Source organism: Massilia sp. UBA6681, assembly GCF_002454935.1.
Classification (GTDB): Bacteria; Pseudomonadota; Gammaproteobacteria; order Burkholderiales; family Burkholderiaceae_D; genus Telluria; species Telluria varians.
This window is the reverse complement of sequence record NZ_DKJX01000052.1, coordinates 57,672-113,948: the sequence shown is the minus strand read 5'-3', so window position 1 is coordinate 113,948 and position 56,277 is coordinate 57,672. Positions and strand designations below refer to the sequence as shown.

55 protein-coding genes and 2 pseudogenes (2 of these 57 running past the window's edge) are annotated in these 56,277 nt (G+C 60.9%); 12 read left to right on the top strand and 45 right to left on the bottom strand.

Annotated elements, in window-relative coordinates; all coding sequences use genetic code 11:
* Positions 1–227: the 5' portion of a flagellar basal body rod protein FlgC gene (gene flgC, locus B2R83_RS08350; protein ID WP_027864455.1), read on the bottom strand. The gene continues 175 nt to the left of window position 1, outside the view; the window shows 227 of its 402 coding nt (coding positions 1–227); the start codon lies at positions 225–227; the stop codon falls past the left edge of the window.
* Positions 228–243: 16 nt separating this feature from the next.
* Positions 244–660 carry a flagellar basal body rod protein FlgB gene (gene flgB, locus B2R83_RS08345; protein WP_036212168.1) on the bottom strand — a complete coding sequence of 139 codons (417 nt, stop codon included), beginning with the start codon at positions 658–660 and terminating at the stop codon, positions 244–246.
* A gap of 164 nt (positions 661–824) precedes the next feature.
* Here flgB and flgA point away from each other — a divergent pair, with 164 nt between their 5' ends.
* The 3 genes from flgA to B2R83_RS08330 all read left to right on the top strand — a co-directional run bounded on the left by flgA (position 825) and on the right by B2R83_RS08330 (position 2,420).
* Positions 825–1,511 carry a flagellar basal body P-ring formation chaperone FlgA gene (gene flgA / locus B2R83_RS08340; protein ID WP_292040037.1) on the top strand — a complete coding sequence of 229 codons (687 nt, stop codon included), beginning with the start codon at positions 825–827 and terminating at the stop codon, positions 1,509–1,511.
* 114 nt (positions 1,512–1,625) lie between these two features.
* The gene (flgM, locus tag B2R83_RS08335) at positions 1,626–1,943 is read left to right on the top strand and encodes a flagellar biosynthesis anti-sigma factor FlgM (RefSeq protein WP_027864458.1); all 318 of its coding nucleotides are present in this window, start codon (positions 1,626–1,628) and stop codon (positions 1,941–1,943) included.
* Between the two features lie 6 nt (positions 1,944–1,949).
* Entirely contained in the window at positions 1,950–2,420 is a 471-nt protein-coding gene (locus B2R83_RS08330) for a flagella synthesis protein FlgN (RefSeq protein WP_209588817.1), read from the top strand.
* A 65-nt stretch (positions 2,421–2,485) separates the two neighbouring features.
* Here B2R83_RS08330 and B2R83_RS08325 read toward each other — a convergent pair whose 3' ends face one another.
* Positions 2,486–2,932: a hypothetical protein gene (locus tag B2R83_RS08325; protein WP_292040030.1), complete on the bottom strand. Its 447-nt coding sequence runs from the start codon at positions 2,930–2,932 to the stop codon at positions 2,486–2,488.
* A gap of 287 nt (positions 2,933–3,219) precedes the next feature.
* A pseudogene (locus B2R83_RS08320) lies at positions 3,220–3,710 on the bottom strand (Hcp family type VI secretion system effector).
* Between the two features lie 126 nt (positions 3,711–3,836).
* Here B2R83_RS08320 and B2R83_RS08315 point away from each other — a divergent pair.
* From B2R83_RS08315 to B2R83_RS08305, 3 genes are all read left to right on the top strand, one after another.
* Complete coding sequence (locus B2R83_RS08315; protein WP_292040028.1) at positions 3,837–4,376, top strand: lysozyme; 540 nt, start codon at positions 3,837–3,839, stop codon at positions 4,374–4,376.
* Between the two features lie 12 nt (positions 4,377–4,388).
* Positions 4,389–4,847, top strand: a complete 459-nt coding sequence (locus B2R83_RS08310) for a hypothetical protein (RefSeq protein WP_292040026.1) — start codon at positions 4,389–4,391, stop codon at positions 4,845–4,847.
* A 165-nt stretch (positions 4,848–5,012) separates the two neighbouring features.
* Positions 5,013–5,354: a hypothetical protein gene (locus B2R83_RS08305; protein ID WP_292040024.1), complete on the top strand. Its 342-nt coding sequence runs from the start codon at positions 5,013–5,015 to the stop codon at positions 5,352–5,354.
* Between the two features lie 5 nt (positions 5,355–5,359).
* Here B2R83_RS08305 and B2R83_RS08300 read toward each other — a convergent pair whose 3' ends face one another.
* Together B2R83_RS08300 and B2R83_RS08295 are read right to left on the bottom strand one after the other, a co-directional pair.
* The gene (locus B2R83_RS08300) at positions 5,360–6,418 is read right to left on the bottom strand and encodes a hypothetical protein (protein ID WP_292040022.1); all 1,059 of its coding nucleotides are present in this window, start codon (positions 6,416–6,418) and stop codon (positions 5,360–5,362) included.
* A 213-nt stretch (positions 6,419–6,631) separates the two neighbouring features.
* Entirely contained in the window at positions 6,632–9,205 is a 2,574-nt protein-coding gene (locus B2R83_RS08295) for an EAL domain-containing protein (RefSeq protein ID WP_292040020.1), read from the bottom strand.
* 224 nt (positions 9,206–9,429) lie between these two features.
* On the opposite strand from B2R83_RS08295, the gene B2R83_RS08290 reads away from it, so the two are divergent.
* The gene (locus tag B2R83_RS08290) at positions 9,430–10,491 is read left to right on the top strand and encodes a M35 family metallo-endopeptidase (protein ID WP_292040019.1); all 1,062 of its coding nucleotides are present in this window, start codon (positions 9,430–9,432) and stop codon (positions 10,489–10,491) included.
* A 144-nt stretch (positions 10,492–10,635) separates the two neighbouring features.
* On the opposite strand, the gene B2R83_RS08285 is transcribed toward B2R83_RS08290, so the two are convergent.
* From B2R83_RS08285 to flhF, 6 genes are all read right to left on the bottom strand, one after another.
* Positions 10,636–11,130 carry a hypothetical protein gene (locus tag B2R83_RS08285; protein WP_292040016.1) on the bottom strand — a complete coding sequence of 165 codons (495 nt, stop codon included), beginning with the start codon at positions 11,128–11,130 and terminating at the stop codon, positions 10,636–10,638.
* 61 nt (positions 11,131–11,191) lie between these two features.
* Positions 11,192–11,941, bottom strand: coding sequence for a flagellar motor protein MotD (motD, locus tag B2R83_RS08280; protein WP_292040014.1), 750 nt, complete (start codon positions 11,939–11,941; stop codon positions 11,192–11,194).
* A 7-nt stretch (positions 11,942–11,948) separates the two neighbouring features.
* On the bottom strand, positions 11,949–12,692 hold the full coding sequence (locus B2R83_RS08275; protein WP_209588807.1) for a flagellar motor protein: 744 nt from the start codon (positions 12,690–12,692) through the stop codon (positions 11,949–11,951).
* Positions 12,674–13,411 (bottom strand): RNA polymerase sigma factor FliA, encoded by a 738-nt coding sequence (locus B2R83_RS08270; protein WP_036212228.1) that lies wholly within the window; start codon positions 13,409–13,411, stop codon positions 12,674–12,676. Before B2R83_RS08270 ends, B2R83_RS08275 begins: the two co-directional genes overlap by 19 nt.
* 34 nt (positions 13,412–13,445) lie before the next feature.
* Complete coding sequence (locus B2R83_RS08265; protein ID WP_292040010.1) at positions 13,446–14,243, bottom strand: MinD/ParA family ATP-binding protein; 798 nt, start codon at positions 14,241–14,243, stop codon at positions 13,446–13,448.
* A complete protein-coding gene (gene flhF / locus B2R83_RS08260; RefSeq protein ID WP_292040008.1) occupies positions 14,236–15,678 on the bottom strand; it encodes a flagellar biosynthesis protein FlhF in 1,443 nt (480 codons plus the stop codon). Before flhF ends, B2R83_RS08265 begins: the two co-directional genes overlap by 8 nt.
* Positions 15,679–15,937: 259 nt before the next feature.
* Between flhF and B2R83_RS08255 the strand changes: the two genes are divergently transcribed.
* The 3 genes from B2R83_RS08255 to B2R83_RS08245 all read left to right on the top strand — a co-directional run bounded on the left by B2R83_RS08255 (position 15,938) and on the right by B2R83_RS08245 (position 17,254).
* Entirely contained in the window at positions 15,938–16,396 is a 459-nt protein-coding gene (locus B2R83_RS08255) for a DUF2778 domain-containing protein (RefSeq protein WP_292040006.1), read from the top strand.
* Entirely contained in the window at positions 16,393–16,668 is a 276-nt protein-coding gene (locus B2R83_RS08250; protein ID WP_292040003.1) for a hypothetical protein, read from the top strand. Before B2R83_RS08255 ends, B2R83_RS08250 begins: the two co-directional genes overlap by 4 nt.
* A 349-nt stretch (positions 16,669–17,017) precedes the next feature.
* On the top strand, positions 17,018–17,254 hold the full coding sequence (locus B2R83_RS08245; protein ID WP_292040002.1) for a hypothetical protein: 237 nt from the start codon (positions 17,018–17,020) through the stop codon (positions 17,252–17,254).
* A gap of 36 nt (positions 17,255–17,290) precedes the next feature.
* Here the strand turns inward: B2R83_RS08245 and B2R83_RS08240 are convergent, their stop codons facing one another.
* The 3 genes from B2R83_RS08240 to flhB all read right to left on the bottom strand — a co-directional run bounded on the left by B2R83_RS08240 (position 17,291) and on the right by flhB (position 22,013).
* On the bottom strand, positions 17,291–18,406 hold the full coding sequence (locus tag B2R83_RS08240) for an MraY family glycosyltransferase (RefSeq protein WP_292039999.1): 1,116 nt from the start codon (positions 18,404–18,406) through the stop codon (positions 17,291–17,293).
* A gap of 296 nt (positions 18,407–18,702) precedes the next feature.
* The gene (flhA, locus tag B2R83_RS08235; RefSeq protein WP_292039996.1) at positions 18,703–20,823 is read right to left on the bottom strand and encodes a flagellar biosynthesis protein FlhA; all 2,121 of its coding nucleotides are present in this window, start codon (positions 20,821–20,823) and stop codon (positions 18,703–18,705) included.
* The gene (flhB, locus tag B2R83_RS08230; RefSeq protein ID WP_292039995.1) at positions 20,823–22,013 is read right to left on the bottom strand and encodes a flagellar biosynthesis protein FlhB; all 1,191 of its coding nucleotides are present in this window, start codon (positions 22,011–22,013) and stop codon (positions 20,823–20,825) included. The genes flhA and flhB overlap by 1 nt, the downstream gene beginning before the upstream one ends.
* Before the next feature lie 318 nt (positions 22,014–22,331).
* Here flhB and B2R83_RS08225 point away from each other — a divergent pair, with 318 nt between their 5' ends.
* Positions 22,332–22,664, top strand: coding sequence for a hypothetical protein (locus B2R83_RS08225; RefSeq protein ID WP_292039993.1), 333 nt, complete (start codon positions 22,332–22,334; stop codon positions 22,662–22,664).
* A gap of 107 nt (positions 22,665–22,771) precedes the next feature.
* Here the strand turns inward: B2R83_RS08225 and rfbC (B2R83_RS08220) are convergent, their stop codons facing one another.
* The 26 genes and pseudogenes from rfbC (B2R83_RS08220) to B2R83_RS08095 all read right to left on the bottom strand — a co-directional run bounded on the left by rfbC (B2R83_RS08220) (position 22,772) and on the right by B2R83_RS08095 (position 50,882).
* Complete coding sequence (rfbC, locus tag B2R83_RS08220) at positions 22,772–23,323, bottom strand: dTDP-4-dehydrorhamnose 3,5-epimerase (protein ID WP_292039991.1); 552 nt, start codon at positions 23,321–23,323, stop codon at positions 22,772–22,774.
* 6 nt (positions 23,324–23,329) lie between these two features.
* Positions 23,330–24,208: a glucose-1-phosphate thymidylyltransferase RfbA gene (rfbA, locus tag B2R83_RS08215; protein WP_292039990.1), complete on the bottom strand. Its 879-nt coding sequence runs from the start codon at positions 24,206–24,208 to the stop codon at positions 23,330–23,332.
* A gap of 9 nt (positions 24,209–24,217) precedes the next feature.
* Positions 24,218–25,159, bottom strand: coding sequence for a dTDP-4-dehydrorhamnose reductase (rfbD, locus tag B2R83_RS08210; protein WP_414674377.1), 942 nt, complete (start codon positions 25,157–25,159; stop codon positions 24,218–24,220).
* Positions 25,107–26,165: a dTDP-glucose 4,6-dehydratase gene (gene rfbB / locus B2R83_RS08205; protein ID WP_292039986.1), complete on the bottom strand. Its 1,059-nt coding sequence runs from the start codon at positions 26,163–26,165 to the stop codon at positions 25,107–25,109. Before rfbB ends, rfbD begins: the two co-directional genes overlap by 53 nt.
* A 184-nt stretch (positions 26,166–26,349) precedes the next feature.
* Positions 26,350–29,106, bottom strand: coding sequence for a YjbH domain-containing protein (locus B2R83_RS08200; protein WP_292040109.1), 2,757 nt, complete (start codon positions 29,104–29,106; stop codon positions 26,350–26,352).
* 159 nt (positions 29,107–29,265) lie between these two features.
* Positions 29,266–29,850 (bottom strand): D-glycero-beta-D-manno-heptose 1,7-bisphosphate 7-phosphatase, encoded by a 585-nt coding sequence (gmhB, locus tag B2R83_RS08195; RefSeq protein ID WP_292039985.1) that lies wholly within the window; start codon positions 29,848–29,850, stop codon positions 29,266–29,268.
* Positions 29,843–30,547 carry a sugar phosphate nucleotidyltransferase gene (locus B2R83_RS08190; protein WP_292039983.1) on the bottom strand — a complete coding sequence of 235 codons (705 nt, stop codon included), beginning with the start codon at positions 30,545–30,547 and terminating at the stop codon, positions 29,843–29,845. The genes gmhB and B2R83_RS08190 overlap by 8 nt, the downstream gene beginning before the upstream one ends.
* Positions 30,548–30,553: 6 nt before the next feature.
* Positions 30,554–31,138, bottom strand: coding sequence for a D-sedoheptulose-7-phosphate isomerase (locus B2R83_RS08185; RefSeq protein ID WP_292039981.1), 585 nt, complete (start codon positions 31,136–31,138; stop codon positions 30,554–30,556).
* On the bottom strand, positions 31,126–32,157 hold the full coding sequence (locus tag B2R83_RS08180; RefSeq protein WP_292039979.1) for a dehydrogenase: 1,032 nt from the start codon (positions 32,155–32,157) through the stop codon (positions 31,126–31,128). Before B2R83_RS08180 ends, B2R83_RS08185 begins: the two co-directional genes overlap by 13 nt.
* Positions 32,158–32,161: 4 nt before the next feature.
* Positions 32,162–32,875: a WecB/TagA/CpsF family glycosyltransferase gene (locus B2R83_RS08175; RefSeq protein ID WP_292039977.1), complete on the bottom strand. Its 714-nt coding sequence runs from the start codon at positions 32,873–32,875 to the stop codon at positions 32,162–32,164.
* The gene (locus tag B2R83_RS08170; protein ID WP_292039975.1) at positions 32,872–33,849 is read right to left on the bottom strand and encodes a glycosyltransferase family 2 protein; all 978 of its coding nucleotides are present in this window, start codon (positions 33,847–33,849) and stop codon (positions 32,872–32,874) included. The genes B2R83_RS08175 and B2R83_RS08170 overlap by 4 nt, the downstream gene beginning before the upstream one ends.
* Entirely contained in the window at positions 33,846–35,096 is a 1,251-nt protein-coding gene (locus tag B2R83_RS08165) for a hypothetical protein (RefSeq protein ID WP_292039973.1), read from the bottom strand. Before B2R83_RS08165 ends, B2R83_RS08170 begins: the two co-directional genes overlap by 4 nt.
* Positions 35,097–35,180: 84 nt before the next feature.
* Positions 35,181–36,164, bottom strand: coding sequence for a glycosyltransferase family 2 protein (locus B2R83_RS08160; RefSeq protein WP_292039970.1), 984 nt, complete (start codon positions 36,162–36,164; stop codon positions 35,181–35,183).
* Positions 36,148–37,077: an NAD-dependent epimerase/dehydratase family protein gene (locus B2R83_RS08155; RefSeq protein WP_292039967.1), complete on the bottom strand. Its 930-nt coding sequence runs from the start codon at positions 37,075–37,077 to the stop codon at positions 36,148–36,150. The genes B2R83_RS08160 and B2R83_RS08155 overlap by 17 nt, the downstream gene beginning before the upstream one ends.
* Before the next feature lie 15 nt (positions 37,078–37,092).
* A complete protein-coding gene (locus tag B2R83_RS08150; protein WP_292039966.1) occupies positions 37,093–38,112 on the bottom strand; it encodes a glycosyltransferase family 2 protein in 1,020 nt (339 codons plus the stop codon).
* A gap of 32 nt (positions 38,113–38,144) precedes the next feature.
* On the bottom strand, positions 38,145–39,542 hold the full coding sequence (gene wzx / locus B2R83_RS08145; protein WP_292039964.1) for an O-unit flippase-like protein: 1,398 nt from the start codon (positions 39,540–39,542) through the stop codon (positions 38,145–38,147).
* A 3-nt stretch (positions 39,543–39,545) separates the two neighbouring features.
* Positions 39,546–40,463 carry an NAD-dependent epimerase/dehydratase family protein gene (locus B2R83_RS08140; RefSeq protein ID WP_292039962.1) on the bottom strand — a complete coding sequence of 306 codons (918 nt, stop codon included), beginning with the start codon at positions 40,461–40,463 and terminating at the stop codon, positions 39,546–39,548.
* Positions 40,456–41,004 (bottom strand): dTDP-4-dehydrorhamnose 3,5-epimerase, encoded by a 549-nt coding sequence (gene rfbC / locus B2R83_RS08135; RefSeq protein ID WP_292039959.1) that lies wholly within the window; start codon positions 41,002–41,004, stop codon positions 40,456–40,458. The genes B2R83_RS08140 and rfbC (B2R83_RS08135) overlap by 8 nt, the downstream gene beginning before the upstream one ends.
* The gene (gene rfbH / locus B2R83_RS08130; RefSeq protein WP_292039957.1) at positions 41,004–42,347 is read right to left on the bottom strand and encodes a lipopolysaccharide biosynthesis protein RfbH; all 1,344 of its coding nucleotides are present in this window, start codon (positions 42,345–42,347) and stop codon (positions 41,004–41,006) included. The genes rfbC (B2R83_RS08135) and rfbH overlap by 1 nt, the downstream gene beginning before the upstream one ends.
* Positions 42,348–42,351: 4 nt before the next feature.
* Positions 42,352–43,422, bottom strand: coding sequence for a CDP-glucose 4,6-dehydratase (rfbG, locus tag B2R83_RS08125; protein WP_292040108.1), 1,071 nt, complete (start codon positions 43,420–43,422; stop codon positions 42,352–42,354).
* 2 nt (positions 43,423–43,424) lie between these two features.
* Positions 43,425–44,201, bottom strand: a complete 777-nt coding sequence (gene rfbF / locus B2R83_RS08120) for a glucose-1-phosphate cytidylyltransferase (protein WP_292039955.1) — start codon at positions 44,199–44,201, stop codon at positions 43,425–43,427.
* A gap of 9 nt (positions 44,202–44,210) precedes the next feature.
* Positions 44,211–45,215, bottom strand: coding sequence for a 2Fe-2S iron-sulfur cluster-binding protein (locus B2R83_RS08115; protein ID WP_292039952.1), 1,005 nt, complete (start codon positions 45,213–45,215; stop codon positions 44,211–44,213).
* 3 nt (positions 45,216–45,218) lie between these two features.
* Positions 45,219–46,421 (bottom strand): GumC family protein, encoded by a 1,203-nt coding sequence (locus B2R83_RS08110; protein WP_292039949.1) that lies wholly within the window; start codon positions 46,419–46,421, stop codon positions 45,219–45,221.
* A 39-nt stretch (positions 46,422–46,460) separates the two neighbouring features.
* Positions 46,461–48,851, bottom strand: coding sequence for a polysaccharide biosynthesis/export family protein (locus B2R83_RS08105; protein WP_292039947.1), 2,391 nt, complete (start codon positions 48,849–48,851; stop codon positions 46,461–46,463).
* 308 nt (positions 48,852–49,159) lie between these two features.
* Positions 49,160–49,653 (bottom strand): annotated as a pseudogene (locus B2R83_RS08100) (dTDP-glucose 4,6-dehydratase); the annotation flags it as partial.
* An 89-nt stretch (positions 49,654–49,742) separates the two neighbouring features.
* Positions 49,743–50,882 (bottom strand): MraY family glycosyltransferase, encoded by a 1,140-nt coding sequence (locus B2R83_RS08095; RefSeq protein ID WP_292039946.1) that lies wholly within the window; start codon positions 50,880–50,882, stop codon positions 49,743–49,745.
* A 332-nt stretch (positions 50,883–51,214) separates the two neighbouring features.
* Between B2R83_RS08095 and B2R83_RS08090 the strand changes: the two genes are divergently transcribed.
* Positions 51,215–52,339 (top strand): hypothetical protein, encoded by a 1,125-nt coding sequence (locus B2R83_RS08090; protein WP_292039944.1) that lies wholly within the window; start codon positions 51,215–51,217, stop codon positions 52,337–52,339.
* Positions 52,340–52,431: 92 nt separating this feature from the next.
* Here the strand turns inward: B2R83_RS08090 and B2R83_RS08085 are convergent, their stop codons facing one another.
* The 4 genes from B2R83_RS08085 to B2R83_RS08070 form a co-directional block, all read right to left on the bottom strand.
* On the bottom strand, positions 52,432–53,418 hold the full coding sequence (locus B2R83_RS08085; RefSeq protein ID WP_292039942.1) for a fumarylacetoacetate hydrolase family protein: 987 nt from the start codon (positions 53,416–53,418) through the stop codon (positions 52,432–52,434).
* Positions 53,419–53,605: 187 nt separating this feature from the next.
* Positions 53,606–54,709 (bottom strand): phospholipase A, encoded by a 1,104-nt coding sequence (locus tag B2R83_RS08080; RefSeq protein ID WP_292039941.1) that lies wholly within the window; start codon positions 54,707–54,709, stop codon positions 53,606–53,608.
* 127 nt (positions 54,710–54,836) lie between these two features.
* Positions 54,837–55,850 (bottom strand): cupin-like domain-containing protein, encoded by a 1,014-nt coding sequence (locus tag B2R83_RS08075; RefSeq protein WP_292039938.1) that lies wholly within the window; start codon positions 55,848–55,850, stop codon positions 54,837–54,839.
* Positions 55,840–56,277 carry the 3' portion of a SapC family protein gene (locus B2R83_RS08070; RefSeq protein ID WP_292039935.1) on the bottom strand. The gene runs 276 nt beyond the window's last position, so the window shows 438 of its 714 coding nt (coding positions 277–714); its start codon lies beyond the right edge, outside the window — the gene reads right to left on this strand; the stop codon is at positions 55,840–55,842. The genes B2R83_RS08075 and B2R83_RS08070 overlap by 11 nt, the downstream gene beginning before the upstream one ends.

Here is a 56,277-nt window from a genome sequence, read left to right as displayed (position 1 = left end):
ACCTGCTTGAGCGGCGACGGATCCTCGACCACTTCGCGCACGCGCACGCCGGTGGCGCCGGATTGCTGCGGCACGGCTTCGAACACGACCGCCTTGGCGCGGTAGGCTTCGCCGCTGGGGCTGGTGGCGCTGTCGGCATTGGCCAGGTTGGAGGCCGTGGTGTTCAGGCGCTGCGCCTGGGCGCTCATGGCCGAACCGGAGACGTTGAAGATATTGAAGAGCGACATAGTCTATTAAACCTTTTTACTGTCCCTGGATGGCCGCCAGCAGGCCCTTGATCTGGTGGTTGATCATCGTGATGCCCGCTTCATAGCGCAACGCGTTGTCGGCGAACTGGTTGCGTTCCACGTCCATGTCCACGGTATTGCCGTCCACGCTGCCCTGCACTTCGCCGCGGTACAGCACCGGGGTGCCATTGGCCAGCACGTCGCCGGTCGCGGCGCCGCGCGGCAGGTGCCTGGGCGCGGTGGTGGCCAGCGGGCCGCCGGCGCCCTTGGACGCGAGGGCATTCTGCAGCGCGCTTGAGAAATCGATGTCGCGCGCCTTGTAGTTCGGGGTGTCGGCGTTGGCGATATTCGACGCCAGCAATTCCTGGCGCTGGGCGCGCAGGGACAGGGCCGTTTCATTGAAACTCAGGTACTGGTCGATCTTGCCGATCATGCCGCCTCCGCTAGAGACTTGTTGGGACAGCACCGATGATACGTACGGGCAACACTTCCCAATCGATCGATAAAGATGGGCAAACCCCGGCTATTCAAAGTTTCGCCAGAGAATCCCACTGCCTAGAATGGCAGCATCTCCCACCTGCATCCGCCGGATTGACCATGAAACGCACCATCGCCGCCGCCCTGCTCGTCCTGCTCGCCCCGCTCGCGAGCGCACAAGGCCGCCAGAACCTCCCGGCCCTGCGCACGGTCGTGGAACAGTACCTGCAGAGCCAGAGCGCCGGCCTGCCGGGCCAGGTAACGATCAAGGTGGGGCAAGTCGACCCGCGCACCAGCTTGGCTAGCTGCCCGGCGCCGGAAGCCTTCCAGCAGCCGGGCGCGCGGGCGTGGGGAAAAACAACGGTTGGGGTGCGCTGCACCGCTCCCTCGCCCTGGACGGTGTATATTCAGGCCACCGTGCAGGTGATGGCGGACTACGTCGCCGCCGCCGTGCCGCTGGCCCAGGGCCAGCCGGTCGACGCCACCCAGCTCGTCATGATGAAGGGCGACATCGCCGCCATGCCGAACGGCATCATTACCGACATGGCCCAGGCCATCGGCCGCACGCCGACCGCCTCCCTGCAGGCCGGTACGCCGCTGCGTCTCGATACCTTGCGGTCGCGCCCGGTGGTCCAGCAGGGCCAGGCGGTGCGCCTGGTGTCGAAAGGAACGAATTTCTCGGTATCAAGCGAAGCGAAGGCGATCAGCAACGCCGGCGAAGGCCAGGTGGCGCAGGCGCGGACCCAGTCGGGCACCGTGGTCAGCGGCACCGCACGGGCGGGCGGGATCATCGAAGTGGCGATCTGAAACCACGCCGCATATTTTCATGGATGGCCTTTTCTGCACTAAAGTTTGTGAGATCGCTGCCGATACAGGATGCAGATCCCGGAGTTTCCGCTCCGAACAGAGAAGGATGATGCTGTGAAAATCAACGATACCCTCAAGGGCAACCCAGGCCTTCAGCCCACCAACACCAACGGCGCCGCGAACGCACGCGGCGCCGACAAGGCCGCCACGACCGCGACGACCACCCAGGTCGCGACCGACAGCGTGCGCCTGTCCTCGCAGGGCCAGGCCATGGCCAATGCCGTGGGCGGCAACAACCAGGTGTTCGACACCAAGAAAGTCGAGCGCATCAAGATGGCCATCGCCGATGGCCAGTTCCAGGTCAACTCCGAGAAAGTCGCCGACGGCCTGCTCGACACCGTGCGCGACTTGCTCCATTCACGCAAGCGATAATCCTTCATGCCCACCAGCCCAATCTCGACCGTCCTTCAAGAACAGCAACACCTCGGCTCCCTGATCGAGCTGATGAAACAGGAACAGCAGCTGCTCGTCGCAGCTGACGCCGATGGGCTGGCGGAAACCACTCCCCGCAAGAACGCGCTGCTGCAGGCGCTCGCCGATTTGTCGGCCCAGCGCCACGCCGCGCTGCTTGCGGCCGGCTGCGAAGGCTCGGAAGCGGGCATGGAACCCTGGCTGGCGGTCGGCGGCAATGACGAAGCGAGAACCCAGTGGGAAGCGCTGCTGGCGCTGGCCCGGGAAGCCAAGGAACTCAACCGCGTCAACGGCATGCTGATCAACAAGCAGCTGGCGCACAACCAGGGCGTGCTCAACGCCCTGCGCATGCCGGCCGGCGCGGACGCGGGCGGCGTGTATGGCGCCAGCGGCCAGGCTGTGGGAAGCGGGCCATCGAAGCGCTACGTGATCGGCTGAGCCCCCCTCCTTCTCCACGAAAAATGGCCGCTTGCGCGGCCATTGTCGTTTCTACGGACTACCTCTTACTTGCTAAAGGCTTTCAGGTCGGTCTTGCGCAACAGCTCGACGTTGGCACGCTGTTCCTTCGTGAACTTGGCCAGCATCTCGGCGGCCTGTTTCTTGTTCATGGTCGGTTCGAGCCCGACGAACATGCCGGCGTGCAGCATGGCGTAGCTGGTCAGCGCGAATTCGCGAGTGCTCATGCCATGCCTGGCCAGGATCGTCTTGGCGCGCGGCTCCTTGTCGAGCACGCGTGCGAACTCGTCGGCCGACATGTTGTTGCTCTTGCCGTCGTCCTGCTCTTCCTCGTCGTCCTTTTCCAGTTTCTTGAGCTCGGGGCCAGCGGCTTTCATTTTCGCCAGCAGTGCGGGCGTGAGCAGGAAGCGCTCTTCCGGATCGGCGGCGCGGGCGTGGCTGGCGCACAGCAGCAGTGCGACGAAGGCGGCGGCGAACAGGCGGGTCATCTTCATGGTGCGTCCTTTGAATGGTGCGAACAGGTGCGCAGTATAGGATGGCCTTCTTTCGGGGGAGACCCCCACGGGTGGTGGAATCGCTGCGGGTGTATGCAGGAAAAATAGGGCTTGGTTCGGCCTAAAGGACCCTGCAGGCCGGACAGGACAGCCTCTGGGGCGCGGTGATCGCGCTCGCCATTTTCAACGCTTCAGGCGCCTTGCACTCATGCCCCCTTTCTTGCCACGCTCGATGGACTGAAACTGGAAAGCCCCGACATCTCGGAGCTTTCTAATACGTTTACTGCTTACGCAACTTTATTAGCCGCCAAATCCCACCCGCCGACAGTCGAGCCGCCACCTCCGCCGCCGATTTTCTGTTGCGTGTACTTCCATTTCACCTTGGAGAATTTCAGGCTCACATGCTCTTGCAGAATCGCACCGGCTTCGATGCCGGGTGAAATTGCGCCGATTAGTACGTTTTCCAGCTCGATTTCGAAATACTTGATAGGATTGCCGTTACCGTCGGCGCGCATGAACTCGAATTTTGCCTTTGGAATTGTCTTTCCCATGGCGCAGGTCTGCATGAGAATTGGCGATGACAAGTCTGCCATTTTGCTGAACGTGACCTCTTCCAGCTGACTCTTTCTGCCGTATGCCCACCGGAAGTTGATGCGGTTGCGCTGCGGGGCTGAATAAGCCCCCAATTCACCGATGCGCACTCGATCCAGTCTTTGTGCTTGTCGTCTTGCGACTCGCCCTTGATGCCATCGATTTGCAGATAGACGTCGATTGCCATGATTCCTCCGGTATTTGTTGAGCTTGTTATGCTGCCTTAACTAATGCAGGGGCCGGTTGCGAGGTGTCAATAGCTCATTCTTCCGCAGTGATAAGTTGATCATTTCCATCGACTGTGGAGCTAGATATGATTAGCAACGATCCCAAACCCTTAAAACCCACTGCAAGAATGAAGATGTCGCCTGAAGGGCGTGCCCGTCTCCGAGCAACGGAGAAAGCCATATACCGGTATTACAACGACATGGGGAAAAACAAGGGGCATTGCACTTGGGGCGTCGGTATACTCGCCCACAAAGGTGTTTGCACAAATGAAGAGTTGGGCAGGAAAGTATCAGTCAAGATGGTTGACCAAGAATTTGAGCGAAAGATTGCGGAGACGGAAGCAATCATTCACCGCAATATCACTGTCGAACTTAATCAAGATCAGTTCGACGCGCTTTGCAGTCTAGCTTATAACGCAGGGCCGAAAGGCTCTAGCGACACTTTTATGTTTGTGAACCGCGGAGATTTTGCCGGCGCCGCAAACAATATGTCGTTAATGATTAAGGTCACGGTAATCGAGAAAGGCAAAAAGAAGCTTGTGATAGCTCCCGGACTAATCAAGAGACGTGCTGAAGAGAGCGCGCCATTCAGGATCGAAAAAGCCGCCACTGCCACTAGCAAATGAGGAGAACTGCAAATGTCGTTCCTTCGAATTCTACCCTTGATCCGACGCGCCAGTTTTCTGCAATTTTTTTTAACACTGGCTCTTATAATACCGCCTTCAGTCGAAGCTTCAGACTCAATAGAACGTATCGTGACGGGCCAATGGCGATTTACCAAGCCGATTGATAGTGCTGACATCGCCTCTCTCGATGAACGTGAGGCGGCGCAACTAGTCGGCCATATCTTTACGATAAGGAAAGATAAAGTCGCGTTTGGTGACCGAGATTGCGGAGATACCAAATTTGAAGCGCAGAGAGTTGAGCCGACCCTGTATGTGCGTAAAGGATGGAACTCAAACGTCGAAGGGCTCAAACTCCCCAATCCCGTCACAGCTGTTGAAATAAGTTGCACTACGGTTTTTATCTTAAATCGGAACAGGCTTGTTATATTCTGGAAGGGCTGGTTCTTTGATGCCGTGCGAGTTAAGAGGTAATTACTGGCTTATATTAGTTGGTCCAATAGGTTTCGCATACCGATGTATTGGCACGCTCGGGTGTTCAACATGCCTGTCTGACGCAAGCATCGGCAGGCCAGCCCAGCTTGCCCCGGTCGTGACCATCTGTGCATTTTCCCAGCCTAGCAGCCTGTAAACTTTGGGATGTCGCCACAACGAAAACTTCGCATTGCCAACGTGCTCATGGCCGTCGGCATCGTACCCCTCCTGCTCGGCCTCGGCTGGATCGCTGCCGTCATTGCCTTTGCCCGGCAGCACAAGGGACAGATCGGAGGATCCGAGGCCTTCCTGATGATCGGCGTGCTGTTCCTCACCTATGCATTCGCGCTGGTCGTCAGCGGCGTCAGCGCCTTGTGGTCTACCCTTGTCGCAAGGCGGAACGCCGGACTGCGTACCCGCGCATCCATGATCATCCGCGGCGCCACCTGCCTCGTCCTGCTGGCACCGCTGCTCTGGTATACCTGGATGACGTTGGGTTTCTCCTGAGGCCCTCAGTCGCCGCGCAGTGCAATGTACGTCGGCGCGTCGCGCTCCACCCGCAGCCTGTCGCCCTCTTTGAACAGCTCCGTCACCTGGAGCGCGCTGCGGCGCTGCGCAGGGCCGTCGGTGCCGGTGCCGGCCCCGCCCTGCACGTTGCCGCGGCCCGGATGCGTGAAGTAGAACAGCCACGCGCGGTCACCGACCACCACGACGTCGGCATGGCCGCCGATGACGCCGTCGTCGACGCCCTTGCCCGGCTGCTGCAGCAGGTTGTCCGGCTGGCGGGTCCAGTTCACGGCATCCGTTGATCGGTACACGGCCAGGCCGCGCCACACGTCGGTGATCATCCACCACGCGCCGCGCCACTGGAACACCTTCGGCCCTTCGCCGGCCTGGTCGGCGACCACCTTCCCGCGTCCGGTCCAGTTCTCGAGGTCCGGGCTGTCGGCGTAGTAGATCGACTTGCCGTCGCGCTCGTTGTTGTACCACATGCGCCAGCCGCCGCCAGGAAGCCTGGTGACGGCGGCGTCGATGACGCGGTCCGAGGCCAGCGGGATGTCGCGCGCGTTGCGCCAGGTGCGCAGGTCGGTGCTGGTGAGCTGCACGATGTGGCGCGGGTGCTTCCAGTCGGTGAACACGCCCGGCACCACGGTCAGGAACATGCGGTAGCTGCCGTCGTCGGCGCGCACCACGTCCGGCGCCCAGTGCGTGGCATCAAGTCCGCCGAGCGCCGCCGGCAGCTCGATGTCGGCGGTGCCGACATAGCTCCAGCTGGCGCCCTCATCAACCGATTCGGCGATGCCGATCTTCGTGCCGTGCACCCACGATACGCCCGACAGGCCGGCCGCGTTGGCGCGGCGGTTGGTGTAGAACATCCACCAGGTGCCGCGCGCGGCATTGCGGATCACGACCGGGTCGGCGGCGCCGTCGAAGACGGGATCGCGGAACAGCGGCTTGGCGGCGATGCGGCCTTCCGGGGATGCCGGCACGGCGGCCGGTGCGGTTTGCGCGGCCGCGTGCGCGCCGGCCAGGATGGATGCACAGACGAGGCAGCGCAGCAGGGTTTTCATCGGCAATCGGGAAAGAGATGGTCAGCCCCCGAGTATCTGGAGCGACGCTATCCCAGTCAATCCTGTCGGCGCGGATTCAGGAAAGAATCACAAACCTGAGCATATCGTGCGAAGCCCCCACGCATGCATGCAAGTAGCCGCGCAAACAAACTTGGGCACCGGCCTTCGCCGGTGCGACGGTCTTACGGCCAACGGTAATAGTCCAGAGTAGCTCTAGGCCGGCACCTTGCCCAGCATCGCCGCAATCGCCTGCGGCTCGACCGGCCTGCTGAAGCAGTAGCCCTGCATCTGGTCGCAGCCGCGCGCCTGCAGGAAGGCCAGCTGCTCGCTGGTCTCGACGCCTTCCGCGATCACGTTCAGCTTCATCGAATGCGCCAGCGCGATCACGGCGTTGACGATGGCCGCGTCGTCGGCGTCCTGGGTCAGGTCCATCACGAAGGAACGGTCGATCTTCAGGCTGTGGATCGGGAAGCGCTTCAGGCTGGCCAGGCTGGAGTAGCCGGTGCCGAAGTCGTCGATGGCCAGCTGCACGCCCATCGCGGCCAGGCGGCCCATGGTCTCGGTGGCCGCGCCCGGGTTCTCCATCAGCACGCTCTCGGTGATCTCGAGGGTCAGGAAGGCCGGGTCGCACTCAGTCTCCGCCAGCAGCGCGGCAACGCGCTGGGCCACGTCCTGGCCCAGGAACTGGCGTGCCGACAGGTTCACGCTGATGCGCACCGGGGGCAGGCCGGCGCGGCGCCAGGCCACCTGCTGGCGCATCGCGGTGGCCAGCACCCAGTCGCCGATCGGCACGATCAGGCCGGTCTCCTCGGCCAGCGGGATGAATTCGGCGGGCGAGACCATCGGCCCGCCCACCGGCTGCCAGCGCAGCAGCGCCTCCACGCCGGAGACCACGCCGCTGCCGATGTCCACCACCGGCTGGTAGTGCAGCAGGAATTCCTCGCGCTGCAGGGCGCGTTGCAGCGCCCCTTCCATGCGCAGGTGCTGGGCCGCCTGCTCGCCCATCTCGGCGGCGTAGAAGGAATGATGGTTGCCGCCCTTGCCCTTGGAGCCGTACATGGCGCTGTCGGCGTTCTTCAGCAGGGTGGCGCTGTCCTCGCCGTCGCGTGGATACATGGCGATGCCGATGCTCCCGGACGGGAAGACTTCCTGCCCGCACAGGAGCATGGGCTGGAACAGGTTGTCGAGCAGCTTGCGCGCCACCTTGGCCGCGTCGTCCTGGCCCGCCAGGTCGGGCAGCACCACCACGAATTCGTCGCCGCCCTGGCGCGCCACGGTGTCGCTCTCGCGCAGGCTGCTCGACAGGCGGCGCGCGATCTCGACGATCAGGGCGTCGCCGGCATCGTGGCCGAGGCTGTCGTTGACGTGCTTGAAGCGGTCCAGGTCGATGAACATCACCGCCACCTGGCGCCCCGCGCGATGGGCGTGCATGATGGCCTGGCCCAGGCGGTCCTGCATCAGGACCCGGTTGGGCAGGCCGGTCAGGGCATCGTGGTTGGCCAGGCGCAGCAGGGCTTCCTCGGCCTGCTTCTGGCGCTGGATGTCCTTGATGACACAGATGAAGCGCTGGTTGCCGTTGGCGTCGCGCATGCGCGACACGGTGACGCTGACCCAGACCCGGGCGCCGTCGCGCCGGATCAGGCGCTTCTCGCGCTGGTAGTCGCTGATCTCGCCGGCCTTCAGGCGGTTGATCAGTGCCAGCTCGTCCGGCAGGTCGTCGTCGCAGGTCAACTGCTGGAAGAAGCGCTGCAGCAGCTCGACCTCGGAATAGCCGAGGATGTGCGACATCTTGCTGTTGGTACGCAGCACGCGGCCGTCGCTGCCCAGCAGCGCGATGCCGACCGCGGCCTGGTTGAAGGTAAGGCGGAAGAACTCCTCGCTCTCCTGCAGGCGCAACCTGGCCTTGCGGCGGAAGGTGATGTCCTGGCCGATCAGGAGCAGCATGTAGCTGCCGTCCTTGCGCGCGCGGCGGATGTTGAAGTCGACGTAGCGCACGCCGTCGGCGCGGCCGTCGAGCGTGACCAGCACGTGGTCGTGGCGCGCGCCGGAGGCCAGCGCCTCGGCGGCGCGGTCGGCCAGTTCGCGGCAGGGAATCAGCTCTTCGAGCGCGGGTTTCCGCTCCAGCAGCAGGCTGTCGGGCACGCCCAGCAGGTCGGCCATGGTGCGGTTCATCGAGCGCACGCGCAGTTCGGCGTCCACCACCACCAGGCCGGCCGGCATGCCGTCGATGACCTGCTCCAGGTAGTTCTGATTCTGCAGGCTGCTGCGCTGGCTGGCATGGGTATAGGTGTCGAGCGCCAGGCCCATGTCGAAGCAGACGATCTTCAGCACCGCTTCCAGGGCGGCGCGGAAGCGTTCCGGCTGCCCGCGCAGGCGGCGCCACAGCAGGCCGGACAGCTCCGACAGGTATTTGCGGTAGGCCCCGATGTACCACTTCGGATCGAGCCCGATCTGCTGGTGGGTCGCGCCCACGCGCAGGCGCTCGCGCATGTATTCCTCGCCATACTCGCCGGCCGTCAGGCTGCTGAAGTAGGCGGCCTGCACGTGCCGCAGGCGCGCCTCGGCGCCGTCGCCCAGCATGCCGCGCAGCTTCGGGAAGGACATCAGGTGCGCGTAGAAGCGGTCCGAGAAGGCGTCACGATGGGACTCGAGCAGCGCGTGCACGTCGCGCAGGGCCTCGATGTCGGGCTCGTCCAGTTCCAGGTAGGCCTTGCGCGCCGCGACTTCCTCGCAGTCGAGCCCGATCTCGCGGGCGAGCTCGTCAACAAGGTCATGCAGGGCGTTCATGGCTTAGAAAGGAGAAATATTTACGGGAGGATAGTTTGATTGCATCATAGCAATGGCTCTGTCCCGAATCGAGCAAATAATCACAGATAATCACATCTGTTGTTAATAGGCCATACTCACGGTGTGGTTTTGTTGCCCGCGGTAAATATACGCTTGGGATTGCTCAAGATGCGGTCGCGCCGGCGGCGCACAGTAGGTTCAATCCCAACTGCAAGGAGCCCGCCATGCGCCACTCAATCCTGCCGCGCCCGCTGCTGTCCTTGACGCTGGCCCTGTCCGCCCTGCCCGCGCTGGCGCAGGACGTCAACGTCAGCGTCCAGCCCGTGCGTGAAAAATTCGCCCGCAGCGACGAGGTGCTGGTGCGCGTCACCCTGCAGAACAACAGCGCCACGCCGCAGTTCCTGCTCAAGTGGCACACCCCGGTGGCGGGCGTGCAGGCGCCGCTGTTCGAGGTGCTGCGCGACGGCCAGCCAGTACGCTACCTCGGCATCAAGGCCAAGCGCCCGGCCCCCGGCCCGGACGACTACCTGCGGCTGGAACCCGGCGCCACGCTCACCAGCACGGTCGAGCTGTCGGCGCTGTACGAGATGAGCGTCACCGGCCCCTACCAGCTGCGCTACCGCACCGCCTCGAGCGGCCTGTTCGCCGCCTCCGGAATGCGCCCGGTGCCGGGTGCGCTGGCGTCCAGCCAGGTCGGGATCTGGATCGACGGGCGCCTGCCGCGCGGGGCCAGGCCGCCGGCCAAGCAGGCCGTCGCCGGCGCCGCCTCGCTGGAATTCAGCAAGTGCTCGAACGCCCAGCAGGAGCAGCTGGCGGCGGCCGTGGACGCCGGCAAGGCGATGACGGTCGACGCCCACAACTACCTGGCGGCGGGCGCCGGGGGCGCGCAGTACGGCGCCCGCTACGGCACCTGGTTCGGCGCCCTGGATGCCGGCCGCGCCGCCACCGTGAACACCAATTTCACGGCGATCCGCGACGCCTTCGAGACCAAGCCCCTGAAGATCGACTGCGGCTGCAACGAAAACTATTTCGCCTACGTGTATCCGGCCCAGCCCTACGCGATCTATGTCTGCAAGGCGTTCTGGACCGCGTCCCTGACCGGCACCGACTCGCGCGGCGGCACCCTGCTGCACGAGCTGAGCCACTTCGACGTGGTCGCCGCCACCGACGACCACGTATACGGCCAGCAGGGAGCGGCCGAGCTGGCCAGGACCAATCCGGCGCATGCGGTCAACAACGCCGATTCGCACGAGTATTTCGGCGAGAACACCCCGGCGCTGGACTGATGTAGGGTGGGCGGGTCTTCCCGCCCACGCGGTGATAGTTGGAGGATAAAAGACGCGTTACGATGATCTCGCCGCTGGTTGACCGCGTGGGCGGGGGACCCGCCCACCCTACAACACCGAAGGGCCGGCAACGCCGGCCCGTTTTCATTGGCTGAAACTGAACTTCACCGGCGCGGCCGGACTGTGTTTTACCGCGTCGAGCTGCGTGAGATTCGCCAGCCACGGCCCGTCGTAACGGATCTCGTAGCCCTGCTTCCCTTTCCTGAAAGCGTAGGACGGCGTGATGTCGATGGTGTTCATGTGCATGCTGTGCGGCGCCACTTCCTGCCAGTCGCTGGCCGTGAGCGCGCCGCGCTTGACCATCATGCCCACATAGTCGAGCGGCCGGTCCCTGGCGTCGCGCAGCTCGAAGCGGCGGCCGGTGATCTCGTCGCCGGCGGCGATTTCGCGCGGGATGTAGATCGCGGTGTCGCCGCGGTTCTCGACCAGCAGGCGCACCCGTACCGTACCGCCGCCGGTTTCGACCTCGAGCTGGTGGCGCACCTGCTCTTCCTTCTCCTGCGCGCCGACGACGCCGGCTGCGCTCACCAGGCCTCCGAGGACCAGCAGGGCCGGCGGCAAAAAGCGTGTGACATGCATTCTTTCTCCTTGAAATATTATTTCAAAAGAACTGCAGAAACGTACTTTTATTTCATGCCTACTATACACCCGCCGGCAGCGGTTCCGGCACCGACGCCAGGATCATCACCGCCACGCGCCGGTTGCGCGCCTGGTTGGCGGGCGTGTCGTTCGGCGCCACCGGGCGCGTCGCGCCATGGCCGATGGCCGACAGGCGCACATCCTGCACGCCGCTCTCGATGAACAGGCGCACCACGCTGGCCGCGCGCACCGCCGACAGTTCCCAGTTGGAGGCGAAGCGCTCGTTGGTGATCGGCAGGTTGTCAGTATGGCCCTCGACCTCGATGCGCTGCGGCGCATCCTTGAGCAGGCCCGCCACCGCGCCCAGCACCTCGCGCGCCTCCTGCTGCAGGGTCGCCTCGCCTTGCGCGAACAGCACGCTCGCATTGAGTTCGATGCCGATGCCGCGCGCGTTCTGCGTCACCCGCACCTGGCCCGATTTCACCAGCGGCATCAGGGTGGCCGTGAGGTCTTTCGCCAGGATTTCCATGCGCTCGCGCTCGCGCCGCGCGGCTTCCTGGCGCTTGCGGTTGACGATGTGCGACAGCGGCAGCACCGGCTCGACGCTGGTGTGCGCCTGCGGCGCCACGCTGCGCCCGCCGAAGGCGTCGCCCAGGGCTTCGGACAGCACCGCGTATTTTCCCTCGTTGACGATCGAGATCGCGTACATGACGACGAAGAAGGCGAACAGCAGCGTGATGAAATCGGCATAGGAGATCAGCCAGCGCTCGTGGTTTTCCTGGGCCCCATCGTCGTAGCGTTTGCGCGCCATGATCCGGTCAGTGGCGCGTTAGCAGGCTCGCCACCCGTTCGTCGACCACGCGGGTGTGGTCGCCGGTGGCGAGGTCGTGGAAGACTTCGGCGAGGATCTCGTACTGGGCCACCTTGTCGCTGACGATGGCCTTCAGTTTATTCCCGACCGGGTAGAAGAACAGGTTGGCCAGTCCCACGCCGTACACGGTGGAGACGAAGGCCACCGCGATGCCGGACCCCAGGCGCGCCGGATCGGACAGGTTTTCCATCACGTGGATCAGGCCCAGCACCGCGCCCAGGATACCGATGGTGGGCGCATAGCCGGCCGCCGACTCCCAGATGCGCGCCGCCTGGCGCTGCGAGAATTCGTAGGCGTTGATCTCGTTCTCGAGCAGGCTGCGGATCTTCTCGGGCTGGATGCCGTCGACCACCAGGCGCAGGCCCTTCTGGATGAATTTATCCTTGGTGCCCATGTACTGCTCGAGCGAGAGCAGGCCGTCGCGCCGCGCGGAGAGGCTCCACAGCGCGATCTCGCGCGACAGCAGCTCACGGTTCGATTTAGGCGGGAAAAACACCCAGCGCAGCATGCGCAGGCCCAGCATGAAGCTGCGCCGCTCGCTCTGCAGCAGGGTGGCGCCGAAGGTGCCGATCACCACGATGGCGAAGGCGGACGGATGGATCAGCGACGCGAACTTGCCGCCGTCCAGCGTATGACCGATGAAGATGCCCGCGATCGCGAGCACCAGGCCGGCTACGCTGGCCCAGTCCACAATTGCTCCCGCAGCGCCGCGCGCAGACGCGACACGGCCTGGGTGTGCAGCTGCGACACCCGCGACTCGCTCACGCCCATGACGGCGCCGATTTCCTTCAGGTTGAGTTCTTCCTCGTAGTAGAGCCCCATCAGCATCTTCTCGCGCGGCGGCAAGGCGTCGATGGCGTCGATCACGGCCTGGCGGAAGCCCGTATCGAGCAGGCTGCGCAGCGGATCGCTGTCGTCCACCGCATAGCGGTCGAGGAAGCTGTCGCTGCCGCCGTCCTCGCCCTGGTCGTGGAAGTCTTCGTAGTAGAGCAGCTGGTGGCCGCCGCCGTCGCCCAGCATCTCCTGGTAGTCGGCAAGCGACATCTTGAGCGACTTGGCGATCTCGGATTCGCTGGCCGGACGGCCCAGGCGCTGCTGCAGCGCCTCCATCGCGGCTTCCACCTTGCGCATGTTCTGGCGCGTACTGCGCGGCATCCAGTCGCTGTTGCGCAGCTCGTCGAGCATGGCGCCGCGGATGCGCAGCACCGCATAGGTCTCGAACTGGGCGCCGTGGTTGTCTTCGTAGCGGTTGATCGCGTCGAGCAGGCCCATCATGCCGGCCTGCACCAGGTCATCGACTTCCACCGAAGGCGGCAGCTTGGCCTTCATGTGGTGGGCAAGACGCTTCACCAACGGCATGTGCTCCGTCAGCAAATGGTTCTTGTCCGCTTTCCCTTTGACCGTGTACATGCGTTCTGCTTTTCTCTTCCGCTATCTTTGTTCTTCATCCCCTGCCCATGCCAGGCATCGCGTGCAACGCGAACTTGCCTGCCAGGCGACGGAAGGCGACCGAGGCCCCCGCCAGCGGGAAGGCATCGACCACCGCCCGGCCCAGGCGCGCGGCCCGGTGCAGGTACTCGTCGGCCGGCACCGAACCCATCGAGCGCAGGTTGACCGCCAGGTAGCGTGTTGCCGCAGCTGACATATTATCGTATACCACCTTGGCCTCCGCCTCTGTCGCGCCGGTCACCAGGATGCCGAAGGGACGGCGGCCCAGTTGCTGCGCCAGGCGCTTGATCAGCGCATAGGCATTCGTGATCGACGCGGCGCTGGTAGAGACCTGCACCACGATCTCCGAGCTCGCCATCAGCGGCAGCGGGAATTCGCCGCTTGGCCCCAGTTCGCCGTCGACCATCACGATGCCGGCCTGCCCCACCAGCACGTCGAAGGTCTTGGCCAGGCGGCGCGCGTCATTGCTGCCGTGCGGACGGCCGAGCGATGCCACCGAAAAGCCCTGCGGCACCGCGTGCAGCACCTGGTTCAGGCCATACTCCTGGCGCGCCACGGCGGCCAGGCTGGCGGCCCGGTTCAGGCCCAGGCGGCGCGCCACGCCGTAGTCGCGTTCGCAGGCGTCGACGATCAGGACCTCGTTCCCCAGCTGGGCCAGCGAGGCGCCCAGGTTGACCAGCATGGCGCCCTTGTCGTCTTCGGGCGTGGCGGACAGAAAAGTGACGATGCGCGGGCGCGGGCCCTGCAGCATCCGGCGCAGGCCTTCGGCCTGGTCGAAATCGAAACTAGCCAAGGTGCACCTCGCGCAGCGAACGGTCCTGGCCGGCGGCGGCCATCATCAGCGGCAGGTCGGCGTCGCCGAACTGGCTTGCCGCGTTGCGGTTGTTGCGGAAGGCGCGGTCGATCAGCATGGCGCGGTCGGCCAGGTGCAGGTCTTCCGGCACGCGCTGGCCGTTCGAGATGTAGTGCAGGTTGAGCTTCTGGCGGATCACGACGTCGAGCACGTTGCCAATCGAGGCGGCTTCGTCCAGCTTGGTCATGATGCAGCCGGCCAGGCCCGAGCCCTGGTAGGCGCGCACCACTTCGTTCAGGGTCTCGCCGGTCGAGGTCGCGTTCAGGCACAGCAGGCGCTTCACGTCGGCGCCGGATTCGGAGAGCATGGCCACCTGTTCGGTCACCATCTGGTCGCGCTGCGACATGCCGATGGTGTCGATCAGGACGGTGTGCTTGTTCTTGAGTTCTTTCAGGGCGATGCGCAGGTCGGCCTCGTCCTTCACCGAGTGCACCATCACGCCGAGGATCTTGCCGTAGATGCGCAGCTGCTCGTGGCCGCCGATACGGTAGGCGTCGGTGGTGATCAGGGCCAGCTTGTCAGGTCCGTGGCGCATCACGCAGCGCGCTGCCAGCTTGGCGGTGGTGGTGGTCTTGCCGACGCCGGTCGGGCCAACCAGGGCAAACACGCCGCCGCGGTTCAAGAGATCGTCTTCGTTGGCGATGGTGGTGAGGTTGCGCGCCAGGACGGTCTTGATCCAGCGGAGGGCTTCGGCCACATCTTTCGTCGCCGGCATCTTGTCGATCAGGTAGCGCGCCAGGGTGGCCGAGAAGCCGGCAGCCAGCATCTCGCGCAGCACGGCGGCCTTCTGCGGCTCGCGCTGTTGCGTCGCGTTCCAGGACAGTTCGGCCAGCTGGGTTTCCATCAGGCCGCGCATGGCGCGGATCTCGTTCATCATGCCGCTCATTTCGTGAGCAGCCGATTCCTTGGCCTGGGCGATGGCGGCGCTCATCATCTGGGTCATGGCGGCCATGTCGATGCCCGGCTCCGGGCTCGGGGCGCGACGGTTGACGTAGGTCGGCGGGATTTCCGGTTCGATGGCAGGCGCTGCGCGGCGTTCCACATAAGCTTGGCCGGCGAACGGGTCCAGCTTCGGCGCAGCGGCGCGTGGCGCAGGCTGGCGCGGTTCCGGGGCGGCGGGCGCGAAGGCGGCCGGGGCGCGGCTGAAGACGGGTTCCGGGTCGAAATCGTTGTCGAAGGCCTGGAAGCTCGGCGCCTGCGGCTCGTCGATGGCTGGGGAAGCCAATGCGGCGACGTCGTCGTTGTCGAGTGCGAGGATCTCGACCACGCCGTCCACCGGGCGGTTGGAAAGGATGACCGCGTCAGGGCCGAGCGCCTCGCGCACCTTGCGCAAGGCGTCACGGGAAGTAGCCGCTGTAAATTTCTTCACGTTCATCGTTTCTCTCCGCACTTCAACTGTACTGTTCTATGTCTGATTGATGGGCGCAATCGCCCTTACATAGCCCACATTATTGGCGATGCCATGAGGAAACCATCGAGGGAAAAGGGAGGGAAACCAGGCTTATTTCCCCACGGTCGTCGCTTCCTGCGCCAACCGGGGAAGCAAACGAAGGGAAATTGTGGCATCACAGCGACCGTATTCGGCGCTTGCCTATGCTCGACAAGCTGGAGCAAACCTCCCGGGAGAAACGCACATGCTTCGCTGCTCGTTTGAACTCAATGGTAAACCGATGAGCATGGTTAACGTGTATGCAACACAGTTTCCAGCGTTCTCGGGCTTAGGAGCCCATGCAAATCGCCGGGAATTTGCCTGCCATGCAGGCGTTGGGCCGATTCCCCCTGGTCTCTACTACATAATCGATCGCCAATCGGGTGGCATGCTGGGTCCCTTGCGCGACCTCTTCAGTAACAAATCGGACTGGTTTGCCCTCTATGCCGCTGACGGAAAAATTGACGATGAAACTTTCTGCAATAAAGTAAAGCGAGGCAGTTTTCGGCTTCACCCGAAGGGAAGCCTGGGTATCAGCCAGGGTTGCATTACTATCGACAGCCGTGCTGATTTCAACATCTTGCGCGCCCGCCTGAAGGCAAGCAGTCAGATCGCCATTCCTGGCAGCGCCTTGATGGCTTACGGCCAAATAACAGTCAAGTGAAACCGACTACCACACGCTTCATGCTTGGCACCTGGGTTCTGGCCGGCACCGCCGCCCTAGGGCATTTTTGGCTCGCGCGTCCCGACCTTGGCCCGCAGCTGCCGCCAGCAGTGTCGCTCTGGCTGATCGAGCTTTACAGCTCGACCAACGGAGAAGAACTACGGGATCTCGAAACCTTGCTCGCACTCAGTAGTGCGCTTGTTGTTATCCTTGCTCTGACATTTGCAGGCTGGTTTATCTTCCGGCGTTGCGCGCACAGGCCGGCGTCTTAGCCGGGGCGATATCGACCAGTGCCTGAGGCCAGCCCGACGATTCCTTACATCGCCCCCGCCAAGATAGTCACCCGAATCGTCTTCGTTTCCGGAATCTGCGCCTGCTGGGCGGCGGCATTGGCCGCCTCTTGGGTAATGGCGCACGACAGCTGAAACGCGCGACAGATCATGCCAGATATGCAACAATCATCTACAACGCTGATAACTGATATAAGTAGCGTGATTACAACGCAATGTTACGGCGAGCAATCAGTTGATGAAACTCAATTGTCTCAGATTGTAACTGTGACGAATTTGATGCATACTCGGTCGTACCGGGTTTCCGGAACAATAACGAAAGGCCCAACAGATGAAGTTCAGGATACCGAAGCGTCAAGCCGGCATGTCTGGAGAAGCCTTTTTGATCACCTTCTGCAAGACGCTGGACAACAGCATCCCTGCCCTGAGGGCGGCGTTCCTGATCGCAGGCGTCATCGCCGCAGGCCTGCGTTTGGGTCGTGTGGGAGATTTCCTGTTCGTCACAGGATTGTTGTTGCACTTCTCGATCTGGTTCGAGAACTGGTGGGTACAGCGGCGACGCCGCTGATACCGGCCGCCGCGGACCGGTATCGCGGCGTGCAAATCAGGAAGACGAGGAAGCGTTGGCGCTGGCCGAGATGGCGTCGGCGCTGGCACGACCGGCAACACCCCAGCGGCCACGCACGAGACGGCCATACACCACGATGTAGAGCGCAAGCTGCGCCGCCACGATCGCCAGGCTGACCGGCGCCGATGCGCCGGCAATCACACTCACCGCCACGCACATCGCCACCGCAGGAGCGATGAAGCACACCACGCTGGCATTGCGGTTCCACGGACGCGACGCGTCACGGCGGACATGCTTGAAGACGAGCCGGCGGTACACCAGCGTATGCAGGTGCAGCGCGTCCGGCGCGCCCGGGCTGACGTTCTGGATCACGCGGCGGCGATACATGCTGAACAGCACCTCGATGACCGGATAGCCGCAGATCGCCAGCACCTGCCATGCATTCACCGACGGGTTGCGCACCAGGAGCAGCACGGCCATTTCCGAGACCAGGAAGCCCAGGAAGTAAGCGCCGCCATCGCCCAGGAACAGCTTGCCGAACGGATAGTTCAAGGCCAGGAAACCGGCGGTCGCGCCGATGCACAGAGCGCCGATGGCCACCACCAGATGGTCGCCATGCTGCAGGCCGACGGCAGCCAGGCCGGCGGACATGATGATGATCGTGCTGCTCGACAAGCCGTTGAAGCCGTCGATGATGTTGATGGCATTCGAGCCGCCCGAGACGACCACGGCCGTCACGATGATGGCGAACGGAGCAAATGCGAGCAGCGTATCCACGCCCCACAGGTCGAGTTCGGTCACGGTCGCGCCCAGGGCGGCGCTGGCGATCATCGCACTCATGGCGGTCGCGGCCAGGCGCACCCGAACGGACACGCGCTTGGTGAAGTCTTCGATCAGGCCGGCGAGGAAAGCCGGCAGGCTGGCGAGCAGCAGCAGGCGGATGTCGGCCGAATGCAGGGGGTTGACGCCAGCCGGCGCCAGCATCTGGAACAGCGCCAGACCAAGCAGCACGCCTGCCATGACACCGATACCGCCGATGCGCGGCACTGCGGTCGTGTGCACCTTCTGCACGCCGTTCAGGTCGTGGTCGTGAGAGAGCTTACCGTGCCATTTCTGCGACAGGACGATCAGCAGACACACAGCAAAACTCACGGCCAACGCCGTCAAGCCAAGCCCAAATTGTTGATATTCCAGCATTATTAATCGCAAAGACACCGAACGTGTTCAATCCAACTGAACAACGTTGGCTGATCGGGAGGTGGTTGTAGATGAGCCGCGATGACATCACGGCCCGGGAAATTTCGTGCACTGTTTTAGAGCAACGAGAATGTTATCACAAATCAACACGTTAACTTGACTTTGGGCACTGGGAACAGCCCCCAGAACAGGGGGATGATTCCAAAAAGAGACAAATCGGTAGCCATCACTGCCTTGACTACGCGGCATGCTTACATCGGCACACCCACCAGGCTGGTCACCCGGATCGTCTTGGTCTCCGGAATTTCGTTATGCGACAGCACCTTCAGCTGCGGCACCGCACGGCGCAGGAAGCGCGACAACAACACGCGTAGCGGGGCCGGCACCAGCAGCACCGGGCTCAGGCCCATCTGTTCCTGCTGGGCGGCGGCATTCGCCGCCTGCTGCGCAATGGTGTCGGCCAAGCCGGGCTCGATGCCGGTGCCGTCGCCGCCCGCCCCCATGGCCTGCATCAGCAAACGCTCGAGACGGTTGTCGAGGGTCATCACCGACAGTTCATTCGTGCCCGGGAACAGCTGCTGCACGATGGCCCGGCCCAGCGCCACCCGCACCATGGCGGTCAGCTCGTTCGGGTCCTGGGTCTGGCCGGCGTACTCAGACAGGCACTCGATGATGGTGCGCATGTCGCGGATGTGCACGCCTTCCAGCAGCAGGTTCTGCAGCACTTTCTGCAGGGTCGACAGCGACACCACCTTCGGCACCAGGTCTTCGACCAGCTTCGGCGCCCCCTTGGCCAGGTGATCCAGCAGGTCCTGGACTTCCAGTCGGCCCAGCAGTTCCGAGGCGTGGGTCGTGATCAGGTGGTTCAGGTGGGTCGCCACCACGGTGCCGGCGTCGACCACGGTATAGCCCAGGCTCTGCGCCTCGTCGCGCAGGCTGGCGTCGATCCAGGTGGCCGGCAGGCCGAAGGCCGGGTCGGTGGTGACCAGGCCCGGCAGCGTGCCGCTGGCCATGCCCGGATTGATCGCCAGGAACTGGCCGTTGATCGCTTCGCCAGTCCCCACTTCCACGCCCTTGAGCGTGATGCGGTAGGCCGAGGGTTTCAGTTCCAGGTTGTCGCGGATGTGCACCGGCGGCGCCAGGAAGCCGACTTCCTGGGCGAACTTCTTGCGGATGCCCTTGATGCGCTTGAGCAGTTCGCCGCCCTGGGTCTTGTCGACCAGCGGGATCAGGCGGTAGCCCACTTCCAGGCCGAGGGTGTCGACTGCCATGACGTCCTGCCAGGTCGCCTCTTCCGATTCGGCGGGGGTGGCGGCCGCGCCGCCGGCCGCGGCCGTTGCCGCCGCTTCCGCCGCGGCCGCTTCCTTGGCCGGCGCTTCCTTCTTGCGCTTGGCGATCAGCCAGCCGCCGCCGATCAATACGCTGCCCAGCAGCAGGAAGATCAGGTTCGGCATGCCCGGGATCAGGCCCAGGGCGAAGATGATGCCGCCGGTGATGTACAGGGCTTCCGGGCGGGCGAACAGCTGGTTGGTGACCTGGCTGCTGATGTCGTCCTCATTGGCCACGCGCGAGACCACCATACCGGCCGCGATCGAGATGATCAGGGAAGGAATCTGGGCCACCAGGCCGTCACCGATGGCCAGCAGCGTATAGGTTTCGGCCGCCTGGCCGAAGGCCAGGTCATGCTGCACCACGCCGACGATCAGGCCGCCGATCACGTTGATCAGGGTGATCATGATGCCGGCGACGGCGTCGCCCTTCACATATTTGGATGCACCGTCCATCGCGCCATAGAACTCGGCCTCCTGCGCCACTTCGTTGCGGCGCTTGCGGGCTTCTGCTTCGCCGATCAGGCCGGCATTCAGGTCGGCGTCGATCGCCATCTGCTTGCCCGGCATCGCATCCAGGGCGAAGCGCGCGCCCACTTCGGCGATACGGCCGGCGCCCTTGGTGACGACCGTGAAGTTGATGATGGTCAGGATGACGAAGACGACGATACCGACCGTGTAGTTGCCGCCGATGAGGAAGTGGCCGAAGGCTTCGACCACCTTGCCCGCGGCCGCGCCGCCGGTATGGCCTTCGGTCAGGACGATACGGGTCGAGGCGACGTTGAGCGCCAGGCGCAGCATCGTCGAAATGAGCAAGATGGCCGGGAAGGCCATGAAGTCGAGCGGCTTGACCGTATACAGCGCGGTGAGCAAGACGATGACGGACAGCGCAATGTTGAAGCTGAAGAACACGTCCAGCACGAAGGCCGGCAGCGGCAGGATCATCATCGCCAGCAGGATGACGATGAAGATCGGGGCCGCGAGCGCGCTGGCGCCGCGCGACGCGAGCCCGTTCGTCCATGCCGGCAGTTTGACGCTGTTCATTAGTGCAATGCTCCGTTATTCGGGTCGGTATTTGCTGCCCCCGGTCCCTTATAGGCCGGGTCGTTCGGGTCCATCTCTGCCGGCACCGCCAGCTTGGTCGGGCGATCCGGATACAGGCCTTCGCCCTTCTTGTAGGCGCGCAGCTGGTAGACGTAGGCGAGCACTTCCGCCACGGCCGAGAACAGCTTCTCCGGGATTTCTTCGTCGATGTCGGTGTGCTTGTAGAGCGCACGGGCCAGGGCCGGGGCTTCCAGCAGGGTCACCTTGTGCTCGGCGCCGAGTTCGCGGATCTTGGCGGCGACGTCGTCGACACCCTTGGCCACCACGCGCGGCGCGCCCTTCTGGCCGTCGGCGTACTTGAGCGCCACTGCATAGTGGGTCGGGTTGGTGACGATCACATCCGCAGTGGGCACATTCTGCATCATGCGGCCGCGCGCCATTTCGCGCTGCATCTGGCGAATCTTCCCCTTAATCTGCGGATTGCCGTCCGACTCCTTCGACTCCTGGATCATTTCCTGGCGCGTCATCTTCATCTTGTCGTGGTAGTGCCACAGCTGCCAGGGGCCGTCGATGGCGGCAATCACGCCCAGGGCGCCGGTGATGAACAGGAAAGCCTTGGCCACCAGCTCGCCCACGTGGGCGCTGCCGGCATTCAGCGGCTCGAGCGCCAGGCCGATCACTGCATCCTTCTGGCCCATGATGACCACCCAGGCCACGGCGCCGACCACCAAGGTCTTGGCGACGGCCTTCAGCAGTTCGATCAGGGCATTGGTGGAGAACATGTTGCCGATGCCCTTGATCGGGTCCAGCTTCATGAAGTTCGGCATGAATGCCTTGGAAGAGAAGTTCCAGCCGCCGATCAGGAGCGGCGACGCGAGCGCCACCAGCATGATCAGGCCGGCCAGCGGCAGGCAGGCGATCAGGACCGCCACCAGGTCGGCGGTGATGCGTTCGATCAGGACGTTGGGGTTGAAGACCTGGTCGCGGCTGAGCGACAGGCCGGATTGCATGGCCAGCTCCAGCTTGCCGATCAGCGAGCCGCCGGTCATCCACAGGCCGGCGCCGGCAGTCATCAGGACGGTAAACGTGGCGATTTCGCGCGAGCGGGGGACATCGCCTTCTTCACGGGCTTTTTCTAGCCTTCTGGGTGACGCTGGTTCTGTCTTTTCTGCGTCGCTGTCGTCCGCCATCTTGCTTCCCTGTCTTGTCGTTCGTGACTAGTACAAGTCAGCATTGTCGCCGATATTGCCGTGCGGCCATACATCGAACAGGGGAACAAAGTGCCCTGTATTCAGCGAGCGTCGACTGACCAGAAAGGTTGCACATAAACGTCGCCGGCACATGCGCTCCGCATGAACGTACCTTTGGGATATGCCATTGTGGCAATGCTGTGCCAGAATGTAACGAGCAGTTCCTTTTTTTAATGCAAGGAAATGTTTTGGTAATATAATGTGCTTGCAAAAGTAGCACTCTGCACTTCTGTAATTTTGAACAAACAAGGACCTAACATGAAAAAGCTTCTCGTCGCTAGCGCGATCCTGAGCCTGCTGTCGACCCAAGTGCTGGCCCAGACCAGCGCTCCGGCAACCAGCACCACCGGCGCAACCAGCACCACCGCAACCGGCACCGCAACCGGCACCGCTACCGGTACCACCGCTGCTGGTACCGGCGCTGCTGCCGGCGCTGGCGCTGCAAGCACCGGCGGCCTGCTGGGCGGCACCGCCCTGGCTGGTCTGTCGACCACCACCCTTATCGCCATCGGCGCTGCTGTCGCTGCTGTCGGCGTTGCTGCTTCGGACAGCGACTCGAGCACTGCTCACTCGGCAACGACTCACCACTAATCGTTCTGTCAGAGTGCTTTCGGGCACTCTACCGACGAAAAACGGCCGCTTCGCGGCCGTTTTCATATTGGAGTTATGGCTTTCGTGTGGGAGCCAATGTCGACCATTTAATCAAAGAAGTCCGCCTCTTTGAACGAGCGGCCTGCAGCATCCTTTGCCGCCAATTGGGGACCAAAATCGATCGGCCACTCGACAGCCACTGTCGGATCATTCCACATCAGGCTGCGTTCGTGCTCCGGATACCAGTAATCGGTCGTCTTGTAGAGGAACTCGGCTGACTCGCTCAGCACGACGAAACCATGCGCGAATCCAGGCGGAATCCACAATTGGCAATGGTTTTCCGCGCTAAGGATTTGTCCCACCCATTTCCCGAAGGTCGGTGAAGCTTTCCGCAGGTCTACTGCAACGTCGAAGACTTTACCCTGCACTACACGCACCAGCTTGCCCTGAGCATGCTGGATCTGGTAGTGCAAGCCGCGCAATACGCCTTTTGCCGACTTGCTGTGGTTGTCTTGTACAAAGTCAACCTCCAAGCCCGTGACCTTCCTAAAGTCCTGCGCATTAAAGCTTTCAAAAAAGAAGCCTCGCGCGTCACCAAACACTTTCGGGGTCAACACCAGCACGTCGGGGATGGCGGTTGGGGTAACGGTATATGGCATATCAAATTACTTTAGAAGATTCAACAGGTAACGGCCATAGCCGTTCTTGGACAGGGGCGATGCCAGCTTTTGCAGGTCCGCAGCATTGATCCAGCCTTGACGGTAGGAGATTTCTTCTGGACATGCCACCTGCAGGCCCTGTCGCTTCTGCAATGTAGCAATGAAGCTTGCTGCTTCCAGCAGGCTGTCGTGGGTGCCTGTATCCAGCCAGGCGAAGCCTCTCCCCATGATCTCGACGTCCAGCATCCCCCGAGAGAGGTAGCACTGGTTCACATCGGTGATCTCCAGCTCGCCACGTGCGGATGGTTTGATATCGGCGGCGATATTGCACACGTTGTTATCGTAGAAATACAGCCCAGTCACCGCATAATGCGACTTTGGCACCGTCGGCTTTTCCTCGATACTGATGGCGCGCTGCTTGGCATCGAATTCGACCACGCCATAGCGTTCCGGATCATGCACGTGATAGGCGAAGACCGTGGCCCCATCGATACGGTCGTTAGCGCTGTGCAGTTGCTTGACCAGGTCGTGTCCGTAAAAAATATTATCGCCCAGCACCAAGGCACTTGCATCGTTGCCGATGAAGTCCCGCCCGATAATGAATGCCTGCGCCAGGCCGTCAGGCGAAGGCTGCACCGCATACTGGATATTCATGCCCCACTGGCTGCCGTCACCGAGCAGTTCCGCAAAGCGCGGGGTGTCGTGCGGCGTGCTGATGACCAGCACGTCGCGAATACCGCTCAGCATCAAGGTGCTGAGCGGGTAGTAGATCATCGGTTTGTCATACACTGGCATCAGTTGTTTACTGACGGCCTGGGTCACCGGATAAAGCCGTGTTCCGGAGCCGCCGGCGAGGATGATTCCCTTGCGTTTGGAATTGGACATTGTTGTCTTTTAAAAAATTTGCTGTAAGACGTGGCGGACGCTTTCCTGCCAGGGCGGGAGCCGCAAACCGAAGGTATTGCGGAAGCGGCTGGTGTCGAGCCTGGAATTGGCTGGCCGTTTGGCCGGAGTCGGGTACTGCGCGGTCGTGAGCGGCATGACCGTCTCTGGACTTGCTTTGAGCGCCTGGCCCGCAGTCAGCGCTTCACCGATGACGAAGCGCGCATAGTCGCACCAGCTGGTTTCGCCTGATGCGGCAACGTGGTAGGTTCCGTATGGGAACCGATCCGCGCCTTCGCGCTGGTACTGTCGGACCAGGTGTGCTGTCAGGTCAGCCAGCACTGCTGCCGAAGTCGGGGCGCCGAACTGGTCCGCCACGACGTTCAGCTGCTCGCGTTCGGCAGCGAGACGCAACATGGTTTTCGCAAAGTTGCCCCCATGTGCCCCCACCACCCAGCTGGTGCGCATGATCAGGTGCCGCGCATTGGCCGCGGCCAGCGCTACCTCACCCGCGTACTTGGTGCCGCCATAAACGCTTTGCGGGTCGGGCTGATCGTCTTCCGAGTAGCTGCCATCCTTGCTGCCATTGAACACATAGTCCGTAGAAAAGTGTACGACCAGTGCACCAAGGCGCGCGGCTTCTTCCCCAAGAACGCCGGGCGCCTCGGCGTTCACGGCGAATGCAGTGGCTTCGTCGGCCTCGGCCTTGTCCACGGCGGTGTAGGCTGCAGGATTGACGATGACATCCGGTGCGACGCGCCGCACTAGTTCACGAACTGCCTCGCCGTCGGCCAGGTTGCAATCTGCATGACCGACGGCGATGACTTTACCAAGTGGCGCCAGCGCGCGTTGCAGCTCGAAGCCGACTTGGCCATTCCTGCCTGTGACGAGGATTTTCAATTTATGCTCCGTACTGCTTGCCGACCCACTCGCGGTAGGCGCCGCTGGTGACATTTTGCGCCCACGCCTGGTTGTCGAGATACCAGCGCACGGTCTTGCGGATGCCGGTCTCGAAAGTCTCCGCCGGTTTCCATCCAAGTTCACGCTCGAGCTTGGTGGCATCGATCGCGTAGCGGCGGTCATGGCCGGGACGGTCCGTGACGAAGGTGATCTGGGTCTTGTACGACGCACCGTCGGCGCGCGGGCTGAGTTCATCGAGGATGGCGCATAAGGTGCCGACGACCTCGAGATTGGCCTTCTCGTTCCAGCCGCCCACGTTATAGACCTCGCCAAGCCTGCCCGCTTCGAGCACGCGGCGGATGGCAGAGCAATGGTCCTTTACGTACAGCCAGTCACGGATCTGCTGGCCGTCGCCATAGATCGGCAGTGGCTTGCCTCCCAGCGCATTCTGGATGCACAGGGGGATCAGCTTTTCCGGGAAATGGTATGGCCCGTAGTTATTCGAACAGTTCGTCGTCAGCACCGGCAAGCCATAGGTATGGTGATAGGCGCGCACCAAATGATCGCTGGCGGCCTTGCTCGCCGAATACGGGCTGTTGGGCTCGTAACGGTTGGTTTCGCGGAACGCAGGATCGTCCTTGCCAAGCGAGCCGTAGACCTCGTCGGTCGACACATGCAGAAAGCGGAATGCCGACTTCTCCTGCTCCGGCAGGCCGCTCCAATATTCGCGTACCGCTTCCAGCAGGTGGAAGGTACCGACGATATTTGTCTGGATGAAGTCTTCCGGGCCGTGGATGCTGCGGTCGACGTGGCTCTCGGCAGCGAAGTTCACGACCGCGCGCGGCCGGTGTTGCTTGAGCAGTTGCCGGAGCAGGCCGACGTCGCCGATATCGCCATGGACGAAGATATGGTTCGGATTGTCGCGCAGGCTGGCCAGGTTCTCCAGGTTGCCTGCATAGGTCAGCTTGTCGAGGTTGACGACTGCTTCATCGGACACCGTGAACCAGTCGAGCACGAAGTTACTGCCAATAAACCCGGCACCGCCGGTCGTTAAGATCATATACGAATACTCCAAATAGCTGCGATAGCGTCTCGGTAAGCGGTCTTGCTCGCCCAATGTCGAACACGCATGGCTCATGCAAAACACGACAATTTTAAATAAGAGTGGAACTTCCAGACAGCAAATCGTTGTTACCGCGACGCGATTTCAGCGATAAAGTCGGGAATACGTGTCATACAGACAGTCAATAGCTGCCGCTCCATGCCACACTGAGCGACTTCGGCCCTGGACTGACAGCGAAGTGCGAGCGCGGATTGTCGCGCTGCGCCTGCCATAGCCAACTACCCACGGCATAGCCGAGTACGCCACCGGCGACCACATCCGATACCCAGTGCTGGCGCCCAGCGCTGCGGCCCAGCGAGCCCGCGGTGGCCAGGCCGTACAGCCATGGGGCATCGTATTCCTGGGCGAAGGGCGTTACGGCGGCAAATGCCACGGCGCTGTGGTTTGATGGGAAGGACGCGTCCGAGCGCTTTGACGCCCGGCTCCACCGCCCCAGCTCTTCATGCGGACGAGCACGGCCGACCAGGCGCTTGGTCGCCATCGACAGTGCAGCGGCGCCGACGACGGACTCCAGCGAGATGATACCAATGTTCTGCATCCGCGCATCGCCGAACGCCACCGCACCGGCAGCCGCGCCGACTAATACGGCAGGCATCGCCTTGCCGGCCTTGTCCCAGGCTTCCGTGACGCGCGACCCGGCATGCTTCTTCATGAAGCGGTCAACAGGCTTGTCCAGCAAGGCGCCGCCCAGGATCGCTCCACCGGCAAGCATCGTTCCATTGGCCCATTGCGGCAGCGTCGGCGTCGTGGACACCGATTGCTCGAGGCGCCAGCGGAAGGCCGGCCATGGGCTCGTCATCGCACGCACCGGTGGATTCACCGCGGCCCGCCCCTGCTCATCGCGGCGCTCGGCAAAGTTACCCAGGCCGTCGTAGGTCGTCAGGTCCCTGCGCGGCTGCTCCATCAAGTCGTACAGGTCGCCAGGACTAGCCACCATCTGGCCGACGTCGCGCGTCCACGGTGCAAGAGCGAATCCGGCCGTCACCTGGGAATCCGCTGGCAGCATGATGTTCAATGGTACCGATAGGAATATGCCCTTGTCATTGTAAGGATCGCTCGGCGAGCCTGGGCTGGTAATGTCCTTGCCATTGGTCTTCGTGAACCAAACCCCGATCTCGGTGCCGGACTGGAAGCGACGCTTGAACTCCATGCGCACCCCTTTGTCCTTAGCCAAGAAGCGCCCTGCCCGCGCCGTCGCAGTAATATCGTAAGGGAGCTTGTAATGCATTGCACCGAGTGCGGTAACGGTCTTGTAGTCGCGCTTGTCGAACCACCCCTTGAATCCACGTTGCTGAAGCGCATCAACCGTCAGGTCAGCAGCCCAGCGGCTGTCTTTAGGAAAGTACAGAACCTGGCCGCCTATGCCGCGGTACATCTCTTCATAAAAACCGGCAGATGCACGCGCGTACACGCGCTCATCCAGCATCATGTATTTGTTGATGAGCAGACGATTCACTTTTAACCTGCTCGCGCGCTTATATTCGGCAATATCCGTGCGTACGTGGGGTAGCAAACTGTTTGATGGCTGGGTTACACCAGAAATATTCTCGAGCAAGCTCAGCCTGAACGCAGTGTTCAGATAAGTACCCTCGGACAGACGCTTATCGTAATTGACGGCTGCAGCGATCTCATAACGTAAAGCACCGCTCGGATCGTTGAAAAAGAAACCAATCTTCGGCACTATTTTGAATCGATTTGCTTCGCGGTCCTCTGAAACAACCTGAACCATATTTCCGTCTCGACCTACCTGCACCGCTAAGCCACTTCCCTCGTCAGCGATAGACGCAAGCAAGCCGTCCCGGTCACTATCCACCTTGTCTGCGGGGCTTGAGTATCGCACCAAAACGGTCTGCAGGAAGTATTCTCGGTCTACTAGGCCACTTAAATAGTCGGTCAAGCGGCCGAGGTCGAAAAACTCGTAAGTGGCAACTGGCTGCTCTACTTTGGTATAGGTCACGTGAATCGCACGGGTGCCCTCCGGCGCGAACGCGAGCGCTGTACGCACGGCACGTCCTACCGCACGTCCCATATTCGCGATGCGGTTGTTGGTCAAGGAAACTTTGAGTGACCTTCCGTCCAGCTCAACACGGACATTCCTGAAATCCTGCTGGACTAACGCCTCCACCAGTTCGTCCCCATGGCCAGCGTCCCGCCATGCGGCGATCGGAACCTGTCCAGCTACTTTTTTCGCTTTGTACGGCACCGGTTCATACAATTTAGGTATGAATTCGCGTTCGGAGAACGGAATGCTGAGATAGGCGTTCGCACTAAAATGGCCGCGGTGGCGGGCTACCTGGGCGCCAAGCCAGCCCCAGCGATATTCGAGTCCCACCGCCGGCCCCTTGCTCCTCTTTCCGGCAAACGTCCGGTCCGCGAGATAATCCTTGGAGTAATCGTTGGCATCATACTCGGCGACCACTGCCCACTGAGGCGCCGCGAGCGGAACCCAGCGGAGGCCGGCAAAAAGGCCTTCCGGACGCTTGAAACCATAGCCAACACTCGCTTCAAGATTCCGGGCGGAGCCGAAGGTCTTGGTGGCGACGATATATTTACCGGTGAAGAGCTCCGTGCCGAGCAGGTCAGTGCTTCCCACCGCCACGGAAGGTAGCCACGTGTTCTCCTGCAATAAGCGAACCTTGACGTCCGCTACCTTGTCCTTGTAGCGGCCGTACTCGCTGCCATACTGACCAGGCACATAGGTGAACCCTGGAATGCCCGTGATAGAAACATAACGCCCAGTTATCTGCAAAAAAGGCAGCAGAGTGCTGGTCACCCAGAAGTTACCGTACGGGCTGTCGTAACTGTAACCGGTGGAGAACATCCCGTCCGGCCCGACCTCGGCATTCGGCATGTTGATGTAACCGTGCTGCCCTTGCACTGAAGGGGTATTTGCACGCGCATCCGCGGCACCCAGCACGAGACAACTACAACATGCGTAGCTGATGCTTCTTTTAACGAATTTGTACACGACGATTATGGCAAGGAGCGACTATTCGTTTCTCAGGCTGAAGCACGCGCCGGAGAAACGAAGAATCCCTCAGGTCAAATAAAAGGGCGAAATCTGCTTATCCGCCTGGCCGGCGCGTTGCAGCAAGTGGTCGACAAAAGCACCGAGACTGACGAAAACGCCGTCCGCCATCCCAGCATCATCACCGAGAGCATGTCCGCTCTCCACCAGGAAGCATTCGCCGACACCGGCGTTTCGGCCTGCGATCACATCGGAAACCTTGTCGCCAACCAGGACCGAACCGGCCAAGTCCAGCCCCAGATCGGATGCCGCTTTCAAGACCATGCCGGGCATGGGTTTGCGGCACTCGCATCCGTGTGGCGCATTCCAGTCGGGAGCGTGTGGGCAATGGTAGAAGGCATCCACGGTCGCGCCAGCGTCTGCCAGCTTCGCCGAGATATGATCGGTCAAGATGGCGTAATCGCTCTCGGTGTAATAGCCTCGCCCGATGCCGCTCTGGTTGGTCACCACGACGACCTGCCATCCTGCTTCGTTCAAACGTCGTATGGCGTCAGGAACGCCGTCGACGAACTCGAAGTCCGCTACGCGGTAAAGGTAGTTCTTTTCGACATTGATGACACCGTCGCGATCCAGGAATACGCAGCGCTTAACCATCGACGCCCATCCGTTTGCAAAAGGCAAAGTAGTCTTGAGGGACGCCGATGTCGGTAAAGTATCCCGAGACTTGGCATACCGAAACGGTGTGCCGCTGCACCGCCTCGGTCAGCACGTCGGTCTCGAAACTGAACGCCTCGCCGTCGACCTTGCTGACAAAAGCCGGACGCGCGATCCGGTAATACCCTGCGTTGATCCAGCCGGGACCATGCTGACCTTTTTCCGAAAAGCCGACCAGCCGATCGCTTGCGATCTGCAATGCACCAAAGCGGCCAACGTCTGGCACCGCGACGCCGAGCATGCGCACGTGTTCTGGCTGCGGCACCGAAAGAGGCGCGATCATCGCCGATGCATCTCCTTCGAACAGCGTGTCGCCGTTGACCACTACCACCTCGTCGACGCCCAGGCGGTCCATGGCAAACAGAATCGCTCCTCCTGTTCCCAATGGGGTCGCCTCTCGTACCATGGCACTGATCGCCAGCTCGGGATGGGCTTCGACGTAGTCCTCGACCTGAGAGGCGCCGCTACCGAGCGACAGGACGATCCGCTCGAACCCCTGCTTGCGCAGGTTCTTGACCAGCAGCGCCAGGAATGCCTCATCCCCCACAGGGGCCAGGCACTTGGGCACTTCGCCGAGCACGCTTTTGATACGGCTACCTAGACCGCCAGCGAGGACTACACAGGGGGTGGATTCCATGAACGCTCAACCTTTGAAATACATGCGCTCGACGAAACCGCACCAGTAATGGCCAATGACGATGTGCACTTCCTGGATTCTGGCCGTCTTTGTCGATGGGACCTTCACCTCGTAATCCACGGGAGCGCCTTCGATGCCGGCCGCGCCGCACAGGCCGACCGTCTTCACGCCGAGGTCACCGGCGATCTTGAAGGCTTCAATGATGTTCTTCGAGCGGCCGGACGTGGTAATACCGACGAACACGTCGCCGGGCTGAGCCTGCGCCGCGAGCTGACGGGAAAACAGTTTTTCGTAGCCGTAGTCGTTACCGATCGCCGTCAGCATTGAGGTGTCCGTCGACAGCGACAGGGACGGCAAGCCAGGACGGTCAAACTCGAAACGGCTGACGAATTCCGCTGCCAGGTGCTGGGCATCGGCCGCGCTACCGCCATTACCGGCGAAAATGACTTTCTTCCCTGAGCGATATGCTTGCAGCATCAGTTCGCCGACCTGGCAAACCTGGGCTTGGATCGCAGCATCCTCGAGCACGGCCTGCTTTACCGAGATCGAATCACGTACCGATTCCGCAAAAAAATGATTTACATGTTCCATACTGATACTCCGTGTTTTTCAAATTCAAATTCGTAAAATTGGCCGCCGCAGTCAGCGAGCGCCCTGCGCACCGCCCAGCGCAACGTTGGAGGCACGGCGATCACCATGAAACCGCCGCCGCCAGCGCCGGACACCTTCAGCCCGGTCGCGCCTGCGCCGTATGCCATTTCGGCAATGGCGTCGATGGCGGAGTTTGAAATACCCGGAGCCATCTTCTTCTTCTCAAGCCACGACGAGCCAAGGACCGAGATTACGCTGTCGAGGTTATTCTTCAGCAGCGCGTTCTTCATCTCGACCGCGGACTTCTTCACGTTGTGCATCGCGTTCAAGGCCGATTCAGCCTTGGACTCGGTAGCTTGGATCTGCGACTCGATGATGCGAGCCGACTCCCGCGAGCGGCCGGTATAGAACAGCAGGAGCTGCGATTCCAGGCGCCTGAGCGTCATGAGATCGATACGCAGCGGATTGACGATAACGTGGTCGTCGGCGCCGAATTCCATGTAGTTGACGCCGCCAAATGCGGCCGAATACTGATCCTGTTTGCCGCCGGCCATGCCGCAATCAATGCGCTCGATTTCATACGCCAGATGCGCGATATCGTATTCGCCGAGCGGAATATCGAAGGCATGGGCATAGGCCGCGACCATGGCGACGACCAAGGTCGAGGACGAGCCGACGCCGCTTCCTGGAGGCGCGTCGGAATAAGTGATGAGCTCCACTGCGGGCGCTTCACCATTCAAGTATTCGCGATTGATCCTGTCGTACACTGCATGGTGCAAGACTAGGCGACGCTCGGCGCTCGCGGTGTCGCTATTTTCTTCGACATTAAAATCGGCCGCATAAAACCGACTCGGGCCCGAGTGATCGAAGATCGCCAATTGGCAATGGGTGTAGAGGCTGATAGTAACGTTAAGGATCGCACCGCCGTGAATGTCGCAGTATGGCGAAACATCCGTACCGCCGCCAGCTAAGCCAAGCCGCAATGGCGCCCGTGCATGGACTTTTTTGATAATTTTCATCGATTTACTTTACAAAGAATCTCAATGCCATAAAACTTTCGGCCAGTCGTTCGGCCCGCATGCGGGAAGGCTGCTGACACAGGCGGTAAACGCCTTCCATTCCGATCTTCTGAATGAATTTCGGAGCGCGTTTGATGTTGCCTGACACGAAGTCAAAGCTGCCGCCCACCGCCATCACGAGTGAAACTCCACGCGATTCGAGCTCGACAAATATATCTTTTATCAAAAGCTCTTGCTTTGGAGCACCGAGACCAAAGAAGATTGCGGTCGGCTTCACCTCGTCGATCACCTCGAACAGGCGTGCAAGCCATTCACGCGACATTGGATAGCCAGAAAACTCCGGCGAGAATCCGAAAACTTCACCACCGTACAGCTCTTTCAAACGCTGCACGGAGCCAGTATTCGAATGCTCGCTGCCGCCGATCAGCAGCAGTCTGCCTTGGTTTCGGGCGACCTCGGAAGAAATCCGGTAGACGAGGTCGGAACCGCTCAGTTTCTGGTAGCTCCTGGTGCCTTTGAAAAAGGCGCGAATATTGACCGCCCACTGGAGAATCTGCCCGTCGACGACGCAAGTGCCGACCTTGAGCGCCTGTCTAAAATCGTCGCGCTGGTTAGCCAAGCCCACCAACTGGGCATTGACCGGAAAGATGACCTGCAGCCGTCCGCCCTTGAAAATTTCCGGCAGCGCCGGACTAAGCTCAATTACCGAAAATTTCATTGTTCAACCTCAGTTCCTAATTTTGCGTTCACCCGCGTGAAAAATTGCGACTGCCAATCGGAAGCGCTCCTGCCAATTCCGTCCTTGATCCCGCTGAACGTCGCGCGAATGCAGGCGCCATTCCGGGTTTTCAGGTAGCACGCCAACAGTAGCCATGCTGCCGTGACGAGGGGCGAGCCCTTCCTGATTTTCTTCAGATAAAGTATCGCACTCCGCGAATACATGTAATAGAAAAATGGGCTTGCCGCGCCCACGGTCGCCGAGCCTTCGTGGTAAACCTTGCTGTCCGGCGCAACTGCCAATTTGTAACCGGCGGCCAGTGCCCGCTCCTGCCATTCCGCTTCCTCGAAATAGAGGAAAAAACTCTCTTCCATCAGCCCAATGTCGTCGATGAGCCTCCTGGACACCAGCATGCTGGCCCCCGTCAGGTAAACCAGCTGCCGTCCGAACAGCCAGCCACTCAGACCGCCGCGGCCCGGCAGGAAATTCTTGAAAAGAGCCAGCTGCTTGATCCCGGAAACGCCGCCAGCGCATTGCAGATTGCTGTCCGAGGTATTGAGCAAATAAGATCCGACCAGGCCAACCTCGGGGCGGGCCTTCATCATCGCCACCAGAGGCTGAAGTGCATCGTCCTTCACGATGGTGTCGTTATTGACGATCCAGACCACGTCATAGCCGATGCCCATGCGTTCTGCCCAGCGCAGCGCCTGGTTATTGCCGAATGCATAACCACCATTGGCCGTCGAGTCGATCACGTGGATCCCACACCGATCCCCATCCGGCGTATCGCGGCAAAGATGGGGATATCGGGCACCAACCTGCTCTTTCAGCTTCTCGAACGATCCATCACCGGAATTGTTGTCGACAATGATGAGGTTATGTCCGGCTGTCAAGACATTGCTGACCAGTGAGTCGACACATGCCAGGGTCCGCTCTGCAGCACGCCAGTTCAGTACAACAATAAGACACTTCAAGATTCAGACCTCGATGTTAACGCGAGCAAGCCGCATACAAAAAACAATGCTGAGCAAAGCATTGAACCCACCATGTTGTTAAACACGCCCATGACTGGCACGAAAAGAAGCAGCATCAAAGCGGTACTGCCCACGCCCCCCTGAATGTTCAAGGCCTTGTGCCGAATGCCCTTGAACAGCAATCCGTAGCAGATATACGCTACCAGCCCTGAATAGCAGAGCAACTCCAGGTAAAAATTATCGATCGCATAAACGTCGCTTTCTCCCGGGATCAACGCATTTTGGGTAAGCCCCAGGCCGACGAAGGTGGCCGATGGGGTTCCGGCGAACTGCTGGTAAATCGCCAGCCATGACGCCATGCGCGTCAGCATGCTCGAACTCTCGGCACTTACCTCCAACTGCCCCGCTGCGGTTTGCGCCAGCATGATCGCCACGACGGCAATGCTCAGGATCGGGCCGAGCAAATAAATCATCGATGACAGCTTAGCCACGCGCCTGGGTGCGGCTTTACGAAGAAACATCCAGACCATCAGGATGACGTAGGCATTCCTGGTGAAGGTCATGCACGCAAGTAAATACAACGTCAGGGTCATCCAGCGACTCGGCGGCAGATTGCTGTAATGCCGCAGCGCCATCAGGACGATCACCGCCATAGCGAAATCGAGGCCCGAAAAATAGGCGCCGGACAGGCGCGGCAGCGTCCAGTCACCGAAAGTCGCCGGGGAAGTCGTGGCGAACTTTTCATAAACCGTTGAGTAGGAGTCCCCCAGAATCACGACATCGAGGCCGTTGATGAAAGCGCCCAGCAAGAGCGCCCATCCAGCGACATTCAGCCAATATTCGGTGCGTCGACGGATGACCGGCAGATCTCGCTCGGCAATACCGTTCGAAAAAAGACCGCCTGCAAACACGAACAGCACCGGCGAGACAAAATAAATCCATGCGGTGGCCAGATCCGAACTCTCGAAACTGCCCTTGCGATAAACGACCGTGCCAGCGAACAAAAACATCTGGACAGTAAACATCAGAACGGCAAGCAGGACGCTATGTCCAATGCGCAGCGCTCTGGAATAGAAGAGCGATGAACATAGCAGGGCAAGCGCAAAGAAGCTGTTCAATGCGCTGATCGGCAACGCCATGCCGCTTAGCTTGAAAGAGACGAGCCGAACCAGCGGCAGTACATAAAAGCCGCAAGCCAGGAATCTCACTAGTACCAACATGATATCGGTACGCCGATCTGCTGCCATTTCAGTTTCTTGTAGTCCGCAGTCTTTCGCGGTGTTTTTGAATTCGTACCTGCCCGCAGTCAAATCAGGAGGCCCGGAAAACGTCTAAATCTGACCCGAAGCCGCTCGCAAACCGGCCAATGCGGTGTTGACTGCCTTGCCCGCACTCCAGACGCTCTTTATCAGCACGCGTGGAGTCAGGCACATCAGCTTTGCCCAGTGCGGACTGATGGGAGAGGCCAGCGCAAAATCGGCGCCAAGCTGCTTCAGTTCCGGCAGGCTGATGCCACCAACCGCATGCAGGGCAATCAGTGATTTGAAACCGAACAGTCCCGTATTGAGCCCGTGTGACCGGATTACATGATTCTGTTCTGACTCGGTAAAAAGTCTGGGGAACGATCGAACCAGTGCAGCCCAATCCCTGACAAAAACACGCAATGCGGTCTTGAGCCAGTAACTCTTCTTTTTCCTGTTAAAACAGATCGACGGCTGGCCGAGCCAAGCGCACGACGTAGGGCGAAGCGATGCATATTCGAAAATCAGGCCCAGTTGGGGGAAATTGGTCCACTGGACCCTGCGCTCCTCGGCAACCGGAAGCGATCGCGGGCCGCGGCCGTAGACCGTCGCGCCGGACAGCGTCAAATACCACCCGCGGTCGACCAGAAAATCCTTGACATCCTTTCCTTCGATGGCCCGGTCGACCGGATCCTTGGCGTAGGAGTTGATAAAGATGAAGTCATGTCCCTGGTTCGCCCGCGCCAGGACGTCGGTCAGCGCGCCCGGCCTGAGGTAGAGCGAGTCGCCCAGATACCAGACATAATCGCTGTCGGGCATTGCCAGTGTCGCGAAAAAGTTACGGTCATGCCCCAAGCTTGGGTCGTTACGCCGGTAAAAGATGAATTCATATTCATCTTTCAGTTTCGCAACCATTGACTCGGTTTCAGAGTCTTTGCTGTCATCCGAGATATAGATGGGGATGGAATGCTCGCGGATCTCCGGGAGCATTTCCTTCAAATTCTCGTAGAGAATGGCACTTCTGTTATATGTCGGTATCGCCAGTGCGAGCCGGGAATTAGGATTTCGTAGCATACACCGCTCTAAAATACTTCCTCAGTCCTTCTCCGAGATCGAGCGGCTGATAATTTATATGGGACTGCAGCTTGGAGATGTCCAGAACGATTTTTGTCGCATCGACCTGTCGCGCCGACTTGTACTCCACATCGGCACGCACGCCTACCAGATCTTCAATCAGGTGGATGATCTGCTTGACCGAGGAGCCTACGCCTGAGCCGACGTTGTAAGTGGCATTCCACGAGTTACGATCCACCAGAGCCGTTATCGCTGCGGCAAGGTCACCGACCCAGACAAAATCGCGGATAACGGAGCCATCTCCCCATATCTCGATCAACTGACGGTTGACGATCTTGTCAAAAGCGACAGCGATTAGTCCCTGCTTCCTGTCGGGATTCTGATGAGGTCCATAGGGATTGGACGGGCGGACGATTATATACTCCAAACCGGCGGTGCGGGAAACAAATTCAATATACTGCTCAAATAGCATTTTTGAGTAACCATAATGACTAATTGGCAGCGGTTGAATCTTTTCCTGACAAGGTCCTTCGACGGCGTTGCCATAAATAGCGCCGCCGGACGAGAAGTATAGATATTTCATCTTTCTCGAAGCGAGGTGGCTCAACAGCTGAAAAGCCGGGAGCATCATGTCCCTGAGTTCGAGATCGAAAGCCGTGTAGTCGCTCGAGGGCAACAAGCTCGATGCCAGGTTCGCAACACAATCGATTTCCAGCTCATCCACGAGACGGATGATTGCTGCAGTGTCGCCGATATCGACCTCGTACTTTCCGTTAACGGGAATCGAAAGACGCCGGCTTTCGAAATTGGCGAAAGACTTGTCGAGAAGGTATACGGAATGCCCGGCATTAATCATCGCCTCTGCGAGATTGATGCCCAGAAATCCTGCACCTCCGATCAATAATACTTTCATAGGAAATGGATCTGGTTAGCGGTGTGGAAGAAGACGCGTCAGCGAAAATACGAGACAACGCCAGACAAATACGGCAAGAGCGGACGATCGTTTGATTCGCTCGCCATCAGCTAGCCAATCGCGGTCGATCATGAGCTTTTGGACACGTGCCGAAGTCGAAAGCAGAAGAGAATAAAAGCCGGGGACGACGCCCTCCGATATCATCCGGGAGCGCAGTTCGCGCGATTTCGTCACGAACGCACTCCTGGTTTGGGGCACCATTGATTCATTTTGCCGCATCCGGTACAGACCGACTCTCTCGGAAACGATCGGAATATCGCCTATCGCGGCGACCCAGCGGCACCAGAATTCATAGTCCGCGATAGGAAACCAGGAAGGATCGAAACTACCGACCGACAGCGCCAGGTCCCTCCTCATTACGACGCCAAGAGTACCGCAGAATGGGTTGCCAAAGAAAAATTCGCGGGTTCCCTTGAGGCGGGTTTTGCCGAGTCCTTTCGACGGGGCTGCCGTCAGCGCGTGCGCGTCCACGACACGGTCTTTCGGAATCTCTTGAGGACGATTTTCGCGTTGGTCCAGGATAACGACCTGGAAAGCGAGAATTGGAGCCGGCTCGGCCGCTGGCTGCAGCAGGCGCGAATTGAGCTCCGCCGCGAATGCAGGTAACAGCAGGTCATCATCGTGCAGAATCGTCACGTATTTGCCGCGAGCCAGATTGATTCCCTGGTTCCAGTTCCCGAACATGCCGACATTCTCGATATTCTTGTAATAGACAAACGAGTGGTCGCGGAACCGCGATATCTCCTGCAATGCGAGGGCGTCGTTCGATGGATCGTTATCGACCACCAGCACTTCTACCGGAAAATCGAAATGGAGCGCAAAAACAGACTCCAGCGTTTCTGCAAGCAGATCGAAACGCTTGTAAGTCGGGATGGCGATCGACAGCAGAGGCACTGTGTCGCGCACCGAAGTATCCATCAAGATCCGGCTACTGGCTCTTGCAGTTTCTCGAAAATCCATTTGATTCATGTGCATAATGATTTATCCGATCCGGAAACGCTGCGCTATTACACGTAACGCGAAACAATTCGCTTCGCTCCCAGAACCAATATGTTCGAAAGGCTGACCTCAAGATGCTTCACTGCTTCCAACGGCCATTTCCAGTTGTTATAGGCCAGTTGCACCGCGCCTTGTGCGATTACGATTCCCGCGATGCCGAATGGCTTGATCAATAACAAGGTCAACAAGGTGACCCCAATGCCCGAAAAGATCGCCGCGCCGACGAACGGCACCTTGTTCAGCGTGGTCAAGTAGCTCGCTGCAATGCTGTGGTTCATTTCGAGCAGTATGACGATTCCCAGCATCAGGCAAAGCGGCCAAGGCAGCAAATGGTTGCGACTCCCGATTAAGGTGAGCAGGCCGTCACCTGCAACCACGACAAACGTCAATCCGAGCAGGAAGAAAACCCAGCTCATCAGGAAGGTTTCGCCAAGTACCTCGGCAGCGGCTTTCCGGTTATAAGACGCCTGTAGGCTGGCCAAATGCGGAAGCTGCAGCTGGCATACCACGCTCGCCATTCCGGACAACGCCATCAGCACGGTAACGGTGATGCCGTAACTGCCGGACGCCGCCAATCCGACGAAACTCGCGGCGATCAGTACGTTGCCTCGCTGTATCAGGAAAGCACCGATCTGGACCACGCCCAGGCGACCGGCGTTGTGCCAGAGTGTGCGCAGGATTTCGCGTTTGCCTTCCGCCGTGATTTCAGTATTCCGGATCCGTTCGATCAAGGCGTCCTTGGTGAAATAGTGGTGAGCGGTGGCTCTTCCGACCGCGGCCGACAACAATGACGCGATCCCAAGGCCGAACAAGCCATAGCCCATCAGAAGTGCACTCACGCTAAACAACACCAGCGAACCACGGGTGATTACAGTGACTTTGCTTCCTTGCGTGACGTCGCCGCGCCCCTGCAAGAAGCCGTTGATATAGGCAAAATAAAAATTGATGATCGAGCCAAGGGAGAACATTCCCCAAGCCAGAAGGGAGTGGGCAGCATCCTGATTCGGCGTCAATAAGGTCTTGATATACAGGCTTCCCAGAAGCAGCATGAAGACGCCCGCGAGGCCGGCAACCGCGCGGTACACGGTGCGTGCAACCTCCAGCAAGCTGGCAAGCAGGACGACGTTGGTTCCCGATTCTTGGTTGGCGCGCTCCGGCAGCCCTGTTTTCGCCAGTTGCTGCGCGCCCGAGTACACATAGGCAGCATTGCGCGCGAACGTTGGCTGGAAGCCAAGTTCCAGCAATTGCGCCAGGCCGGCAAGCGCCGTGAAGACGAACCAGAGACCGAGATCTTCAGGAGAAAGGTAGCGCGCGCTTATCGGCAGCAGCAGCAGACCGCCGCCCAGATTCAGAGCTTGAGCGAGATACCCCCATATCATGTCGCCCTGTGTTATTTGCCTGCCCATGACTCAAGCGTTATCTGCGGTTACCGGGCGCGTTTGAAGAATGCCGGTTTCAAACGGGATTTGCGGCTTCCACCCGGGAACGGGAGAAAAACCGGTCCATGTCGTCATGACTTCACGCGGACGGTAAGGACGTCCTCCCCAAAGGATTGGCACCTGTGTGCCCGTCGCCTGCTCGAAGGCCGCGACCAAGTCGCGCAAGCGTTGGGGCTGGCCGGACGACACGCCATAGTGAACGTTCCCCCCATCGCGCCCGCGCAACTGCGCCGCAGCCAACATGAAGGCCTCGACGACGTCATCGATATGCACGAGGTCGATCAATTGCTCCCCCTGCGACATGGCCAGGGGTTCGCGCGCGGCCGAGGTTTTCCACAGCAGCGCGATCAGCTTCGAGCGCCAGTCGTCGGGGCCATACGTATCGAACAGCACCAGAGTCGTGGCAACCAGGCCGTGGGCCTCGACGTAGTAGGCCAGCAGGCATTCGAATGCCTGCTTGGTCGCCGCGTACAGGTTGACGGGGTTGTACTCGTGGTTTTCATAGTGCTGCCATGAGGTGCCGGTATTCACCAGATGACGCACGCCATTGCGTGCCATGGCCTCCACGAGCTGAGTCGAGAACAGGACGTTGGAACGCACCAGGAGCTCGACATTCGCCACCGTGTGCTGCGCCAGGAAAAGCGATGCCAAGTGAAAAACGACTGTCGGCGCTGCCGCCTTGACGATGGCCACCATGTCTTCAGTGCTGCCGTCGTGCTCGTGGCAGACGACTGTTTCCTGTGCCGGGCCAAGCACTTTAGTATCGCTGCCCGGCCGAATGATGAGGTGCACATTCCAGCCATCTGCAACGAGGCGGCGAACCAGCATGGCGCCGACATAGCCAGTGCCGCCCGTCACCAGTGCACGTTTCGCGTCGCGTTCATTCATAGGTAAAGGGGCTTTCAAACTCGGAAAACGGATTGAAACGCGCGTCGCGTTCCGACAGGATCGGCGTTTCGGTCGGCCAGTCCACCTTCACCGACGACCAGAGTATGCCGGAATCGTTTTCCGGCGAATACACGGTGCTCACTTTGTAGACGAGCGTCGCCGTCTCGCTGACGGCACAAAATCCGTGCGCAAGTCCCTTCGGGATATACAGATAATTGCCCGCCTCGGCGCTGAGAGTGAAGGTCGCCGCTTGCCCGTAGGTTGGCGAACCGACCCGCAGGTCGAGGACGACGTCGAATACTTCGCCCTGCACGCAGTAGACCATCTTGATGTGGTCCGCAGGCGGCGTCTGGAAGTGCATCCCTCGGATAACGTCTTTGCGCGAGTGCGAATAGTACTCTTCGGTAAACTCGGTGGACAGGCCCAGTTCGCGAAAGGCATCTGCATGAAATACCTTCACAAAACTGCCGCGCGTATCGTTCATGACGCGCGGCAGCACCTCATGGCATCCTGGGATGAATGAAGGTTTGAGCGTGAACATTAGAAATTCAGACCGAAGAACTCTTCGAGCTTGGCAACGATGTAATCTAAGTGCGCGGCGGTCAAGCCCGGGAACGTACCCAGCCAGAAGGTCTGGTTCATCACAACGTCGGTGTTCGTGAGCTCACCGCTGACGCGGTAATTGCGTCCGATCATGTAAGGCTGGCGAATCAAGTTGCCGGCGAAGAGCAGACGCGTCGCGATCTTGTTTTGTTCCAAGTAATTCAGTAGGTCAACACGCTTGACACCGGCGGTTTCCTTCAGGACGACCGGGAAACCGAACCAGGACGGATCGGAATTCGGCGTCGCTTCTGGCAGGTGCAGGAACTGCTCGCACGATTGCAGGCGCTCCTTCAGGTAATTGAAGTTTGCCTTGCGCGTAGCGATGAATTCGTCGACGCGGTCGAGCTGGGCCAGCGCGCACGCCGCCTGCATATCGGTGATCTTCAGGTTGTAGCCGAGGTGGCTATAAGTGTACTTGTGGTCGTAGCCTTCCGGCAGGTCGCCCAGCTTCCAGCAGAATCGCTTGTCGCAGGTATTGTCCTTCCCCGGAGGGCAATAGCAGTCGCGGCCCCAATCGCGGAACGATTCGGCGATCAACTTCAATTCCGAGTTGTTGGTGAACACGGCACCGCCCTCGCCCATGGTGATGTGGTGGGCGGGGTAGAAGCTCAGCGTAGCGATATCGCCGAAGGTACCGACGAGTTGGCCGTTGTAGGTCGCGCCCAGCGCATCGCAGCAGTCCTCGATCAGCCAAAGATTGTATTTCTTGCAGAGTGCCGTGACGACGTCGAGATTGAACGGATTGCCCAGCGAGTGCGCCAGCATGATGGCCTTGGTCTTGGGCGAGATCGCTGCCTCGATTTTGCTTGCATCGATGTTGTGGGTCGCGAGGTCCACATCAACGAACACCGGCACCGCGCCGAACTGGAGGATCGGGTTAACCGTGGTCGGGAAGCCTGCGGCAACCCCGATCACTTCATCACCCGGCTTGATGGCGCGCTCGCCCAGCTTCGACGAGGTGAGGGTCGAGAAGGCGACGAGGTTGGCCGACGATCCGGAATTGACAGTGATCAGGTGTTTGACGCCGAGGTATTTCGCGAGTCGCTCTTCAAACATGGCGTTGAAGCGACCGGTGGTGAGCCAGCCGTCCAGGCTGGCCTCGACCATGTTCTGGAGCTCTGCGGCGCCGATCACTTTGCCGGATACCGGCACTGGCGTTTGTCCGGGAACGAAAGCCTGCGGGGCATAGACGATGTCCGCATACTGCTGCACCAGATTGGCGATCTCCTTGCGAATGGCGTTCGGAGATTTCGGCATAAATTGAATGTTCGAGGTAGTCATATTTTTAAGCAGGCAAACTAGCGTTTTGATATTGTGAAATTTGTTGAAGGCACTTAGCTCGGATGTCAGCCTTGTCGAGCCATGCGTGGTGCCATTCGACGATGTGTCCAAGTGCGGTCGCGAGATGCCAGCGCGGCTGCCATCCCAGCTTCGCTCTTGCCTTGGAAATATCCAGCTTCAGGTAGTGGGCTTCGTGGGGATGCTGGCCTTCGTCCAGCTGCCATGCGGCCTCGCCGCCCCAGCTGCGGACCATATGCTCCACGATCCACTGGACGGGCCGCGCATCGTCGTCGTGCGGACCGAAATTCCAGCCGTCGGCGAAAGCCTGGCCTTCGTGATACAGGCGCTCGGCGAGCGCAAGATAGCCGGACAAGGGTTCGAGAACGTGCTGCCATGGCCGCGTGGAATGCGGATTACGGATGATCACTGGCTCGCGCTTCTCGAACGCACGCAGGATATCCGGGACCAGACGGTCCGCGGCCCAATCGCCGCCACCGATGACATTGCCGGCGCGCGCGGAAGCCAGCGCGATACCGGATTGCTGGAAAAAGGAACGGCGATAAGCGCTGGTGACCAGTTCCGAGCACCCTTTGCTATTGCTGTAGGGGTCATAACCACCCATGGGTTCATCCTCGCGGTAGCCCCACACCCATTCCTTGTTCTCGTAACACTTGTCCGTCGTGACATTGACAATCGCACGTGCGCTGCCGACCTGACGAGCGGCCTCGAGCACATGCACAGTCCCCATGACGTTGGTCGCGTAGGTCTCGACAGGGTGCTGGTAGGAGTAACGCACCAAGGGCTGGGCGGCCATGTGGATAATGATCTCCGGCTTGCAGGCCTCCATCGCGGACAGCACCGTCGCGTAATCGCGGATGTCGCCGATAATGCTGGTCATCCCGTTAACGACGTTCGCTTCCTCGAACAGGGCCGGTGAAGTCGGCGCCGCAAGCGCCAAGCCATGAAGCTCAGCTTCCATCGACTGCAGCCACAGGCTAAGCCAGCTGCCCTTGAAGCCGGTATGCCCGGTCAGGAGAACGCGTTTGCCGCGCCAAAAATCAGGATTGACGCTCATGATCAATCCCACTTCTTCCAAGGTGCTTTCCCGCTCGTCCACAGGCCTTCCAGGTGAATCTTGTCGCGCAAGGTGTCCATCGGCTGCCAGAATCCTTGGTGCTCGTAGGCCATCAGCTGGCCCATTTCCGCCAGATCCGACAAGGGCTCCTGCTCCCAGATCGTGGCATCGCCCTTCTTGATGAACTCAAGGACTTTCGGGGAAAGCACAAAGAATCCGCCGTTGATCATGGCGCCATCGCCCTTCGGTTTCTCCTTGAAACTCTTGACCTGCGATTCCACGATATCCAGCGCGCCGAAGCGGCCAGGCGGATACGTGGCGGTCAGTGTCGCCCACTTCTTGTGCTTCCGATGGAACTCGATGGTCGCGCTGATATCGATGTCGCCGACGCCGTCGCCATAGGTAAAGCAGAACGCTTCCTCGTTCTTCAGGTAGTCGCCCACGCGCGCCAGTCGGCCGCCGGTCATCGACTCGTCGCCGGTGTCCACCAGCGTCACTCTCCAAGGCTCAGCGCGCTTTTCGCGCACGTGCATCTGATTCGCCTGCATATCGAAGGTCACGTCGGACATGTGGAGGAAATAGTTCGCGAAGTATTCCTTGATGACGTAACCCTTGTAGCCACAGCAGATAATGAAATCGTGGATGCCGTGATGCGAGTACATCTTCATGATGTGCCAGAGAATCGGCTTGCCGCCGATTTCCACCATAGGCTTGGGCCGGGTGGAGGTCTCTTCACTCAAGCGCGTACCAAGTCCCCCTGCGAGAATGACTGCTTTCATATAAATATCCTAACTTGCTGAATTGGGCGCTGAACAAACAAATGCGTCGGAATAAAATCTATTGGAGGGCAAGCCGGCGCTTGCCACGCGGTCCTGGGCGCTACGGATCATGGCGTCCGACCCGCAGGCATACACCGCCGCGTTGGTCAGGTCGGGCTGCAAGCCGAGCAGCACGTCTTGCACGTAGCCCCTCTTTCCGGTCCAGCCATGATCGGCGCGCGAGAGCACTGGCACGTAACGGTGATCGCCGCTCATCGCCTCAATGTCGATGTACAGGTCGGTCGGCACGCGCCCACCCCACAGCACCGTCACCGACTTCGGGCGCTGCTCCGATGCGAGTCCGGGGATCGTCTCGAGTATTGCCTTCACAGGTGCAATGCCCGTGCCCGTGGCCAGAAAGACCAGGTCAAGACCCGCCGTCTGGCGCATGAAGAACGTACCTAGCGGACCGTTCAGTCGAATCAGGTCGTTGACCTTGGCCTGGCCGAACCAGTAAGCACTCATGGAGCCGCCTTCGACAGCACGGATGTGTAGTTCGAGCGTCTTGCTACCCCCGTCCGCGCTAGCGAGCGAATAACTGCGGCGCAGGCCTTCAGGACCGATAACGTCGATGTACTGGCCCGGAAGGAAATTGAACTCGGCCGTAGGCGGCATGCGCAGGATGACGCGCAGGACATCCGGCGCCAGTTTTTCGAGGCTGCTGATACGGCATGGGAGGGTTTTCACCACAGGCAGCTCGATACCGCCCAGGTCCTCGGATTCGAGCATCACGTCGGCACTCGCCGAACGCACGCAACTCAGAATCCAGCCTTGGGCCCTTTCCTCTGCGGACAGTCCGATTTCGGCTTGCAGTGCAGTCGTTTCACCCTCGAGTACCTTGCATTTGCAGGTACTGCAGCGGCCCGATTTGCAGCTGTAGGGCATGAATACGCCGGCTTTAGCAGCGGCATCCAGGATTGAAGCGCCGGGCTGGACCTCGAAACGGGTTCCCGAACTTAGAATGATTTCCGCCATGGTTCACTTCTTTGCTAATAAGGACTTGAACTCGTGCCACTGGGCACGCCCTTCCTCGGATTTCAGGAAGTTCCGCCGGGCCCGGGACATGAAGGCGGACAGGACGGCAAGCAACAAACCGGCGATCGTGGCCAGCGCGACAATAAGCACGCGGCGCGGCTTGGCTTTGCGCTCGGGTTCCGCCGCCGGGTCGAGCACTTGAATGATCGAAGGGTCCTTGGCCTCATCCAACCGTGCTACTTCATACTGCTTGGCCAAGAGTTCGTAGAGCATCTGGTAGTACTTCACATCGCGCAGCAGTTTGGCGCTCTGGAAGCCGCTCTGCCTCCCAGTGGAGGGCGACTGGTTATCACCACCGTCAGCGCCGCGACCGTTTTCCAGCTTTGCCAGCTCGCCACGCAAGCTGGCCAGCTCCTCCGATACCTGCTTGTATTGAGGATTATCGCGGGTCACGAAAGCCGCCATGGAATTCAGCTGAATTTCCTTGGCTGATGCCTGCGCACGCAAACGCGCGACGGTCTCGAGCATCGCACGGCTTTCCGTGTCCACGCTGATAACTCCGCGGCGATCCAGGGCACCCTTCAACTCGCCTTCGACTGAGGCCAGGTTGTCTTTCGCCTTCTCAAGCTGCTGCTCGTAAAACATCCTGCGCTGGCTAGCTTCAGTGACCGCAAGCACTTTGTTCAATTGGGTGAGTTCATTGACATAGGCATTCGCCAGCGGAGCGACCAACTGCTTGTTCTTGTCCTCGACCTGGATACTGATCAGGCCGTCCTTACCGGCACTGATCGTTGTGTTTTTCTGCAGCCGGATACGGGCCGCATCAAGTGAATCGGTGTCGTAGACTTTTTTCAGGTTGAATTTGGCGATCAGCCGGTCAGCGACGGTCCGGCTCTTCAGCATGCCAACGTACAGGTCGTTAGAGTTCTTTATTCCCATACCGGCTGCAAAACCTGCCGCACCGCCGAGCTGTGACAGCAAGGCAGTCGTACTCGACTGGCTTTGTTGCGGCGGCAAAAGCTTGGTTGTCGCTTCATAGACATTGGGCAATGCCATGCTGCCCCCAGCAGAGATGACAGCCGCTGTAAAAGGCACTACCAGGAGCCGCTTTTTGTACTCTGCCAAAAAGATCAGCATCTCAAATAGACCGATGTCGCCATCGACCTTGCTCGACTGCTCGTGTGCAGTCATCTGCGATTGATTCATACTGTCAGGCCACTTCCCGCTTCGAAAACATTGTGATGATCATTCTTTCAACGTCTTGATCGCCGCAGCGCCCAGACCGAAGTTGGCGAAAATCTGCGCCCACTCACGCGTGCCTTTCAAGAACTTTGTCCACTTGGTCTCTCGGTCAAACTTTTCAGGAACGACCACGCTGTCACCTGGCATAACCTCCATCCCGCCGATACTGCCGAACAGCCAGCTCCCCGTATCGCGCGAAACCACGCTGCCATCAGCACGAATAACGAACGCCTGGTCAACATCTGCGTCTAAAGTCACGCCAGCTACGTTCAAGTAGTCCTTGACGCGAGCGTTTGGCCGCCAGAGTGACGAAGATTCGACATTGACCGCTCCGAACACATGGACAAAGGCTGGCATCGCGGGGACAACGAGACGATCGCCGTTCTCCAGCTTTAATTGCGGCAGCCGAGCGAACGAACGTTCCTTCGGGTCCAGGTTGAATGCAATCCGTCCAGTCGGCTTCAGTTGACGGAACTGCGCGATCTTCTGCCGGGCCAACTCGGTCTGCGCTTGCTGCTGGGCTGCGAGCACCTGTGGGTTAACCGAAGCCAGAGCCTGCTGATTAGCGACGCTCAGGCTCTGTTCCCTGGTGAGCTGAGCCTCTAGACGGCGAGCAGCTTTTTCGAGATTGAGTTCCTGCTCCTTACGGACCGCTTCGCGATGGAATGCAGTCCCGAACAGATAAGCATTTGCAGTCGGGCCACCCGCCTTTGCTAGCAGGCTTTGCAGCGTTTCCCCGGCGCTCATCTGGTACACACCAGGAACCTTAACTTCACCTTCAACGCGAACCAGCACGCGTCGCTTGTCCATCGGGACCGCGACATCCTGTTGCGAAAAGATGGTCACGGTGTCGCCCGTTTGGAGCTCGACGTTGTCGGCACTTGCGGGATTCGCAAACACATTTCCCAGATTGAACGGCACCAGAGTGACCGACAGATCCTTGCGGTTAATGCGTTCGACGACTGCATAATCCCAATTCACTTCGTCCACCAAATCGCCAACACGCGCGGCGATAGTGTCAGCGTGTTCGTTCGTCACCTGCTCGTCGTGCCCACTGGCAACGACTTGGTTCTGGCGCTTCACCGAAGCGCGGGTGATCAAGTAATCACGGCTTGGGATCAGGTCGCTGACGCGCATGCCTGGTTTGAACGGGGCACGGACCGGCTGGTCCACGTTACCGCGCAAGATGACCGCGTTCGAGAACTCCGGCGTGATAGAAGTAATGTTCAGTACGTCGCCGTCTTTCAACGGCCGCTTCAGGCTGGCACTGTCGAGCGCAAACTGCTCCACGCTGCGCGGGCGGTTCTTGCTCGGATCGATGCGTTCCAGGAACGCACGACGTGGATCGGCTACCACCGGCATGCCGCCAGCAAAGTCGAGCATCGATTCGATCGTGTCGCTGCCGGTCTTGAGTTCATACACCGCTGGGCTGTTCACCTTACCCACCAGCGCCACATAGCCGGCGGCCGCCGGGATATAGATAGAGTCACCGTCCTGCAGCTTGACGTCGGCCGACTTGTCGCCTTTGGCGATAAAGGCATACAGGTCGAGCTCAGTGACCACGCGACCGGCGCGCTTCACCTGGACGCGGCGCATACTGCCGTTTGCATTTGGACCGCCACTGGCGAACAGCGCGGTCACCAGCGTCGACAGGCTGGACACGGTATAGGTACCAGGACGGCTCGCCTGGCCAACTACGTATACAGTAATCGCGCGCAGCTGACCGAAGTTCACGCTGATAGTCACGCCTTTGTACAGCTTGGCGACCGCGTTGCGGATGATATCGTCAGCATCACCTGCCTTCACGCCAGCCAGCACCACCGAACCGATCGTTGGGATCGTGATCGTACCGTTGCGGTCAATAGTGGCGCGAAAATCGATGTCGATCGTACCCCAACCACGGATCAGGAGCTCATCACCCGGGCCGAGCACATACTCCGACGGCACCGGGGAGTTCAGGATTGGAGCAAAGGTCGACGGGGCATTCGCGAAGAAGTTGGCGCCGAAGATCGGGAGATCCTGGCCAACACTGTCGAAGATGAACTTTTGAAATTCGGTCTGAAACCCGGCCTGCTCCACGCGTGCAGCGCCCGTCGCAACCGGTGCCTGTCCGGCGCGAGCCTGGGCGTTGCGTACAGGTAGCGCCCCCGCGGAGCCTGAGGTCGGACGCAACTGTGCTGCAGCAGCCGAAGCATCGGCTGCAGACGCCGTTGCAGGGGTGGCATTAGTTATCGACACCCGGCGTGGCGCGGTCGGCGTTGCGGTCGGTGCCGCCGTGTTATTCAGGTCTTGGCCAAACATCTCGTCGGCACGTGCCGGCGATTCTTGAGCAGACGCAATAGTCGACGCAACGCCGATAGCCAGCGCTACTGCGCGAAGCAAAAACTTGGACATGTGATACTCGAGAAGAGAGATGGTAGCAGTCGGATAACCTAGGATTATATCCCGTCCCGACGGTACTGTGAACAGCAAGAAATTACTAACGCAAAATAAAATCCCCGTAGTACAACACTTGTTTGCCCATGAGAGATAGATCTGGAGCTATACGATATTGATCAAACAAGAGTGGTACAGAGATTGATTCAGCTCAATTAACTTCTTTGTTACATTGCGTGAAAATTTTGCAAATCAGGATTAATCCATAACATAAGGTTATATACCGGTCGTTACGGAAATTGAAGCCCCATCCATAGGGGATGTTGAAGGTGGTCCGACGCCGCCTTGCTGGCCGAATACGGGCTGTTCGACGAGTAAGGGTGCTGCTCGTCGAAGGCTGGTGCATCGGGAGTGAGCGTACCGTACACCTCATTGGTCGACACATGCAGGAAGCAGAAGCTGGCACGCTCGTCGCCTGGCAATCCGGTCCAGTCGCCAGCAGGTGGAAGGTGCCCACCACGCTGGTGTCGATAAAGGCTGCCGGACCGGCGATCGAGCGGTCGACATGGCTCTCGGCCGCAAAGTTCAGCACGGCGCGCACCCGGTAATCGTGCAGCAGGCGCGTCACCGGGCTGCCGTCGCCGATGTCGCCGCCCACGAAATGGTGGCGCGGGTCGTCGTGGACAGCAGCAAGGTTGTTCAGGTTGCCCGCATAGGTTAGCTTATCGAGGTTGACGATCGGCTCGTCGTGTTGCGCCAGCCAGTCGAGCACGAAGTTGGAACCAATGAAGCCGGCGCCACCGGTCACAAGGATGGTCATACGTTACCAGGTTAGTTGAATGCGGGCATGCGTCCGCTAACCCGAATTATGGCGCCGTTTGGGCCTGCGGCAGGGAGTCAGAGCCCGCGCTAAATCAAAGAAGAGTCGGGCTGGCGGATCACGTCGCCAGACAGCGGTTCGGGCCGCTTGGGTCGGCGCCGCCGCGCATACCATGCCGACACCACGAAGGCATACACCGACAGATACAGCAGGAAGCTCGCCAGCACGCCTTGCAGCAGCGCTTCCGGCACGGCCGCAAAGCGCACCGCCATCATCGCCGGCACCAGCGCCACCACCCAGCAGACTGGCGACACGCAGGCGTTACGAAGCGACGCCGGCAGAGCGTGCAGTAAGCGCGCCACGATTGCGGTCTTGACCAGGCTGTGCAGGTGCCAGCTGTCCGGGTGCCCCGGATGGCGGCGGCACCACAGCCGCCGCACGATGGTGAAAACGGTCTCGAAAACCGGATAGCCACAAGCCAGCAGCGGCGCCCAAGGTGATACCAGCGGATTGCGGTAAACCAGCATCACCGCCATCCAGGACAGCAGGAAGCCGAGCAGGTAAGCGCCGCCGTCACCAAGGAACAATTTACCGAAGGGGAAATTCACGACGAAGAAGCCGGCGGTCACAGCACATACCACGAAGCAAAGCTGGGCCAGGGTGGCGTCGCCGGCGTCCTGGGCGATGATGCCGAGCGCGGCCATGCCGATCAGCACGGTGCCGCTGGCCAGGCCATTGAAGCCGTCGATGATGTTGACCGCATTGGCCACGCCGCCTACCGCGATGGCGGTGAACAGGATCGAAGCCGGCAGCCAGGTGAGCATCATGTCGATTGGACCAATGCCGATGTGTAACAGCGTAACGCCAGTCAGGCTCCAGCAGCACACGCCGCTTGCGATGGTGGCGAACAGGCGCGCGCGCACCGAAACGTTACGGGTCAGGTCTTCGGCCAGCCCGAACACGAAGGCCGGCATGGCGGATACGAGCACCGGCAGCAGCAATTCCTGCTGCGCCTCGGGCAGTACGCCGAGCGACAGCCACAGGCCGAGCATGATGGCGGCACCACCGATACGGGGCGTCGGGGTGATATGGAATTTCTGCACGCCATGCGTCGCGTCGAGCGAATAGCGCCCGTGCCAGCGCTTCGTCAGGACGAGCAGCAGGGAACAGGCGAGCGACACGGCAAAACCAAGCTCGAGGCCGGTAAATGGAAAATTAAAAAGACTCATAAAACCACTTTGTCAACTCGTCAATTCTAGCGCATTTCCATTTAGCTAATGGACAAACCTGTTACAGAGTGTGTCCCGGCCAGCATCTGCAAATCACTGATCAGCAAGCAGAATTTATCGATTTTAGGGAACTTGATATCTCACAATCAACCGTCCTGAAACTTCTTCTAATATTCCCGACAATTTATTACACCTTTATTTGCGGCAATTATTCATCTGAATGATTTTTGCAATCGGGAGCTCCGATGGTCCTCACCCGGTACCGCGCCGCATTCGCCCTGCCCCAACTGCCTACGCTCCTGCTTCTGCTTTTGCTCCTCGCCGCGCCGGCAATGCCAGCACACGGTCAGTCCAGTGAACTGACCGAACTCCGTACCCGCCAGCTCGAGGCCGAAGCGCGCCAGGCACTGGCCGAAGCCGAACGCGCCGAACTGCTGGCGCGCCTGCCGCCAGCCCAATCCAAGCCGCTGACAGGCAGCATCGACACCCGCCAGTTCGGCGCGGCCGGACTGGTGCGCGCCTTCGACCTGGCGCGCGAGCTTGCAACAATCCTGTGTGCCCGCCTGCCTGCCAACCGCACCGCCGCCCTCTATGATCCGGCCACGAGCCAGGGCATGGTGGCGGCGCGTACCGTCGACAGCGCCCTCACCCGCTTTTCCAGCGACATCGCCGAGCGCAACAAGGCCTTGCAGCGCTACCTCGACACCCAGCGCCCGCCGGGCTCCGGCGCGGCGGCGCTGCCGCTGGCCATGCTCACCATCGTGCCGGCGACGGTGCGCGCGGGCGCCGACATCGCCGCCCTGCTGCGTAGCGACGTGAGCGTGACCGGGATCGGCTATGGCGAAGGGGCGCGCAGCCTGTTCGCCAGCGCCCTGGCGCAAACCTGCCCAGAGCGCATCAGCGGACTCGGGGCCGGCTACCTGGGCGAACTCGACTGGGCACGCTACGAAAAACTGCTGGGGCGCCTGAATGCCCTCGCCGTCCACCGCGCCGCCTACGCCCAGCGCATTGCCGAGCTGCAGGTGCTGCTCGATGCCGCCAAGGGCGAGCAGAAGAAGGAAATGGCCGCAGTCAGCCAGGCGGCGCTGGCGCAACTGAAGGTGGTGGACGCCTTCGTCGACTCGCTCAAGGCCGGCGAAGCCAGCGACAGGAGCCCGCTGTTCAATGCCGCGCGCTTCCTCGGCTATAGCGAGCGCACCGCCGGCAGCCTGGTGCTCGACGCCGATTTGCGGCTGGAAGGCATGAGCATCGTGAAGGAAAACCTGTTCACCGGCCAGCACCTGCGCCTGTCGGGCGTGGCCTTCCTCTGGTACCGGCTGCACGAGCCGGACGGGCGGCTGCTGGCGGCGGAGACGCTGCGGCGGATCAGCAGGCCGGTGGAGGTGGATTTGCGTGGCGAAGGGGCGCCGGATTCGTTCTGGTCCGTAGGGTGGGCGGCTCCGCCGCGCACGCGGTGATCGCTATTGGCTCCGCTTTCGCGCCGGATGATCTTGCTGTCAACTATCACCGCGTGGGCAGGAGACCTGCCCACCCTACGAAAACCGAGCCGTTACCGTTCTAGGCGCTTGACCGCCTGCTCGATCGCCCCGAACACCGACTTCCCCTTCTCATCCAGCATCTCGATCCGGATGGTGTCGCCAAAACGCATGAACTGCGTAACCGGCTCGCCGAACTCGATGCTCTCCAGGCAGCGCTGCTCGGCGATGCAGGAGTAGCCCTTCGACGCATCCTTGTTCGACACCGTGCCCGAGCCGACGATGCTGCCGGCGCGCACGTTGCGGCTCTTGGCCAGGTGCGCGATCAGCTGCGGGAAGTTGAAGACCATGTCCGTGCCGGCATCCGGCTGCCCGACCAGCCTGCCGTTCCAGCTCGACCTCAGCGGCAGGTGGACCTTGCCGCCGCGCCAGGCCTCGCCCAGCTCGTCCGGCGTCACCGCCACCGGCGCGAAACTGGTTGCCGGCTTCGACTGCAGGAAGCCGAAGCCCTTGGCCAGTTCGTCGGGAATCAGGTTGCGCAGCGAGACGTCGTTGGCCAGCATGAGCAGGCGGATCTGGCCGTGCGCCTCGTCGGGCGTCGATCCCATGGGTACGTCGCCGGTGACCACCGCCACCTCGGCTTCGAAGTCGATGCCCCACTCTTCGTGCGCCAGCACGATGTCGTCCATCGGACCGATGAAGTCATCGCTGCCGCCCTGGTACATGAGCGGGTCTTCCCAGAACGAGGCCGGCATCTCGGCCTTGCGCGCCTTGCGCACCAGTTCGACGTGGTTGACGTAGGCCGAGCCGTCGGCCCACTGGTAGGCGCGCGGCAGCGGCGACATGCAGGCGCTTGGGTCGAAGTCGAAGGGGCGGCGGGCGCGGCCATCATTGAGCAGCAGCGACAGCTCGGCCAGCTGGGGCGCGATGAAAGCCCAGTCGTCGAGCGCGGCCTGCAGGGTGGGCGCGATGCCGTCGGCGACATGGGCGGTCTTCAGGTCGCGCGAGACGACCACCAGCATCCCGTCGCGGGTGCCGTCCTTGAGCGTGGCGAGTTTCATGTGAGCGGACTCTTGTTAGCAGTCCGCAATTTTATACGAGGTTCGTAGGGTGGGCAGCTTGTGTTCTGGTCCACTGGACCAGAACACCCCACGCGGTGATGGTTAACTCCAAGATCATCCGACACAAAAGCGGAGCCGATAGCGATCACCGCGTGGGCGGGAGACCCGCCCACCCTACAAAGGCCGCCTAGTACCGCACCACCACGCCGGCGCCGATGGTGCGCTGGAAGTAGTTGTAGTCGATCAGGCTCTGGCCATAACCCGAGAACCAGTGCACATAGCCCTTGAGCGGGCCGGCCAGCGGGAAGGCCCAGCCGAGCTGGGTCGCGCCCTTGCTGGTCGAGAGGTTACGGCGCAGCATGGCGCTGAACTCGTGGCCGTCCATCCGGTAGGTGCCGGACAGTTCGGCGCGGCCCATGTAGTCGATGATGTCGGGGTTGTCGTCGTCCTCGTACCGCTCGTTCAGGCGCTTCCACACGCGCGCCGTCATCGAGAAGCGGCCGCGCTCGATGCCGACCTGGGCATAGATCCGGTTCCAGCTGCGCGACAGGGTCGAGGTCTGGCCGTTCGACTGGTGGACCAGGCCCAGGTTCAGGTACTTCAGGTTGGCGCCGAAAGCGCTGAAGTTCAGCGGCGTCACCACCATCACCTCGGGCTGGTAGTTGGTCTCGCGGAAGGGGCTGGAAGCTTCGCTGTTGTCGGCCTGCCAGAAGCTGTTCTGGGTGTAGCCGAACCAGACGTCGATCGGTAGCTCGAAGGCCGTCTCGACCGCCTTCATCTTGAAGCCGAGCTGGTACTGCAGTTCGGCGTGCGACAGCTTGCCGGTGAAGTCGACCGCGCGGAAAGGCTGGTAGGGCGCCTCGTTGGGGCGGTGGGTGCGGGTCGCGATCAGGTAGTTCTGCCGGTGCGGGCGGAACACGAAGATGCCGCGGCGGTGCTTCTCGTTCAGTTCCCAGTGCGAGTCCATGGTGTACTCGGCGACCGCTTCGACCGCCGGATCGACCGAAGCGGCCGGGTTCGGCTGCGGCTTGGCCGGGAACGCGGTCGGCTGCTGGCCAGGAACGGAGGCGACCTCCGAGCCCTGGGCCGGCGCGGCAAGGACGGCGGGCGCGGCAGGCGTGGCGCCATGGGCGCCCGCCAGGCTGTCGAAGCAGGCCAGGCGCTCTCTGGTGTCAACCAGCTTGGTGCAGTCGGCCAGTTGCTGGGTTACCGTTAGGGTCGCCTGTTGGGCGAAGGCTGGAGTGGCGAGCAGGACGGGCAGCAGGGCTGCGGGGATCTTCTTCAAATGCATGGGCTTTCTTCGGAAACGGCTGTATGGACGCAATGACAGGGGCAAGCGTGCCCATGACATGACGGTTTGTCAACGGCAGTGTCGCGGAAAACCCGGGATGATGGCGCACCGTTTGCAGCCGCCCACCCTACCGGTTCAACCTGTTCAGCAGCTGGATGCGCAGCGCGCGGGCGCCATCCGCGTCCAGGGGGGCCAGCATCCGGCGCGCCCGTGGCGGAATATGGGCCGCCTCGCTGCCATCGCTTTCGAAGACGTAGTGGCGGAACAGCTCCTGCCAGGCAGACCGCTGGGCGGGCGGGAGCTCGCGCATGGTGAGCAGCGCCAGCATCAGGCTGCTTACCGGCGAATCCATGTGCGGCGCCGACTGGCGCCACCAGTAATTCACCAGCGCGTTGAAGGGCTCGAGCGCTTCGATGTGATGCCACCACATCGAGGGAATGAAGAGCGCGTCGCCCGGTCCCAGTTCGGCCGACCGGGCCTGCTCCATGGCCTGCGCGAAGCGCGGGAAGCGTTCCAGGTCGGGCTTGGCGAAGTCGACCAGGCTGATCGCCTGCCCGGCCGGGGTGAAGTCGAGCGGCCCGATGTACAGGTTCGACACCTGCTCCGGCGGGAACAGCGTGAAGCGGCGCCGGCCCGCGGCTACGACCGCGATGTTGTCCGGCACGTCGTAGTGGGCGGCGATGCGCGAGCGGTTGCCGATCCAGATGCTCACCAGCGGCACGCGCCCGCCCAGGTCGAGGTCGTTCTCGGAACGGAAGCCCGGCAGGTAGTGGTCGATCATCGTCGAGCCGACGTAAACCGAGGGCGGGCGCGCGTCGTCCTTGTGGTCTTCCAGTTCTTCCAGCACCTTGTCGAGCGGCGCCTTGATGGCGGCGTAATTGAAGCCGCTCAGGTCCTCGTTGTAGAAGTAGCGCCCCGCCATCTCGGGCGCGCCCAGGAAGGCCAGCACCTGTTCGCCGCGGTAGAAGCGGCGCAGGTAGGCGCCCGCCTCCTGCTGCGAGGCGTGCGCCCTGGCGACCATCGGCCAGCTCGACGCCAGCCCGCGCAGCACCACCGGTTCGGTCGAGGTCAGCAGTGCGTCGCTGAGCACACCCGGCACGCTGCCGTCGAGCTCGCGGATCGGCGCGGGTTCAGGCAGCATGGCGGCTCTCTCGACGCTCGCGGCGCGCGATCAGGTCGCGGAAGTTGGCGAGCGAGGCCACCGCCATGTAGATCGCCTCCAGGTGGCCGGCGCGGCTCAGGCGCTCGAGCGCGGCGCCCGGCAGCGCCTGCAGGCGCTCCTCGTTGATCGTGTAGAAGCCCATCAGGCGGTGCTGCGAGCCGTCGTTCAACTCGATGTCGGCAACGAAGGATTCGAGCAGCGCGTGCTCTACCAGCGCGTCCACGAAGGCCGGCATGGCTTGCAGGCCCTGGTGCAGGGTCAGCAGCACCGAATGGATGCGTTCCAGGTAGGGACTGGTGCCGCCGTAGGGCAGGAACAGTTCCTGCCCCTCAGTCCGGCTCACGCGCGGATGATCGATGTCGATGTGGATGTTCAGTTCGTCACCATGGCGGCCGATCAGGAAGGG

Bases quoted from the DNA above. Each gene is read 5' to 3' on its own strand.
- flgB (WP_036212168.1), bottom strand. From the start codon at position 660: ATGATCGGCAAGATCGACCAGTACCTGAGTTTCAATGAAACGGCCCTG.
- flgA (WP_292040037.1), top strand. From the start codon at position 825: ATGAAACGCACCATCGCCGCCGCCCTGCTCGTCCTGCTCGCCCCGCTC.
- B2R83_RS08330 (WP_209588817.1), top strand. From the start codon at position 1,950: ATGCCCACCAGCCCAATCTCGACCGTCCTTCAAGAACAGCAACACCTC.
- B2R83_RS08325 (WP_292040030.1), bottom strand. From the start codon at position 2,932: ATGAAGATGACCCGCCTGTTCGCCGCCGCCTTCGTCGCACTGCTGCTG.
- B2R83_RS08315 (WP_292040028.1), top strand. From the start codon at position 3,837: ATGATTAGCAACGATCCCAAACCCTTAAAACCCACTGCAAGAATGAAG.
- B2R83_RS08310 (WP_292040026.1), top strand. From the start codon at position 4,389: ATGTCGTTCCTTCGAATTCTACCCTTGATCCGACGCGCCAGTTTTCTG.
- B2R83_RS08305 (WP_292040024.1), top strand. From the start codon at position 5,013: ATGTCGCCACAACGAAAACTTCGCATTGCCAACGTGCTCATGGCCGTC.
- B2R83_RS08300 (WP_292040022.1), bottom strand. From the start codon at position 6,418: ATGAAAACCCTGCTGCGCTGCCTCGTCTGTGCATCCATCCTGGCCGGC.
- B2R83_RS08295 (WP_292040020.1), bottom strand. From the start codon at position 9,205: ATGAACGCCCTGCATGACCTTGTTGACGAGCTCGCCCGCGAGATCGGG.
- B2R83_RS08290 (WP_292040019.1), top strand. From the start codon at position 9,430: ATGCGCCACTCAATCCTGCCGCGCCCGCTGCTGTCCTTGACGCTGGCC.
- B2R83_RS08285 (WP_292040016.1), bottom strand. From the start codon at position 11,130: ATGCATGTCACACGCTTTTTGCCGCCGGCCCTGCTGGTCCTCGGAGGC.
- motD (WP_292040014.1), bottom strand. From the start codon at position 11,941: ATGGCGCGCAAACGCTACGACGATGGGGCCCAGGAAAACCACGAGCGC.
- B2R83_RS08270 (WP_036212228.1), bottom strand. From the start codon at position 13,411: ATGTACACGGTCAAAGGGAAAGCGGACAAGAACCATTTGCTGACGGAG.
- flhF (WP_292040008.1), bottom strand. From the start codon at position 15,678: ATGAACGTGAAGAAATTTACAGCGGCTACTTCCCGTGACGCCTTGCGC.
- B2R83_RS08255 (WP_292040006.1), top strand. From the start codon at position 15,938: ATGCTTCGCTGCTCGTTTGAACTCAATGGTAAACCGATGAGCATGGTT.
- B2R83_RS08245 (WP_292040002.1), top strand. From the start codon at position 17,018: ATGAAGTTCAGGATACCGAAGCGTCAAGCCGGCATGTCTGGAGAAGCC.
- flhA (WP_292039996.1), bottom strand. From the start codon at position 20,823: ATGAACAGCGTCAAACTGCCGGCATGGACGAACGGGCTCGCGTCGCGC.
- flhB (WP_292039995.1), bottom strand. From the start codon at position 22,013: ATGGCGGACGACAGCGACGCAGAAAAGACAGAACCAGCGTCACCCAGA.
- B2R83_RS08225 (WP_292039993.1), top strand. From the start codon at position 22,332: ATGAAAAAGCTTCTCGTCGCTAGCGCGATCCTGAGCCTGCTGTCGACC.
- rfbC (WP_292039991.1), bottom strand. From the start codon at position 23,323: ATGCCATATACCGTTACCCCAACCGCCATCCCCGACGTGCTGGTGTTG.
- rfbA (WP_292039990.1), bottom strand. From the start codon at position 24,208: ATGTCCAATTCCAAACGCAAGGGAATCATCCTCGCCGGCGGCTCCGGA.
- rfbD (WP_414674377.1), bottom strand. From the start codon at position 25,159: ATGTCACCAGCGGCGCCTACCGCGAGTGGGTCGGCAAGCAGTACGGAG.
- rfbB (WP_292039986.1), bottom strand. From the start codon at position 26,165: ATGATCTTAACGACCGGCGGTGCCGGGTTTATTGGCAGTAACTTCGTG.
- gmhB (WP_292039985.1), bottom strand. From the start codon at position 29,850: ATGGTTAAGCGCTGCGTATTCCTGGATCGCGACGGTGTCATCAATGTC.
- B2R83_RS08190 (WP_292039983.1), bottom strand. From the start codon at position 30,547: ATGGAATCCACCCCCTGTGTAGTCCTCGCTGGCGGTCTAGGTAGCCGT.
- B2R83_RS08185 (WP_292039981.1), bottom strand. From the start codon at position 31,138: ATGGAACATGTAAATCATTTTTTTGCGGAATCGGTACGTGATTCGATC.
- B2R83_RS08180 (WP_292039979.1), bottom strand. From the start codon at position 32,157: ATGAAAATTATCAAAAAAGTCCATGCACGGGCGCCATTGCGGCTTGGC.
- B2R83_RS08175 (WP_292039977.1), bottom strand. From the start codon at position 32,875: ATGAAATTTTCGGTAATTGAGCTTAGTCCGGCGCTGCCGGAAATTTTC.
- B2R83_RS08165 (WP_292039973.1), bottom strand. From the start codon at position 35,096: ATGGCAGCAGATCGGCGTACCGATATCATGTTGGTACTAGTGAGATTC.
- B2R83_RS08160 (WP_292039970.1), bottom strand. From the start codon at position 36,164: ATGCTACGAAATCCTAATTCCCGGCTCGCACTGGCGATACCGACATAT.
- B2R83_RS08155 (WP_292039967.1), bottom strand. From the start codon at position 37,077: ATGAAAGTATTATTGATCGGAGGTGCAGGATTTCTGGGCATCAATCTC.
- B2R83_RS08150 (WP_292039966.1), bottom strand. From the start codon at position 38,112: ATGCACATGAATCAAATGGATTTTCGAGAAACTGCAAGAGCCAGTAGC.
- wzx (WP_292039964.1), bottom strand. From the start codon at position 39,542: ATGGGCAGGCAAATAACACAGGGCGACATGATATGGGGGTATCTCGCT.
- B2R83_RS08140 (WP_292039962.1), bottom strand. From the start codon at position 40,463: ATGAATGAACGCGACGCGAAACGTGCACTGGTGACGGGCGGCACTGGC.
- rfbC (WP_292039959.1), bottom strand. From the start codon at position 41,004: ATGTTCACGCTCAAACCTTCATTCATCCCAGGATGCCATGAGGTGCTG.
- rfbH (WP_292039957.1), bottom strand. From the start codon at position 42,347: ATGACTACCTCGAACATTCAATTTATGCCGAAATCTCCGAACGCCATT.
- rfbG (WP_292040108.1), bottom strand. From the start codon at position 43,422: ATGAGCGTCAATCCTGATTTTTGGCGCGGCAAACGCGTTCTCCTGACC.
- rfbF (WP_292039955.1), bottom strand. From the start codon at position 44,201: ATGAAAGCAGTCATTCTCGCAGGGGGACTTGGTACGCGCTTGAGTGAA.
- B2R83_RS08115 (WP_292039952.1), bottom strand. From the start codon at position 45,215: ATGGCGGAAATCATTCTAAGTTCGGGAACCCGTTTCGAGGTCCAGCCC.
- B2R83_RS08110 (WP_292039949.1), bottom strand. From the start codon at position 46,421: ATGAATCAATCGCAGATGACTGCACACGAGCAGTCGAGCAAGGTCGAT.
- B2R83_RS08105 (WP_292039947.1), bottom strand. From the start codon at position 48,851: ATGTCCAAGTTTTTGCTTCGCGCAGTAGCGCTGGCTATCGGCGTTGCG.
- B2R83_RS08095 (WP_292039946.1), bottom strand. From the start codon at position 50,882: ATGAGTCTTTTTAATTTTCCATTTACCGGCCTCGAGCTTGGTTTTGCC.
- B2R83_RS08090 (WP_292039944.1), top strand. From the start codon at position 51,215: ATGCCAGCACACGGTCAGTCCAGTGAACTGACCGAACTCCGTACCCGC.
- B2R83_RS08085 (WP_292039942.1), bottom strand. From the start codon at position 53,418: ATGAAACTCGCCACGCTCAAGGACGGCACCCGCGACGGGATGCTGGTG.
- B2R83_RS08080 (WP_292039941.1), bottom strand. From the start codon at position 54,709: ATGCATTTGAAGAAGATCCCCGCAGCCCTGCTGCCCGTCCTGCTCGCC.
- B2R83_RS08075 (WP_292039938.1), bottom strand. From the start codon at position 55,850: ATGCTGCCTGAACCCGCGCCGATCCGCGAGCTCGACGGCAGCGTGCCG.